This is a genomic window from Trichocoleus sp. DQ-A1 (assembly GCF_039961955.1).
In the GTDB taxonomy this organism is placed as follows: Bacteria; Cyanobacteriota; Cyanobacteriia; order Cyanobacteriales; family FACHB-T130; genus FACHB-T130.
Genome location: NZ_JAMPKE010000042.1, coordinates 1 through 41,441 on the forward strand (window position 1 = coordinate 1; position 41,441 = coordinate 41,441).

32 protein-coding genes and 2 pseudogenes are annotated in these 41,441 nt (G+C 46.3%); 19 read left to right on the forward strand and 15 right to left on the reverse strand.

Going from position 1 to position 41,441, the window contains the following annotated elements:
• Nucleotides 1-325 precede the first annotated feature (325 nt).
• Nucleotides 326-565 carry a hypothetical protein gene (locus NDI33_RS24585; protein ID WP_190671952.1) on the forward strand — a complete coding sequence of 80 codons (240 nt, stop codon included), beginning with the start codon at nt 326-328 and terminating at the stop codon, nt 563-565.
• A gap of 591 nt (nt 566-1,156) precedes the next feature.
• Here NDI33_RS24585 and NDI33_RS24590 read toward each other — a convergent pair.
• Nucleotides 1,157-2,497 (reverse strand): AAA-like domain-containing protein, encoded by a 1,341-nt coding sequence (locus tag NDI33_RS24590; protein WP_190671955.1) that lies wholly within the window; start codon nt 2,495-2,497, stop codon nt 1,157-1,159.
• Nucleotides 2,498-2,788: 291 nt separating this feature from the next.
• Here NDI33_RS24590 and NDI33_RS24595 point away from each other — a divergent pair, with 291 nt between their 5' ends.
• Entirely contained in the window at nt 2,789-5,476 is a 2,688-nt protein-coding gene (locus tag NDI33_RS24595) for a CHASE2 domain-containing protein (RefSeq protein ID WP_190671957.1), read from the forward strand.
• On the opposite strand, the gene NDI33_RS24600 is transcribed toward NDI33_RS24595, so the two are convergent.
• Nucleotides 5,468-8,434 carry an S-layer family protein gene (locus NDI33_RS24600; RefSeq protein ID WP_190671960.1) on the reverse strand — a complete coding sequence of 989 codons (2,967 nt, stop codon included), beginning with the start codon at nt 8,432-8,434 and terminating at the stop codon, nt 5,468-5,470. The genes NDI33_RS24595 and NDI33_RS24600 overlap by 9 nt on opposite strands.
• Nucleotides 8,435-8,848: 414 nt before the next feature.
• Between NDI33_RS24600 and NDI33_RS24605 the strand changes: the two genes are divergently transcribed.
• The 8 genes from NDI33_RS24605 (at nt 8,849) to NDI33_RS24640 (ending at nt 17,471) form a co-directional block, all read left to right on the forward strand.
• Nucleotides 8,849-9,097: a hypothetical protein gene (locus NDI33_RS24605; protein WP_190671963.1), complete on the forward strand. Its 249-nt coding sequence runs from the start codon at nt 8,849-8,851 to the stop codon at nt 9,095-9,097.
• Nucleotides 9,098-9,623: 526 nt separating this feature from the next.
• Nucleotides 9,624-10,604, forward strand: coding sequence for a peptidoglycan-binding protein (locus NDI33_RS24610; RefSeq protein ID WP_190671966.1), 981 nt, complete (start codon nt 9,624-9,626; stop codon nt 10,602-10,604).
• A gap of 92 nt (nt 10,605-10,696) precedes the next feature.
• Complete coding sequence (locus NDI33_RS24615; RefSeq protein WP_190671969.1) at nt 10,697-10,906, forward strand: hypothetical protein; 210 nt, start codon at nt 10,697-10,699, stop codon at nt 10,904-10,906.
• Nucleotides 10,907-10,981: 75 nt separating this feature from the next.
• A complete protein-coding gene (locus tag NDI33_RS24620) occupies nt 10,982-11,350 on the forward strand; it encodes a lysozyme (RefSeq protein ID WP_347275832.1) in 369 nt (122 codons plus the stop codon).
• A 34-nt stretch (nt 11,351-11,384) separates the two neighbouring features.
• On the forward strand, nt 11,385-13,463 hold the full coding sequence (locus tag NDI33_RS24625) for a caspase family protein (RefSeq protein WP_190671973.1): 2,079 nt from the start codon (nt 11,385-11,387) through the stop codon (nt 13,461-13,463).
• Nucleotides 13,464-13,593: 130 nt separating this feature from the next.
• On the forward strand, nt 13,594-15,036 hold the full coding sequence (locus tag NDI33_RS24630; RefSeq protein ID WP_190671975.1) for a GUN4 domain-containing protein: 1,443 nt from the start codon (nt 13,594-13,596) through the stop codon (nt 15,034-15,036).
• 68 nt (nt 15,037-15,104) lie between these two features.
• The gene (locus NDI33_RS24635; RefSeq protein WP_190671977.1) at nt 15,105-16,541 is read left to right on the forward strand and encodes a lecithin--cholesterol acyltransferase; all 1,437 of its coding nucleotides are present in this window, start codon (nt 15,105-15,107) and stop codon (nt 16,539-16,541) included.
• A gap of 117 nt (nt 16,542-16,658) precedes the next feature.
• Nucleotides 16,659-17,471, forward strand: coding sequence for a DUF928 domain-containing protein (locus NDI33_RS24640; RefSeq protein WP_190671981.1), 813 nt, complete (start codon nt 16,659-16,661; stop codon nt 17,469-17,471).
• A gap of 4 nt (nt 17,472-17,475) precedes the next feature.
• Here NDI33_RS24640 and NDI33_RS24645 read toward each other — a convergent pair whose 3' ends face one another.
• The 3 genes from NDI33_RS24645 to NDI33_RS24655 all read right to left on the reverse strand — a co-directional run bounded on the left by NDI33_RS24645 (nt 17,476) and on the right by NDI33_RS24655 (nt 21,216).
• The gene (locus tag NDI33_RS24645; protein ID WP_242032974.1) at nt 17,476-19,785 is read right to left on the reverse strand and encodes a CHAT domain-containing protein; all 2,310 of its coding nucleotides are present in this window, start codon (nt 19,783-19,785) and stop codon (nt 17,476-17,478) included.
• 272 nt (nt 19,786-20,057) lie between these two features.
• A complete protein-coding gene (locus NDI33_RS24650; RefSeq protein ID WP_190671987.1) occupies nt 20,058-20,507 on the reverse strand; it encodes a hypothetical protein in 450 nt (149 codons plus the stop codon).
• Nucleotides 20,494-21,216 carry a ParA family protein gene (locus NDI33_RS24655; protein ID WP_190671990.1) on the reverse strand — a complete coding sequence of 241 codons (723 nt, stop codon included), beginning with the start codon at nt 21,214-21,216 and terminating at the stop codon, nt 20,494-20,496. Before NDI33_RS24655 ends, NDI33_RS24650 begins: the two co-directional genes overlap by 14 nt.
• Nucleotides 21,217-21,538: 322 nt before the next feature.
• On the opposite strand from NDI33_RS24655, the gene NDI33_RS24660 reads away from it, so the two are divergent.
• Together NDI33_RS24660 and NDI33_RS24665 are read left to right on the forward strand one after the other, a co-directional pair.
• Nucleotides 21,539-21,958, forward strand: a complete 420-nt coding sequence (locus NDI33_RS24660) for a XisH family protein (RefSeq protein ID WP_190671993.1) — start codon at nt 21,539-21,541, stop codon at nt 21,956-21,958.
• On the forward strand, nt 21,943-22,278 hold the full coding sequence (locus tag NDI33_RS24665; protein ID WP_190671996.1) for an element excision factor XisI family protein: 336 nt from the start codon (nt 21,943-21,945) through the stop codon (nt 22,276-22,278). The genes NDI33_RS24660 and NDI33_RS24665 overlap by 16 nt, the downstream gene beginning before the upstream one ends.
• 63 nt (nt 22,279-22,341) lie before the next feature.
• Here NDI33_RS24665 and NDI33_RS24670 read toward each other — a convergent pair whose 3' ends face one another.
• Nucleotides 22,342-23,316 (reverse strand): tyrosine-type recombinase/integrase, encoded by a 975-nt coding sequence (locus NDI33_RS24670; RefSeq protein ID WP_190671998.1) that lies wholly within the window; start codon nt 23,314-23,316, stop codon nt 22,342-22,344.
• 50 nt (nt 23,317-23,366) lie between these two features.
• Between NDI33_RS24670 and NDI33_RS24675 the strand changes: the two genes are divergently transcribed.
• Nucleotides 23,367-23,489 (forward strand): hypothetical protein, encoded by a 123-nt coding sequence (locus NDI33_RS24675; protein WP_277878742.1) that lies wholly within the window; start codon nt 23,367-23,369, stop codon nt 23,487-23,489.
• 137 nt (nt 23,490-23,626) lie between these two features.
• Here NDI33_RS24675 and NDI33_RS24680 read toward each other — a convergent pair whose 3' ends face one another.
• From NDI33_RS24680 to NDI33_RS24700, 5 genes are all read right to left on the reverse strand, one after another.
• Entirely contained in the window at nt 23,627-23,866 is a 240-nt protein-coding gene (locus tag NDI33_RS24680; protein WP_199302263.1) for a recombinase family protein, read from the reverse strand.
• 269 nt (nt 23,867-24,135) lie between these two features.
• A complete protein-coding gene (gene dcd, locus NDI33_RS24685) occupies nt 24,136-24,699 on the reverse strand; it encodes a dCTP deaminase (protein ID WP_190672000.1) in 564 nt (187 codons plus the stop codon).
• An 18-nt stretch (nt 24,700-24,717) separates the two neighbouring features.
• Entirely contained in the window at nt 24,718-25,254 is a 537-nt protein-coding gene (locus tag NDI33_RS24690; RefSeq protein WP_190672001.1) for a nicotinate-nucleotide adenylyltransferase, read from the reverse strand.
• Nucleotides 25,255-25,284: 30 nt separating this feature from the next.
• Complete coding sequence (locus NDI33_RS24695; RefSeq protein ID WP_190672003.1) at nt 25,285-26,643, reverse strand: hypothetical protein; 1,359 nt, start codon at nt 26,641-26,643, stop codon at nt 25,285-25,287.
• A gap of 38 nt (nt 26,644-26,681) precedes the next feature.
• Nucleotides 26,682-26,951, reverse strand: coding sequence for a hypothetical protein (locus NDI33_RS24700; protein ID WP_190672005.1), 270 nt, complete (start codon nt 26,949-26,951; stop codon nt 26,682-26,684).
• Between the two features lie 444 nt (nt 26,952-27,395).
• On the opposite strand from NDI33_RS24700, the pseudogene NDI33_RS24705 reads away from it, so the two are divergent.
• The 6 genes and pseudogenes from NDI33_RS24705 to NDI33_RS24730 form a co-directional block, all read left to right on the forward strand.
• A pseudogene (locus NDI33_RS24705) lies at nt 27,396-27,521 on the forward strand (Precorrin-3B methylase); the annotation flags it as partial.
• Nucleotides 27,522-27,728: 207 nt separating this feature from the next.
• Nucleotides 27,729-30,986, forward strand: coding sequence for a COR domain-containing protein (locus NDI33_RS24710; protein WP_190672007.1), 3,258 nt, complete (start codon nt 27,729-27,731; stop codon nt 30,984-30,986).
• A gap of 204 nt (nt 30,987-31,190) precedes the next feature.
• Entirely contained in the window at nt 31,191-31,463 is a 273-nt protein-coding gene (locus NDI33_RS24715) for a helix-turn-helix domain-containing protein (protein WP_190672009.1), read from the forward strand.
• Between the two features lie 247 nt (nt 31,464-31,710).
• On the forward strand, nt 31,711-32,808 hold the full coding sequence (locus NDI33_RS24720; protein WP_190672012.1) for a hypothetical protein: 1,098 nt from the start codon (nt 31,711-31,713) through the stop codon (nt 32,806-32,808).
• A 774-nt stretch (nt 32,809-33,582) separates the two neighbouring features.
• Complete coding sequence (locus NDI33_RS24725) at nt 33,583-34,053, forward strand: nucleoside 2-deoxyribosyltransferase domain-containing protein (RefSeq protein ID WP_190672014.1); 471 nt, start codon at nt 33,583-33,585, stop codon at nt 34,051-34,053.
• A 964-nt stretch (nt 34,054-35,017) separates the two neighbouring features.
• On the forward strand, nt 35,018-36,727 hold the full coding sequence (locus tag NDI33_RS24730; RefSeq protein ID WP_190672017.1) for a site-specific integrase: 1,710 nt from the start codon (nt 35,018-35,020) through the stop codon (nt 36,725-36,727).
• Between the two features lie 217 nt (nt 36,728-36,944).
• On the opposite strand, the gene NDI33_RS24735 is transcribed toward NDI33_RS24730, so the two are convergent.
• From NDI33_RS24735 to NDI33_RS24750, 4 genes and pseudogenes are all read right to left on the reverse strand, one after another.
• Nucleotides 36,945-40,010: a DUF5906 domain-containing protein gene (locus NDI33_RS24735; RefSeq protein ID WP_190672020.1), complete on the reverse strand. Its 3,066-nt coding sequence runs from the start codon at nt 40,008-40,010 to the stop codon at nt 36,945-36,947.
• 450 nt (nt 40,011-40,460) lie between these two features.
• Nucleotides 40,461-40,751 (reverse strand): hypothetical protein, encoded by a 291-nt coding sequence (locus tag NDI33_RS24740; protein WP_190672023.1) that lies wholly within the window; start codon nt 40,749-40,751, stop codon nt 40,461-40,463.
• A 309-nt stretch (nt 40,752-41,060) separates the two neighbouring features.
• A complete protein-coding gene (locus NDI33_RS24745; protein WP_199302264.1) occupies nt 41,061-41,276 on the reverse strand; it encodes a type I restriction enzyme endonuclease domain-containing protein in 216 nt (71 codons plus the stop codon).
• Nucleotides 41,277-41,341: 65 nt separating this feature from the next.
• A pseudogene (locus NDI33_RS24750) lies at nt 41,342-41,441 on the reverse strand (IS982 family transposase); the annotation flags it as partial.

The following is a 41,441-nucleotide window of genomic DNA, read 5'->3' on the forward strand; positions in this document are numbered from 1 at the left end:
AATCATCGACGTGGCAAAACAAAGCTTCTAAACTAAGCATGGGCGGGTAGATACTTGAGAACTCAGCACTTTCAGCGTATCTGCTCCGCCCTTTTTTATCCCGAACTCACGTTAAAAAAGATTTCAACGTTGCAAGAACCAGCATTGTACTCATCAATCATCTGCTGGAACTTGTCGAGGTAATTCATCCGGCTTTTGTTAAGGCGTACCATCTGGGAAAGCTTTATGGCGAACGCCCCTTTCAGCTTCTTGGCTTCCTTATGCTTGTACTCTGCGTCAAATGCTGTTTGTCGATCCAGTTAGTGATCGCGGACTCTAAGCTGACATGAATATCCTGACCCAAACTTTTACAAATTACCTTGAACTTCAGCAGCCATCTCAAGCGAGATCGCATCCGCCAAGTGGTTCGACAACTCTTGGCTTCTTTAAGGAAGTAACCATCTTAGGAAATCTCAATCTGGAGCGCCAGATTGAGAAAGTATTGAGAACTTTAGATTCTCACAAAGCTGCTGACAGATGCCTTTTTCTGGCACTTTGGGAAAATTTGATGAATTTATTCGGTTAAAATCCACGAAAAATCAAGCTTTCACTCAACTTTGACACAAGAGGGTTAGACCGTCATCTGTAAGCGATCGCTATCCTAACAGTCTGCCAGCGTATAGTTACCTGTGCCAATTAGTACAACTCAATCTTTCCCTTCAAGTTCTGCAAAAGCTCAGCAAGGCCTAATTCAACTGATACAACTTTCAAAAGAAGAGGAAAATAGCGAATAGGAATTGGCATAATTCTCTATTCCCAGTTTCCGATTCCCCACCCCTAAGGAATTTGGTGGAACCTTTAACTTTAAAACTATTTGAAGATTATTTACTGTACTCCATCCCCCACTCCTTACTTCCATCTGCTGTGCATTAAAAATGCATAACACTTATCCTAATTCTCGCAAGAAGCCTATTTTCCTATATTTTGTAATAATTGAGATATTTTCTGGCAATTTTTTGGCTATTTTATTAGGCTAAACCCCTAGCTAGCTGGATTTATTAGGTTTTTCAGGAATGACTAGCTATCACTCAGTTCTAAACTGAGCGGTATGATCGTTTTTGATAGGATTTGAAGTGAGAGAGGTTTAGTAAGCTTCAGTAGTAGTAAATGTTTTCCTTCAGAAATACTGGCGATATAGTTCGCAGCTTACAGTTACTTTGTTTCCAAAATGATTGATTAGTCCCATGCTGTTTAGTTGATGAGCAAGGCTTGATTCTAAATATATTAGTTCGCGAGTCCTCAGAAGAGCCTGCAATGCCTGGAGTAGATCCGGGTGTTGTTTAAGAATTGTCCAATGACGCTGTAAATGATGATGATAGATTCCTGTAGGAGTTGGAGCCGATGCTAGAAGTTGGCTAAGAGTGAGTTCTTCTCGGCTGAGATGATAGAGAGCCGTATGGATGAGAGCTGGATGTCCACCAACCATTGCCATCAGTTGTTTGGCTGATTCTCCATCGCTCCAGTTCAGACCGTAACACTGGGCGAGTTGTTGCACTTGAGCTAACGTGAATCCAACGAGTTGAGTTGCCAACCCCACATTAAAAGGAGACTGATTCAGTTGCAGGGGGACATACACTTCTGTGGAGTGAGCAATAATCAGCCGCAGATTTTGCCAAATCGGAACTCGTTTCGCCTCTTCATACCAGGAGCGTAACAGAGGTAGAACATCTTTGGCAACATGAGGATACTCAAAAATCTGGTTGAGTTCATCCAATGCAAGAACCAAAGGAGTCTTAATTTGCTCTAATAAATGCTGCCGAAAGTACAGGGTACAACTGACTTTGCTACCAATATCTTCATCCCAGTAATCATCTATTTTCGGTTCAAGTTGAAGTTGACGAGTGACGCTGGCACACAAACTGCGGAGAAATCGATTCAGGTTGGCACAAATGGCTCGATCCATTTGCTCTAAATTCAGGTAAACAGTACGATATCCCTGTTGTTGGGCATGATCCAACACGCGCAGAAGCAGCGAAGTTTTTCCCATTTCCCTGGGTGCTTTGACACGAACCAATGCGCCTGGGAGGCAGATTTCGTCACCTGCTTGTGATTCGATCGGCGGACGCGCAATATAAAACGGAGAGTTGCTCGCGATCGGTCCACTGGGAAATGCTGGAGTAAACGCCTGGTTCGGATTGGGGGTAAGGGACGAGATGAGCGGTTGTGGTTGTCCCTCTGGCTGGGAATGAGATTGGGATGTAGTATACGCTTCCAACAGAATGCGACAATTTTTCTTCGTCAGACGTTGCCCAATCAGATCTGAGAGTCGGTGCAAAAGTTCAGGTGCAACTACATTAGTCAAATAGCCAGGACTATACCCAACCTCTTCTGCAATTTGGCTGTAGGTTTGATATTGCCAGATTCCGCGTAACAATAATGTTTCTGCCGGATTGAGCGGACGGATCTGACTGGCAGTTAACTCGCGGTTGAGACTCTCAAAGAGGCTGTCAACATTCATGAGATTAATCCCCAGACAGGAATATGCTGAAGGCATTTTAGAGCATAGTATGAAATTTTTTATGAGAAATCTTATGAGATTTAAGGATTGTCTAATGCAGAAACACAACCTATTCAATTAAGCAGTGATATTGTGTCAGTTTTGAAGGTGCTTCCTTACCAGCAATCATTCAAAATTAGATACGGTTTCGCAATTAAGCCTCTGTGGTGCAAACCCACGATCGCGTTTGGTAGGCAAGTTACTTCTGTCACACGCTCATCTAACCGCATTTAAGTGTTCCAAGTTCCCCGTATGAATCAGTACCAGGTTGGTGGCAGTCTGAGTCAAGACCATCCTTACTATGTGAGGCGGCAGGCAGATGTTGACCTTTATCAAGTTTTAAGTAGCGATCAATTTTGTTACGTATTTAATGCCCGCCAAATGGGGAAGTCTAGCTTGATGGTGCAGGTATTGCATCAGTTGCAACAGGACGGCGTTTGTTGTGGAGCGATCGATCTATCCCGCATTGGTAACGAAAACCTGACACCAGAGCAGTGGTACAAGGGATTTGTCGTTGAACTGTGGCAGGTATTTGACTTATTCCGCACTGTAAATCTGAAACGGTGGTGGGCTGAGCGGGATGGTCTATCTCCAGTGCAACGGTTAGGCCAGTTCATTGAAGAAATTTTGCTGGTAGAAGTTAAAAGTGAGGAACACCCGCGACCTAAGCTGGTACTGTTTCTAGATGAGGTGGATAGTATTCGAGGCTTGGATTTCTCGCTCAATGATTTTTTTGGACTGATTCGTGCCTGCTATAACCGTCGCAGTTTGAAGCCTGAGTACCGACGGCTGACGTTTGCGCTCTTGGGAGTTGCCACGCCATCCGATCTCATGAGCGATCATCAGAGAACTCCATTCAATATTGGTCGAGCAATCGACCTGTGTGGGTTGTATCGAGCGGATGTTCAACCGTTGGCGCAGGGTCTAGTTGGCTGTGTCCACGAGCCGTCACGTGCTCTGCAAGAAATCTTGATATGGACGGGTGGACAGCCCTTCTTGATCCAAAAGGTGTGCCAGTTACTGGTTGAGCATCCCATTCCGGCTCAATCTCAATCCATCACGGATCGAGAACACATTGAACAATTGATTCAAAAATTCATCATTCAAGCCTGGGAATTCCAGGATGAACCCGAACATTTGCGAACTATTCGCGATCGCCTGCTAAATGATTCCCACTTGACGGGGAGACTATTAGGCATCTATCAGCAGATCCTGAAGAATGAGGGAGTGGAGTTCGATGGGAGGCGCGAACAGATCGAACTGTTGCTCTCCGGACTAGCGATCAACCAGCAAGGGCAATTGGTAGTCAAGAATCCCATTTATCAAGCTGTATTTAACCTGAACTGGGTGCGTCACCATCTGGCGCAACTTCGTCCCTACTCCAAATCTCTCGATGCCTGGATCGCCTCTGGCAAAGGCGATGAATCCTATTTGTTGCGGGGGCAGACGTTACAGGATGTCTTGACGTGGGCATTAGGCAAGAGCTTGAATTATGAGGATTATCAATTTTTGGGGGCGAGTCAGGATCTGGCGAAACGGGAAGCGCAAGCCGCCCTGGAAGCTGTGGAACAGGCAAGCCAGATGTTAGCGGTTGCCCGACAACGCGCCAGCCAAGAGGTTCAAAAACGCCGTATTGGTTGGCGTTGGATACCGGGCATAACGTTGAGTCTCGCTGTCCCCCTTTTGCTGCTCCGGGGTTTAGGACTGCTGCAAGAACTAGAATTGAGTCTGTTCGATCAGTTTGTGCGCTGGCGACCTTTAGAACCGATCGATCGCCGCATTGTGATGGTCGAGATCGACGAGCAGGACATTACTCAAGTCGGGCATCCGATGCCGGACAGAGTATTGGCACAGGCAATTCAAAACATTCAGACGCAAAAACCGCGAATCATTGGGCTGGATATCTATCGCGATTTACCCGTCGCGCCAGGACACGCAGACTTAGTGCAGGTGTTTCAATCCACACCGAACCTAATTGGGATCGAGAAAGTGGTAGGGAACCGGGTTGCTCCACCCCCAATTTTGAATCAAAAACAACAAGTTGGATTTGCCGATCAGGTTGAAGATGCCGATGGTAAAGTGCGTCGGGCATTATTGTCTGTTAGGGCTGAAAATACATCACAGTATAGTTTGGCAGTACAACTAGCATTGCCGTACTTAGCAACTGAGGGTCTCGCTTTGAAGCAATTGGATGCAGCGGGGCGACGATTTGAGTTAGGGAAAGCCATTTTCGAGAAATTTGAGCCGCATGATGGTGGCTATGTCAATGCCCAGGCGGGACAGAGCTACCAAATCCTGCTCAATTTTCGAGGAACTGAGGCAAATTTTCTGACTGTTCCATTGCGGCAAGTCCTGAACCGTCAGATTCCTGCCGAACTGTTCCGCGATCGCATTGTTCTGATTGGCTACACTGCCGAAAGCATCAACGATCGCTTCCGGACTCCTTACAACGGCGGTTGGTTCAATCCGGCGCAACCGATCAACGGGGTGACACTCCACGCGAATATCGTCAGTCAAATCATCAGTGCCGCCCTGGATGGACGACCGCTGATTCGCGTCTGGGCTGAGCCGAGCGAATGGCTCTGGGTACTGCTGTGGTCTGGTGTTGGTGCAGTAATGGGCTGGTCATTGCGATCGCCGTTGAAGCTGGCAATCGGTATTTTGTTAGCAAGTGGTGGACTGATGGGCGGTGGTTATTTAGCCTTGTTGTCTGGCTGGTGGATACCTGTAGTGCCGACCCTCCTAGGGCTGTGGGGAACTGCGATCGCTATCATCATTGTCACCGATAAACAACGCGATCGCCTCCAGTTTCAACGCACGCTCGCTTTGCTGTTAGACGCACGGCAAGACTATCCCACGGCTGGACGCATTGCGATCGAGTACTTAAAGCAATCGGAAACAAAAGAACATCAGGTCGCGATCGATCGACAATTAGGGTGAAATGTTGGGCAATGCACACGACGGATGCATCAACGCTCCTGATGGATGGGTTTGGGGTTGTTGCGCGACTAAAACAACCGTGCCAGTGCGATCGACGATCCAATCTTGCGCTTTAACGATCGGCACTCCCCGCCCTCTTTCTACCTCCCTGACTTCTCCATCTTCCCTCGCTCCTCGCTCATCCTGCCAAATCTCCTGTCCCATCAATGGCTGTCGGGGGTCTTCCGGTAAACCACCCCGCCCTGTAATGGCAAATGAACTCCCCTCATCCGCCAGACAGGTAGCAGCTATTAGTTGGCTGGGATCGGTGAAATCTATTGGTAATGCTGTTAGTCCCTGTGTCGGATCGAGAGCGGGAGTTTGAACAGTGACGACTCCCGTGTCGATCGTAGGATTCGCCTGCGAGAAAGCAGTGAGATCATTGGTCGGGAGACGTTGTGGATCGAGTTCATCCGGATTGGTGGTATTGAGTAAGCGTTGCAAATCCTCACGAGTACGGACATCAAACCCAAAGATACGTTGGGCTGTCAGCGTAATTTGTCCACCCGATCCTGCAAAAGCATTGGCAATAATGTCGTTATTCTCATTCGGAGGTGAAACAATGAAATCAGCATCAACGTTAATGTTGCCACCTGTGGCAGTGCCTTCGGCAGTCGTAGTAATGCTGCTATTGCGACGTAATAGCAGGAGAGGCGATCGCAAATTAACGTTTCCCCCACCACTAACAGTGTCAGCCCTGATTTTTCCCTGATTATCAAGCTGAATCGCGCCAGCTTTAACAGTTAATGAGCCTGCACTCCCTGAGCCTTGACTTCTAACGGTCAGTTCTGCGCCATTACTTAGTAGCAACGACCCGCTAGTAATGTTGATACTGCCCCCGTTGCCAGTGCCAGATGGGGCTACACCACTGAACGCTCCACTCTCTCCGTCAAAACTTACCGTATCATGGGCATAGATGATCGCATTGCCTGCATCCCCTCGTCCATTGGTGCCAGCAATTAATTGTGCGCCATTGGTGAAAAACACAGAATTTGCAGTAATGCGAATATCTCCACCCCGACCGTTCGCCATTTGTCCAGCCGGTGAGTTATCTCCCACTGAACTGAAAGCAGAACTGGCAAGACGCAACCTGCGATCGCTGCCATCAAAGCGAACCGTATCGCGAGCGTTAATGATTACATTTCCAGCATCCCCTTCCCCTTTGGTAAGAGCAGATAACTGGGCAATGTTGGTGACGAACACCGAGCCTGCTGAGATGCGGATCTCTCCTCCTCGTCCTTGACCTGTAGGTGCCACGATGCTTACGGCAAGTGAATAATCGAAGCTGACGGTATCACGGGTAGTGATGTTCACATCACCTGCATTGCCCACTCCGTAAGTCCTGGCGTAGAGACCCGTGCCATTGATTGCGGAGAACGAGCCGGTGACGAAGTTGAGAGTGCCACCATCCCCAGTAGCTCCGATTGCCACATCATTCGTAATATTGCTGGCATCCAGGTTGAGTGCTTCCGTCGCATTAATTTCAATATCCCCTGCTCTTGAGTCAACAGCCCCAAATCCTGGAGCAATTCCTGCCAGCAAGCTGCTAGCTGTCATATTCACATTCCTAGCCTGAATGCTAATGCTGCCACCGCCACCTGCACTGACATTCACCAGAGCATTCTCAGTTAAAAATACATCGGCTCTTGCCAGCCCATCAGGGACGCTCAACCGTAATCCCTGCCCCTGCTGTGCCAATCCTACAACTCCCGAACCTCCCACTCCAGCCAATTCTACCCATCCGCCAGGTGCTTCCAACCTGCCGCCCTCCAGCCTTACCTGATTGCCCACCAGTGCCAGAGTTCTGCCTAGTTGAACTTGTAGCCCCTCACTACGAGAATTGAGCGTAATGGTGTACGCCCCACTACTGGGGCGAACAGTTGGGATGCGAGGCATCTCATCCCAACCATTGAGGGGTAATCCTGCACCGGAACCATTTGGATTCTCTACAGCATCAAAAATGTAACCTTGTGAACTGAGAGGATCTTTATCGTAGCTGGAGATACCCAGGTAATAGGTGCCGGAGTGAGCAGAGATAAAGGGTTGATACAACGGTACAGTGGACTGAAATCCAACGCTGTCGTTGTTAGCGGATACGCCCAAGCCATTGCTATCGAACAAAAACAACTGGGTATTGATATCGGTGTTACCCACTGTACTTGCTGTGAAAGGTTTCCCTTTAGTTAGAAACAGTTGGTACAAGTCCACATCGCTGTCACTGCTTAGATTACCGGAGATGGCATCAAACGCCGCTCCCGAATCCGTGCTGTTTACCGTTTGAGCAATCCCCGGAAGCTGTCCCGTATCGCCAACTTCAGTAAACGGGTTATCCGGGTGCGGAATCTGACCAGCTTGCACAACGATATCCCCTTCCCCACCGTTAAACTGGAGTCCGAGCGGCACACTAACAGTCAATAAAGGAGTAGCAGAGGGATTCACAGCACTAAACTCTGTTCCATCTGCAAACAGGATACTACTTGCTGTACTCGCCATAAATGAGCCATGCAAATCTAAAGTGGCATTCGGTCCAAACACAATGCCGTTGGGGTTAATCAAAAACAGATTGGCATTACCCAATACACCTAGAGTGCCCAGAATATTCGAGGGATTTGTGCCCGTTACCCGTGACAGGATGTTTTCTACCCCCGCAGGATTGCTAAAGTAAATGCGCTGCAAATTGCCGACATCGAATTCTTGAAAGCTGTGGAATAGATTCGCACCGCGACGTGCGCCTCCTGCAATAATGTCAGCGGGTTGCCCTTGCAGATTGCTCCCTGGCGTGATGATTGAGCTTTCCGAGCCTAGGCTATTATCTGGCAAAAGCTGGGCAGCACTTGGCAACTCTGGAAAGAAATTTGCTCCTGCTAACGCTGCAATGGTTGCCAGATACCGGCTGCCTCGCCTCCATCGTTGATCCATAATGCACCTTCTGATGACATCTTGTAAGAGAGCTTGGCGATCGCTACGTCAATGTGCAAAACCCTCTGACAGGAATGTCAATAGCGAAAGGGTGTTGTAACAATCCCTCTTAATGCAACCAGAAAATCCTTGGCTTTACAACCGGAGGTTCTAATATCACAAGCAACCTATCTTGAAGAAACTGCGTTTCATTCAAAGATTTCATCCTGCTCAATGAAGCGATCAACGCCAGAAAGTAACCTAGTCAAACTTCATTCATTACAAGTTTATGAGGTTTTGTATGAGGTTTATATGAGTTTTATGGATTTGAAGAACTGAAACGATTTGACAAGATGAGAAGCATCAAAGCAACAACCGTTTCGCAACAGGAACTGCAAAGGCTTTGATTTCATTCATCGCAAGGACTTTTCCAAAATGTTGAATCGTATTGGTGCAGTTGCAGCTTCAGCGACTTTAATTACTGTCGGAACTCTTGCATTATCTGGTGCTGCGCTAATTCGCAGTGAGTCTAACCAGGGTGCTAGCAAGGTTGATTATGGGCAAGAGCATTCATCTATGTCTTCTTTAAGCGATCGTTCTAACCTTAATGTCCCCGCGATTGCTGATTTGAACAAACCCAACGTCCTGTTCTGGTTTTGCGGCACTAATGGGTGTGGTCGTTAGGACTACTTCATTTCTAAATTGTAAGAAATCCACCAATTGAGCGAATTGCTTAGTAATTCGCGATCACCGATCTTATCGCGCTCATCTTGAAGTTAGGACAATTGCTGTGAAGAAAGCGATCGCACTGCAACAAACTCGGAAGATAAAAAGCAAAGCAATCGTTGTTTCTCAGTAGAAAGCACGAAGCATAACCTTGGTTAAACACAATAGCAACGTTGTCTAGTTAATAACACTAACACGCTTGATAAGATGCAATCGGTCAAAACGGTTCTGATGCTAACAGCGAATCTCAAGAGAACGCCTGCTTTGCGATTGAGATAAGAGGTACGTTCGCCGTAACAGTACTCAAGTCTGCTGCGAAGACTTTCTGAAAACGTCAAATTTTGTACACCGGAATATACAGAAAGTCAGGCTTGACTAACTTTTGTAAGTCATATCAGTATTCAGAATTTTGTCCACTGTAACCAGTGAAGTTGCAATTTCTGCACTTCGGGATTGAAACGTAGTGAAAATTAGGAGAATTACAATGAACCTTAAAAGCTTCGCAGAGACGAATGACAAGTATGCGTTTGATGCCATCGCTGAAGACCTTATGCTGACGCTGGAAATTCAAGAAGCATTGGTTGCGATTGGTCTTTTAGAAGCTTCATTTGAAGAGTCCTGGGCAGACCGGGGATTTAATGAGCCAACCGAGGAGGTACTGCTGACCTTTCAAACGAAATTTCTACCCGATACGAGCCTGGAAAGACAATATGGCTACTTTGGTGCAGAAACAGCAAAAGCTTTGCTCGAAGCACAACCTACTAGCAAAGGTACTGTCATCTTATCCAGCTCAAAAAGTGATGGGAAATCCCAAACGGGTGATATTGCAAGCCGCATCTACAATTACATGGTGAAGAAGGGCTATACAGTGTTTACTGAACGCAAGCAATACAACATTGTTTATATCGAGGGGATGAATCCCGACTTTACGCTAAACAATGATGCCCCAAATGAATTCAACGATTTGCGATTGGTGCTAGAAGTTCAAGAAGGCAAGCCAGCAATTGTTGGTAAATGGGAAGGCACGACTGAGCCAGGGAAACTTTATACCATCGACAAACCACTAAATCGGAATGGGGCTGCCCGGATTCAGTTTGGACAGCAGCGCTGTTGGCAGGTAGATATTCATAACAGAGGCAAAGTATCTGCTCATGAATCACTCATACAAACGGGCGGGAAAGTGACGGTACACCGCGATCGCAACAAGGATTCCATACGCACCAATGACAACTTAGATACGGGCTTTTTTGGCATCAATCAGCATTGGGGGTTTGACTTTCCCAAAAATGACATTAAAACCGCTAGTGCGGGTTGTTTGGTGGGGCGAACAACGGCAGGACACAAACAATTCATGCAGTTTGTTAAACAAGACAAACGCTATGAGGCAGATAGAAAATATGTGTTTTACACCACAGTCATAGCCGGTGATGATTTGATGAAATCCGAGCATGATGTCGTTAGCTAAGCAATGAATTAATCAAGGGATTAGGGAGGATTTCTCATTCGTAATCCCTTAATGTAATTGCTGTCCACTATTATATAGAACTGGAATCGCATATGGAGATAACACTAGCAATTGAAAATGATGGTCGCTTGTTTGAGATAGAGGGCGAGCGCACGATTGAGGTAACAAACACAGCAAGTCAAATAGATCGACTAATCGAGGCACTTCAGTTTTCGCAGGCTGACATCTTTGTTGTCTTAACACCTGGTGAAGAACCGCCTGTTCCGAGAGGTTATCGCACCTCAACTCGCAATATTAACTAGACGGGAATCGAGCTGATTAAATCATTTGAAGGATTTGAACTAAAGGCTTATCAGTGTCCTGCGAGTAAGTGGACGATTGGTTATGGTCATACAGGTACTGTCAAGTCAGGGATGAAGATTACGGAAGCGCAGGCAGAACAACGGCTGAAGCGGGAGCTTAAGAAGTTTGAAATTGCTGTTGAGAACGCACTCAAGACATCCGTAAATGACAATCAATTTTCTGCTCTTGTGTCTTTCACGTTTAACCTGGGTTCTGATAATCTCAGGCGATCCACTTTGCTGCAACTGTTGAACAATGGAAAGACTCAGCAGGCAGCAGACGAATTTCTAAAGTGGAATCAAGCAGGAAGGCAGGTTTTAAAAGGATTGACTTTCAGACGGCAGGCAGAACGGGCTTTATTTTTGGGTGAAGATTGGCGACCTTTCCGCGACGACAACGGTTGAAAAAACTTTGGGTGCATCATAGAGGCTTAGTGATATGCCAAATCAAAATGATTCTGACTCCAACATTCATGCTTTGTTAATTGGGATTGACAATTATTCATCCACGTCGCTGTTTAAAAGTTTGGAGGGAGCAGTACGGGATATCAATTTGGTTGAAGCGTTTCTCAAAAATACCCTAAAACTCCCAACAGAACGCATTCGCAGGTTGATTGCGCCCAATCGAGAAGACACCGTATTGCTGGTAGCCCGATCTGCACACGAACCAGAGCCAACTTACAAAAACATTGTCAAAGCATTTACAGAACTGACTGAAGCAGCACAGCCAGGAGAACAGATTTACATTCACTACTCTGGTCATGGTGGGCGGGCAACCACGATCTACTCAGACCTCAAAGGTGAGGGGCAGAGTGATGAGGGCATCGTCCCGATGGATATTGGACAACCTGATGGTCGATACCTGCGGGATGTTGAGCTAGCGACCCTACTCAAGCGCATGACGGATAAAGGATTGGTAGTTACGGTGATCCTGGATAGCTGCCACTCTGGGGGAACGACTCGTGGGGATTATGCGATTCGCAGCTCCGGTGAGACAGATACAGCAATTCGTCCTCGTGAGAGTTTAGTCGGTTCTCGTGAAGAGTTGATCAACAATTGGCGATCGCTCACCGAAGGCACCCATCGCACCACCTGGATTCCTGAATCAAGAGATTATGTGGTGCTGGCAGCCTGTCGCCCCACGGAGTCTGCCTACGAATATTCCGTGAATGGGAAAGAACGGCATGGTGCCTTGACTTACTGGATGCTAGACACCCTCAACACCCTGTCCGGAACCCTGACCTATAAAGTCTTACACGATCGTGTGGGTGCCAAAATTCAAAGCAAGTTTCCCAGTCAGTTACCGATGTTATTGGGAGAGGGCGATCGCGCCATCTTTGGCACCAACCGGATATCGACTTACTACACGGTGACGGTGCTTCAGGTTGATAACAGTCAACAGCAAGTAAAGCTGAATGCGGGGCTGGCAAATGGCTTGGACCGTGGAACTCGGTTTGCAATTTTCCCGTTCAATACGGCTGATTTTGCCGATAAACAAAAACAGGTGGCGATCGTTGAGGTGACAGACATTGAAGCTTCCAGCGCCACTGCACGGGTGTTAGCCGAAGTGGAGGGTGGCATTGGTGTTAAAGGGCAAATTGAGCCGGGTGCGCCCGCTCTCCTGCTGGCTGCTCCTACGGATTTGGTGCGGCGAGTCCGCTTCCACGCTCAAAAACAGTTAGGTAAGGCGGAAAATGAATTGCCCACTCAAACGCTGGTTGCTCAGCAAAAAGAAGCATTAGATGCCGTGCGGCAAGCATTAGTGGGCAATGGTTGGGTGATTGAAGCCAAATCTGGAGAAGAAGGACATTATCAAATCGCATTGGGTAGGAATGGTGAATATGAGATCTGCATTGGGATGCCTATTAAAAACTTAAATCCTCCTCTCATGTTTGGGGATTCTACAGCACCCAAGGAGGTAGTTCAACGATTGATTCACCTGGCAAAGTACCAATCTGTTCAGGAACTGGACAATCCTGCTTCTGAATTGATAGATGCGCTTGAGTTTGTTTTGTTAGATCAGAATAGACAGCCGTTTCCCAACTCCAGCAACATTAGTCTAAAAGACGGCACAAAAGCTTATCTTCGAGCCAAAAATACCGCTTCTCAAACGCTAAACGTTGCAGTGCTAGATCTAGAACCTACTTGGGAAATCTCTCAAATCCCTTTTCGAGGGATTGATGCGGCCTTTTATGAACTAGCACCTCAGGAAACAGTAGACATTCCGCTACGTTTCACAGCACCAAAGGGTGCAGCATATCAGCAGGCAAAAGAAATACTGAAGCTTTTTGCTACTCGTGGTTCTGCCGACTTCCGTTGGCTTAGGTTGCCACCTCTAGATCACCCTATCAAAAAACGGCATGAAGCAACTCGTGGCATTCAAAATGCATTTGGCAAATTACTGGAAGCTGTAGGTGCAGATCCAAGTGTTGCACCTGTCATAACTCGTGCTGCGGTGTATGTACCTGATTCCAACGCAGACTGGGTAACGAAACAGATTCAAGTCACAATTGGGTAAGTACTTGGAAAACTCTGAAACAGAGTCTTGGCTGGAAATATGCTCTCAAGATTTACAGGCTCATATATAGCTCTCCGCAAGTACATGAGAACAAGGAAAATTAGTCTCAGTTTTTTTACTCGCTTACATCATGAAAATCCTGTTTCTTTCCGCTAACCCTCTAGGAACTGATAACTTAGATTTGACTACAGAGGTTAGAAGAATAGATGAGGGTTTGCAGCGATCAAAGCTACGTGACCAGTTTCAGTTTATCCAGAAATGGGAAGTCAATTCAGACTCTCTAAGACGAGCGTTACTAGAAGAAAATCCTGATATCGTACATTTTTCTGGACATGGGGCAGGACAAGCAGGATTATTGCTAGTTGATCAGGATAAACAACCTAAGCCGGTAGAAGGTAAAGCGCTCTCTGGACTATTCAAGCATTTTTCTAGTGTAAGGTGTGTACTGCTTAATGCATGCTACGCAGAGGTTCAAGCAAAGGCAATTGTTCAACATATTGATTATGTTGTCGGCATGAAGCAAGCCGTACGGGATGATGCAGCAATTGCATTTGCTGTAGGGTTCTATGATGCCTTAGGTTATGGTAAATCGATTGATGTTGCATTTGAATTAGGTTGTAACGCTGTTCAATTTGAACTTGCAAGTTTTTCTTCAACAACACGATCACGCAAATTTATTCCGGTCGATTTCGATAAAGTTGAACCGCTACCAGATCATCTTATTCCAGTATTGCTTAAGAAGGAGAGAGGCTCAACCAAGAGTTTAACCAGTCTTAGCCCATCGTCCTCTAAAGCTAATTCATTGTCTGAAAAGCTGCGAAGGGATGATATCTCTGAAGCAGAAGCTCACAGGATATACCGAACACGGGTTCAGGAATTTCTGGCTGATCTTCAGTTAACTCAGATTGAAAAGTTTCAGCTGGCAATACTTGCAAAAGTTTTGGGGCTGCCTGAGGCAGATGCTAATCGAATCTTGCAGGAAGAGCAGGATAACCAGCAGCATGGTACTCAACCATTAACAAATCGTCAATCAGAATCAGGAATTGACAATGTCAAAAATTACTTGCTTGCATTCTTGAGTCTTTTGGTTGTATCAATAGGAGGTTTTTTAATCCACACGCAAACAAATGTTAAATACACTCAATTACAAACCCTTCTACAAAATAAAGACTGGAAAAGTGCTGATGACGAAACTGCTCGAATAATATGGGAAAAAGCTGGTAGACGACAAGAAAGAAGTCTTAGAGTAGAAGACTTTGAAAAGATCCCCTGCTCTGATCTACGTAACATCGACGATCTCTGGGCAAAACATAGTAGAAAGCATTTTGGATTTAGTGTGCAGAAAGGTATCTGGCTTTCCAGCGATGTAAACAGTGATTTAGGTAAGTTCATCGAGCGTGTTGGCTGGGGAGAGCTTAAGGAAGACGGTTTGTTTACTTACTGGTACATGGATGGGCAACTTTTTGATCTTAGTATTCCAAAAGGAAAACTCCCGTGGGCAATGACCTTTCATAAAGGTAATAATGAGACCCGCAAAAGCTATATGGCAAAACTAATCAACTGTTTACCATAAGCCGTTATGGTAGGGCGCTACCTGAGTCATCAGCAACCTAATTCCTTAAATACAATATTGAGAATAATATGGCAAGCAAAGCCCCCATGAAAGATGTGGTTGTGATTCTTCCTGGAATTTTGGGAAGCGTATTGCAGAAAGATGACAAAGACCTCTGGGCTACCTCCGGACAGGCTGTTTGGCAGATCCTCAGCAAGTCTGGTAACACAATTCGCAATTTGAAGCTGGTTCAGGATGACCCCAAGGTAGAAAATCTGGAGGATGGCATCTACGCTACAGCACTGGTTCAAGACACTCATCTGATTCCAGGGTTTTGGAAGATCGACGGCTATACTAAAACTGCCCGACTGCTCACAGATCACTTTGATGTCATTGCAGGTAATATCTACAACGACCCGGATGACAGAGCTGCCAACTTCTACCAGTTTTCCTACGATTGGCGACGAGATAACCGGGCGAATGCTCGAATCTTGAAGAGGTTGATTGATAAACGACTCAAATGTTGGCGTGAAAAGAGTGGAGCTTCCGATGCCAAAGTCATTCTGATGGCACACAGCATGGGCGGGTTAGTGTCTCGCTACTATCTGGAAGTGCTAAAAGGTTGGAAAGATAGCCGAGCATTATTTACCTTTGGTACTCCTTATCGTGGTTCCCTCAAAGCCGTTAACTTTCTGGCAAATGGGTACAAGCAACTGTTTCTAGATTTGACAGAAGTGATGCGATCTTTTACCTCCATCTACCAACTCTTACCTATCTACAAAGTCATCAACATTAATGGCGAATTTCACCGCGTTGCTGAGATTGACAATTTCCCCAATGTGGATCGACAAAAGGCACAAGACGCTTTAGGATTCCATCGCGAGATCGAAGCAGCCGTCGAACGTCATCTCAAAGATGAAAACTATCTCCGCTCCTTCACAACCGTGCCGATTTCTGGAGTGCATCAGCCCACTCTACAATCGGCGACACTGACCAACGGAAAACTGGTGGCGAGTGAGGATTTACCCGCCGTCTTGCAAAATCGTTCTGACTTGGGGGATGGAGACGGCACGGTGCCAAAAGTATCTGCAATTCCCATTGAGCGATCGCGCAATTTGGATAATTTTTTCATCGCTGAACAGCATGGTGGCTTACAGAATCAAGCACAGGTGTTGGATAGCCTGCTGAATGTGTTGCGAATCGGTCAGATTGATCTGGAATCCATCAGAGGAGAAGTGCAAACGGCGATTAGTCTGAGCTTAGAGGATCTTTACTTAAGCGATGAACTGATTACGATGCGTGCCCGGATGATTGGACTGCCTAATTCAGCCGCATCACTCAAGGCGGAGATTCAATCGGTTTCTAATCAGCATCCTTCGGTGGCGGTCGATTTTGTTGAACAGGAGAATGAATGGAAGTTGGCGATCGACCAGTTGCCTGCCGGATTGTACCGCGTCACAGTCAAAACCGAAAACGTAACTGACGCATCTCCTAGCCCAGTTCATGACCTGTTTGAAGTTGTGTAGGATTCAACAGTTGAAGTCATGACTAATACCAATTCAGTTTCCTGGTTCCCAAGCTGGAGCTTTGGAACGAGCAAAACCCTTATGATTTTGTGAAGCATTGTCAGGGAGTCACTGGTTATGAATCTTCAACCATTGTTTGTGTTCATGTCTGTCAGTCTTTTACTGCTGACTAAACCAGCATCTACATTAGCGCAATCTGCTCCCGAAGAGACTCCACCAATTCCAGCGCATGATTCTGACGAAGCACAGAACCCCATTACACAGGTTTTGTTCAAACCCTCAGGTACTGGGCCACCACCAAACACACGAGGAGCTGGTTCTCGTAACGATCGCCACTGTCCTCAAGATGCACCAACCAATCCAGGTAGTTCAGCTACTGAACCATTGGCGCTCACTGCCCTCGTTCCTAACAATCAAGAGGGTTTAACCTGGGTAGAGCATCCTACCGTTTGGGTCTATCTGCCAGAAACGTCGGCGCGTCAGATGGTGTTGAGCGTTAGAGAAGAGAATTCCCAACCGCACTCCCAGCGTTTTCTCCCGATTACAGGGGAGTCGGGGATTGTAGGAATTCCGCTAGATGAAAACGTGCCTCCATTGGAAACTGATAAATCATATCAGTGGGCGGTGGTGCTGGTATGTGGCGATCGCCCCAGTCCCAATGATCCGTTTGTGACTGCCTGGGTGCGGCGGGTCGTTCCCTCTGGCAAGATGAACAATCCGCAGAAAGCTTTAGAACGTGCCGCCTGGTATGGAGAGCAAGGTCTTTGGTACGATGCTCTAACTGCCTTAGCGGAAGCGCGACGATCTGCGAAGCGCTGCTGCGCTTCGCTATCGCAACTCGTTGATCCAGCTTTCACAAAAATTTGGGCAGACTTTTTGACGCAACCCAGTGTAGGATTAGGAGCGTTCGCCAATGAACCCTTGCAATAAGACTCTAACGCCAGTTGCCAACTAAGACAAACGGTGCCCAGTAGTAGGGATGCTGATAGTCAGGCGATCGCAGCAAGGATAGTTGCGCTTGTCGTAGTGCTTCTGCGCGAGTGATACCAGGTTGTTTCAGGGCAGCGTAGAAGTGGGTGATGAGTTCTGCGGTTGAGTTGTCTTGCACCGACCAGAGAGTGGCGATCGTACTGCGTGCGCCCGAACGCACTGCCACTCCTGCCAGCCCCAGTGCTGCACGTTTATCTCCCGTTGCCGTTTGACAAGCACTCAAGATCAGGATTTCGATGGGACGACGATTTTGGCGATCGCGTGCCTCCAGCAGTTGGTCAAGGGCATTCACCTGAATTCGCCCGTCCCAGGTGAGCAGAAAAGTGTTTTCTGCCCGTGAAGAGAATTGCCCGTGGGTGGCAAGATGCACAATCGGGAATGGGGCAGACTTCAGTTGCTCTGCCAGTTGCGTTTGCGTAAAATCCTGATTCAGCAGGGCGATAGTTGGTACAAGGGTAGAAACCTGCTGTATTTCTCGATCAACACCAGGCAGGGCTGAGAACCCCTGACGCGCTTGTGACAATCCACCTGCCAGCGTTCCGAGTTGTTCTGGAGTCAGCGATTGGGGCGGTAAGAGTTGCAATCCCGGTGTTACCGCCAGACTATATTTTTCAATTAAATACTGCTGACCATCGTGCAGTGCCGCTAGCGGAACTCCCCGCAAAACTCCATCCAGAACAAACACCAACGTTTTGACCTGGCTTTTAGCTAAATCTGCTTCTACCGGACGGATTAGCCAGTTGTATAGCTGTTGATGCGGACGCAATGGCGTGTCACTGGTAATGAATGGATAGAGTGTGGTAAAAAGATCGTCAAACACTCGATCAACTTCACTGCCGCTACTCCTTTCACCTACCCTGCCATCGGAATTTTGAGCTAGCTCTGTGAAGTGATAGCGTAGAGGCTGGTTAGGCAGTGAGAGAATAACCGCAAGGCGATCGGGCAAAATAATCGAGTAAATTACCGCTGCATTGGTATCAACCCGATCGATTTGTTGAGGTTTCGCATCCAGACAAGCTTCTCGAAAGAAATTATTCAGTTCGGCTAACTGGAGTGCTTCAATCACAGATCGCGCCCGTTGCAAGTCTGCCTGTGTTGGATTGTTCTCTAACAGCAGTTGCACGAGTTGGCGATAGATAGGTTCTACTTGTTCTCGAAAGGAAAACTGAGCTTCCGGGTTGATCGCCACTAAATCGCCTCGTAACACGGAGAGGGTTTCAACAGCCTGGTTATAGGAAACAATTGCCTCTGAAGTCCGTCCTTGCTGCTTCAGAATCCGCCCCAATTGCCACTGCCAGGAAACCGCTATGTCATCCGCCTGAATCGATTGGGCTATTTGTAGTGCCTGTTGTGTCAAACGTTGAGCCTCTGCCCATTGGCGCGATGTTTCGTAGAGATGTCCGAGTTGCCCTAATGCGTAAGCTTCTGCTCTGGGATCGTTCAGGCTTCTTGCTTGTTGAATCGCGTTGGCAAGCAGTTGCGCGACGACAGAGGGAGTAGGGAGCAGGACGTTGTTGTTCCCGCTCCTCACTCCCGATTCCCTGTCCCCTAATTTCATCAAGCTTTCTGCTAGATTCACCTGAGCATAAACCGTAGCCCGACTTGGCAATAGCTCTGCCAACAGGGATTGAATTTCAGGGAATAAGGGTAATGCCTGTGGAGTTTGATTGCTTCCGACTAAAAGGCTGAATAGATTCAACTGTGCCTGAAGCCGGATCAAATTATCTGGTGCAACGGCAGCAGCTTGTTGATAGAACGCGATCGCGTTGGTGTTTGCAGATGCGATCGCGTTTGGATCATCCTGTCGCACTCTTACTACATTGCCCAAAGCCAGTAGCGTACTGCTTGTATCTCCATTCAAGCGTTGAGAAATCTGCAAACTTGACTGTAAAACCCTGTAGCTCTCTTGCAAATCGCCTACACGCAATAGGGCGATTCCCAAACTTCGCAAGCTACTGGCTTTCAGTAGAGAATCTGGTAGAGGGTGCAATCGAGTAGTGATTTGTTCCAAAAAGCTTTTTGCACGGCGATATTGTCCAAGCGTTTGCAGAGCTTGCACCTGATTCAGTTGACTACCCAGCTTGCCCGTTTCATCCCCTGCTGCTGTATAGGCAGCTTCTGCCTGTTTCCAAGTTTCTAGAGCCGTTTCAGCCTGTCCAGTTTCCAGTTGACGTGTACCCTGGCTATTTAAGGTTTGGGCGCGGATGAGCGCTGCATTCGTCGCATCAGCAGAAGAACTTGCCTTGACAGGCATGCCTCCGATTAACAACACCAAAACACCAAGCCAGAAATTTGTAATAACCGTTGATCTGAGCATTTTAATTGATTTCAAAACACTGCACTTTGAGCTACTACTTTCCCTTTTTTCTGGAACTGACTGTTCTGCTGAAGGCTGCTGCCATGAGTCCCAATAACCAGATTTCAGTCGAATGCCCGGTTGGATACATATCCTCTTAACCAGGTTTGTCAAAAAGTTCTAGAGAAGTGTGGGATAGGTTGCTGCGGAAGCTAGGTCACTCATTCTGCCTACAACCCCAACAACTCCCGCAGCTCCTCCTCTGATGCGAGTTCTCTCCACCCCCCAGCGACCTCGACACGTTGCAACATAGCCTCTATTGCTAGCGACACTAATACTTCCTTCCGAATCTTACGCCCCATAGATCGGCGGGTCTGTTTCACAGCATCATCCAAGGCATCGTTCAATGGCTCTGGTATCCTCGCCGATAAGGGATAGAGGGGAGTTGCCTTGGTATCTTCTGATTCTCGATCAGCTTTTCCAGAATTTTGATTCCTGATTCCCGATTCCTGATTAATTTTTCCAGATTCATGAATCTTGATTCCTGAATCACTTTTTTTGATTCCTGAATCTTCTTGAGGGGCTTCGTCGGATGGTTCGGGAATAATGGACTCTTTTTGGGAGTCGTTGAACAGTTGCAGTGGATTGCGCTGCCCCATGCGTTTTTTACTTTCTGCCACGTTTTTTCAACCCCCATTCCTTGATGGCTTCACCAGCTAACGCTTTAAATGCACTTGCTCCTTTACTGTTAGGTGCATATTCAAATATCGACTGCCCGTGTCCAGCAGATTCCGCGATCGCAACGTTTTCCGGAATGCAGATTCGCAGTAGATTAAATCGGTTGTCACTGACAAGCACCGAGTCTGCTTCCGCTGTCATGTTCAACGCTGGTTTGTATCGGCTACGCAAAACATCAACGGGTACGTCTGGATTGACCTCTTTTAAAGTGTCTAGCACTTGAGCCAAACCTACCAACACCAAGGGGTCTGCCAGCACCGGCACGAGAACTCTATCCGCTACCACGAGTGCGGCAACTGTAGCAGGGACGAGGGAGGGAGGACAATCCAGCAGCACTAAGTCACAATCTAGTTTGCTGATGGCTTTGCGTAAAATCTCTGGAGAGTCCCACTTGACATAAGCCGTATCCGTTCCACCAGGAACTAAAGGTACAGCCGTATCGGTGCGTACTATATCTTCCCCTTCCAACCAACGGTCAAACCCCGGTTGTTTTCCAGGCGCTAATCCCAAAGCATAGGTGGCGGAGCCTTGGGCATCCATATCTACCAGCACTACTTTGATTTTTTGCTGTTGTAACCCCGAACCCAAGTTGACACAGGTACAGGTTTTCCCAACGCCCCCTTTCTGGGACGCGATCGCGATTGTAAACATTTTAAAATTCACCCTTCACAGGTTTAGCATAGCCAACATTCAGGAATCTTATAATAACTAATCATGATTAATTATTCTAGACTAAAGATTCATATTTAATGATTACAGAATCCTTATTCATGAAAATTGCTCAACTAGCTGAATCCAGTGGAGGTACTACGCCATACCGTTAAATGGACTCACTTTGGGCTGGTGTCTAGTAGGCGAGAGCGTTGGCAATCCTTTAAGAGAACGTCAGTTATTCATATTGACGTGCTATTTGCCAGAAGATGAAGTGAAAGAAAGCCAAGTATCCAACTACACCTAAAATCTCGAAGGTCGAATGTCTAGACGCGATAATTTACATTTCTCCCTGCGTCGCACCCTCGAAAAAGACGGGTGGACAATTACGGATGATCCTTTAGTCTTAGTGTTAGAGCAGACACTGTTGAAAGCCGACTTAGGAGCCGAAAAGTTTTTCACTGCCCAAAAAGAAGGGCAGAAAATCGCCGTTGAGATCAAAGACTTCGATTCGCCCTCAGTCATCAGCGAACTCGAAAAAACGATGGGACAGCTTCAGCTTTACCAATGGGCATTGGAAGAACAAGAACCGGAGCGTCAGTTGTTTTTAGCCGTGAGCCAAGCGATCTACATTAAGCACTTTCAAAAACCGATTTTTCAGTTAGCCGTCCAACGAAATAAAATCAACTTATTAGTTTACGAACCGAGTCAAGAGGTGATTCTCCAATGGATAACTCACTAAGCTATGCAGACATCCTCAAAAAAACTCTGCAAGAGGCAACTCGCGCCCAACCCCGTTTACAGGCGATCCAGCTTTACCCCGTCTGCGATGTTGATTCTGGTCACTTTCTAGTTCTGGCTACAGGCTGGGATAAGCAGCGCTGGATCGACACGATTCTGTTTCATGCTCGTTTAGTCGATAATCAAGTCGTGATTGAAGAGGATAATTTCGAGGAAGGTTTAAGCCTGGCGCTGATTGCAGCGGGTATAAAAGCAGAGCATATCGTGACTAGCTCCTCTCCTAACAACAGCGGTAGACAGGGAGTGTATCAGACTGTGTAAAGTCCCTCGATTTCGAGCTTGGAAAGCTTCTTTGAAGTAGGGTATGTGGGTGAACGTAAATTATCAAGATTTGTGGGGAGAAGGGTGGTTGAAAGACAGCTTTTGCACAGCAGCGCGTTTTGTCTCCTCTCCCCGTCGATCGTACTTAGCCGTGGTAACTGGCGATGCATGACCAGCGAGTTTTTGCACGGTGGCAATATCCACTCCAGCATCAAGGAGGTCCGAACAGAACGTGCGGCGAAAATCGTGGGGGGAGAAGGACTCTATCCCTGCCATCTGACCCCGACGCTGCACAATTTTGAGTACGGCATCCGGCGTAATCTGCCTCCACTGCAACCTCCCACTGCTGCGGATGGGCAGTAGGAGTGGACCCGGTTGACGACCCCTCACGGCAATCCACCGCTCTACAATCGCGATCGCCTCTTCGGGTAAGTAAACAATTCGGTCTTTTTGACCCTTCCCTTGACGAACTTGCAAAGCACCGCTATTTGGGTCAAAATCCTCAAGATTCAAGTGACACAGTTCTGCTCGTCGGATTCCGGTTCCCCGCAAGATGGCAATCAGCGCCGCATCCCTGACATCAATGGGTGCATCAGAATTCATGCAAGTTTGCATTAGGGCTGATATTTCACCGGGTTTTAACGCTCTCCCCTTGAGTTTTCTGGACTCACTGATTCGAGGTAAATCTACAGCTTTTGTGTAATCGTCGGCACCGAGCAAATCCAGACGGTAAGCTTCCTTGAGAACCCGCTTAAGAGCGGACAACATTTTATTCGCTGTTGCGGGCGCGTACCGTTGCATTAAAACTGACCGCACGCTGGAGGTATGGTGATACCTGATTTTTGCCCAGTCCAGGCTCAAATGGTCGCATTCGCCAGAGGTCAACACAGAGGTGATCGCATCCAAGGTCTGTTTCATTGTCGGTCTAGACCCTTGTGCCAAATTGGAAAGGTAGACCGCTGCTGGGTGACGGTTGAGAGGTACGGGTTCCGATAACTTTAGGTTTTCCGGACTTTTATCCCGGTGTCGAGTAACCAAGGCATTGCCAGTATTTAGAACTGCTCTTCTAAATAGTACTGTTAAACTGGATGGCTGTAGCAGAAGCCCAAACGAGGGACATCACTCCCCTGACGCAAAACATTGCCACAGTAAACCACCAAACGGAACGGCTGGACTTTCTCAATCTGGCGCACCAGATTGAAATTCTCTGAGGTTGGTTAGTTCCTTAGAGAGTTCCAGAGTTGTCGAACCACTTGGCGGATGCGATCGCGCCTTACGTCCTCCCTTCCGACCTCTAGCTCTGGCAGCGCCTAATCCGGCATTGCTTCTTTCTCGAATAATTTGTCTTTCAAATGAGAGCGATCGCGCCGAAGATGCTGAAGACCAACTTACCACCACTGGTAGCGGTGTCGATGCTTTCGGTCAGGCTGACAAATCCGATGCCAGAGGCATTGAAGTCTTCGATCAATGTCAGCAAATACTTAAGGCTTCTACCCAGCCGGTCAAGTCGCCATACAAGCAAGCTATCCCTGTTCCAGAGATGTTCAAGATACTTGTTAAGTCCCGGTCTTGATTCTGTGGCTCCCAAAACAGTATGACCAAAAATCTTTTCGTACCCAGCTTTTTTTCAAAGCCTCATGCATGAAAGTTTGCTCATTGAAACTCATCGGACAGTATCCAATTTTCATTAAAAATGTCTTGTGACTTATCTATTAATTGTCCGATGAGACATAGATCAAAAGACGGGTAATGGGACGCGCTGGGGCTGGAGTTGAGCTGGACTGTGTCCAGTTGAGAATTTTATCTCATAAACGGTCGTTTACAAGACAAAAAAATGAATATGGATAAACATATTAATTATTCAAAATCAATGAAAAACTTAGAGCCAGAAGGAGACTTCTGATTTGAGTAAGTTCCAATTTGGCTGTCATATGACTTTGTAGATTGAGAGTAAAGTCTTGCAAAAATCAAATGACAAATCCTCATGTTTGGATAAATTTTGATAGGGACTTCAAGGAAGTTATACACTTCTAGCGTTAAGGTTGAAGCTCCGCTTTCACCAAATCCAGCACTAATAAAGTCGGATAAGACCACTTGTAACCCAAGGCGTGCTAAACCAGATAAGTTGGAGATAAATGCGCTTATTTTTCTCGACAAAGATATTTCTTCTAGTGTATTAATCAATATCAATTTTTTGGGAGGTATGATTATTCCATCATTTTCCAATGAAGAAGCTAGGGTATATGTAGGATATGTAGAGACATCGCTGATATCAATCGTCTTATTAGAACTCAGAGTTAAATACTCTCTGCCAAGCCTCAAGCAAATACTAGATGGACGAATCAGCTTTCTTTCAAAAGGAGAGATATAAATTTCTCCTTTTTCAATTCCTTCAATGATTTCTACGTCTGAAAGTATCATAGTGTCTCCATCTCTAACCTAAAGCAGCCCATTTTTTATCATCTCTATTACTTGAATAGTTCCATCAGGAACAAGCTTTTTCCAATCCCCACCAACTTCCATAAGTTGGCGTACTTGAGTTGCTTCAATATTCTTGACTGCTCCTTCGTCCAAAATTTCTACTTGAAAGCCGTAAGCATAAAAAAGACCAACCTTTTTGCGTTCCCAGCTAGAGAAAAGCCTTACATACTGAACTGTAGAATTTGGTTTTGGAAGATAAAAATACCATTTTGAAGTATCAAAAATATGAAAGGGAACAAAAGAGATTTTATTAATCTCAATTCTTTCTGCTATCAGGCTCCTCCTGATCATCTCAGCGCGTTGAAAATAGGTATAGGGATTTGACGCTGGTAGATGCCGATGTCCGCTAGTTACTTCCTCGTTAAACTCAGAAGGTTCAGGGTTTGTGATGCCAACTACACAGTGTTCACATCGCTCTAAAGCACTCAAGAGATATTGAAGATGCTCTTTGTGAAAAGGTTGGAATCTTCCATGTATCATTCCTAAGTGTGCCATTGTAACACCTCTAAAGCTTTTGTGTCTTATTCAATGTCCAGTCAAAGCATTTGTATCAGTGGATAATAGATTTACAATTTGCCTAAACTCATTTTTTCTACTAGGTTCTAGGAACGCTCGCTCTGTAACTTGTTCAATAACTGTTCCAACAGCAGTTCCTACAAGTCCCCCCACACCGAATAGCCCAATTGTCTCACCTGCAATTTCACCTGCTAAAAAGCCAGTGGCTTTATTAACTGAACTAAGTAAGTCAGCAAAAGAAATACCAGCCTCTGCAAGCTGCTCTTTAAGAGCTTTTGGTGTAGAAACGGTCTTAATTCTTATTTTGCCTAATTTACTTACTCCCTTTGGTTCACAAGATAATTCAGCATATAGAAGATTTAGTAAATCCCTCAGAATATATACCCGTTTTTCTTCCGCAGTTTCTGGAATTCTCTTGGTTAGAGATTTGAAAGTAGGACTGCTGCGAATTTTTTGAATTCTGGTATATGGAATCTGCTCTAAAAGAACAGGAAACATATCGATTTCAATAATGTCTTCCACCTTTATCTCTTTTAGCCTAGATGCTATTTCAGGGAATAGATTACCTGAAAAACTTTTTCTATATTCTGATCCTGTAATCATATGAAAATTACTTGTATGAGCAAAATTTTTATGATACGGCTCAGTCAATAACTTCAATTCCAAGGTCTTCTTGACTTCAGAAGCCAAGGGAGAAGCTGTAAGAAGCCTATAGAGATTAGAACGATTTACCTCCCCTTTAGATTCGATAGATTCCAGCATCCTCTGACACAAATTCAATATCAACTCTTTGTCTTCTAAATTTTCAGCACTGATGCCATGAATAAACTGGCTAATGGCTCCTTTAGCAAAGTTGAGATAAGTGCCTTGAAGCCCTTTCCAGGGAATTATTGCGGAATTCTTAATTGATAAGAAATGATTCAAATTGGCAATGTGTTGTATAAAATCTTGACCACCGATATCAAATAGAGGGCCAAGCGAACTTGTTTTTCCCTTAGAGTATAGGTAGTCTATGCGTTGTTGTTGATCAACATTTAACCAAGATAGTCTTGCAGGCTTCTCGCGATTTATGATAAGTTCACATAGCACCTCGTCAAAACTACTAGCACTTTCACGCAAAGAGATTGCTATAGGCGAGAATCCATCATTTTCTGGAGTTAATAAAAAGCTTAATAAGTCAGGACGTTGAAGTAGTTTCTGGAACGTTTTATTGTTAATAGCTTGGTTATCTGATATTGCTAGACGACTTGAGGTTAATAAGCCTAACTTGAGAAGCCACTCAACATCTTTATAGCTAGATGGAATCCACGGATCGAGGGAAGCGAGATAGTGGGGTTTTGGGATATGAGACTTTTCTTGTTCAGGCATTGTCAGTTGATTTTTCGCCTAGTCTTCTCCTTTATAACCTACTTAATCAACTCTGATTGCTTGATTGCTAACTTCGCACTGCTCCACCATAGGTTCTCGATGATTCCACGCTGAACACTAGCAGATAACGCACTGCTCCTAGCAAGCTTTTCTCCTCTATCTGGATGAATTTGAGCGACTAAGCGAAGTGGTGGAAGCGAGGCATAGTAGGAGAGACTTTCCTCAACATCTGTGATCGCGCTGCTGTAGATATTATTCACCTCACTCGCGGCAGCGAGTACTTCCGGGAATTGTGGAAAAGCTTGCAAGATAGCGATCGCTACTTCCTCTGGTGTCTAGTTTCTGGGGAAACTTCCACAGACCAGAGGCCCAAGATTGTCCGAAAATGGTAAATAAAGAAATATTGCATCAACAAGGCGATCACATCCTTAGGCCTTTAATTCAAAAATTTATTGAACAGGTGGTAGAAGAGGAAGAATAGGCGAACGTTTCAACAATTCTTTTAGGGTAGTTTTATAGATGAAAAGTACCATTAGCGATCGCTTGTATTAGAATGCGATCACGCTTTGCATATACTTCAAAATGCTTTTGTTTGAGTAGATTTAAATCTAACTTATTGATATACTGCATCTACATTAAGCTTGACGATATTTATTTACAGCTCATCCAGGCCAGCAGCCTTGATTACTTTTGCTAGCGCTCTGTTTTTATGCCAATACTAATTCTCAATTGAGCAGAGAACGTGATGTGTTCTAGCGCTTTACAACACTCTAACGAAAGAACAAAAAGACCAGATTCCGCAGCAGTCGTGGATGTGGCTTCGCTACCGCAGTGAAAAAGACTTTGGCACACACCGAATGCTGCAAAAGTCGAAATAGTGTTTTCCTTGAGTTGTCAGGAAAGTGCGATCACCCGTAAAGCCATCTAAATTTCTATCAGTGTTTCTCATTCATCCGTGGCTTTTCCCCTCATCGTCTTGATGTGCGATCGCTCCGGAGATAACCGTTATAAGTGGGGAAAGTTCAGCAGAGATTGAAGTTATAACTGAGTCTGTAGAAGATTGAGTGAACAAACAGGAGTAGGCGATGGCACGAGATGAGGCATACCGGGAAGCCGAACAGCACATCGAAACAGCACGGCAAGAGGGAGCAACGGAACTCAATCTCCGCAACCTGGAACTGACTAAGATGCCAGAGTCAATTGGTCAACTTACCAATCTACAAAAACTCGATCTGGGTAGCCTTCCTTGGGAGCAGCCAAAAAACCAATTGACGGAACTGCCAGAGGCGATCGCAGCTCTCACCCAGTTGCAGGAGCTTGACCTCTCGTATAACCAATTGACGGAACTGCCAGAGGCAATCGCAGCTCTCACCCAGTTGCAAAAGCTTGACCTCTGTGACAATGAATTAACGGAACTGCCAGAGGCGATCGCAGCTCTCACCCAGTTGCAGGAGCTTAACCTTTCGTATAACCAATTAACGGAACTGCCAGAGGCGATCGCAGCTCTCACCCAGTTGCAGGAGCTTGACCTCTCTGACAACGAATTGACGGAACTGCCAGAGGAGATCGCAGCTCTCACCCAGTTGCAGAAGCTTGACCTCTGCTCCAACGAATTGACAGAACTGCCAACATCGATTGGAAAACTTCGATTGTTAAAGTATTTGCGTGTTGATGCAAATAAGTTTACTGATTTACCTCAGTCGATTGGGGAACTCTTAAACTTAAGGAAGCTCTTTTTAGGCTACGACGTAGGTAGTCCTCTAATTGAATTTCCTAGTAGCATCCGTTCATTAAAGCTATTAGAAGAACTTTATATCTCAGGATGTGAATTGCAATCTTTACCAATTTGGCTGGATGAACTAGCTGAATTGAAGAAGCTGATTTTGAGAGAAAACCATTTGGTTGACCTACCAATCTCTCTGGGACGACTTCTTCACTTAGAACAGATTGAACTCGCCGGTAATCCTCTTAACCCCGACCTCGCTGCTGCCTATGAACAAGGGATGGAAGCGGTCATGCAATACCTGTGGGCAAAGGCAGAAGGAGAAGAGACGTTAAACGAAGCCAAGCTAATTTTGGTGGGTGAGGGAGAGGTGGGTAAGAGCTGTTTGTTAGGAGCGTTACGGGGAGATGAATGGGTGGACGGTCGCCTCTCAACCCACGGGATTGAGATTAAGCCTGTAATTGTCACAGCTCCAAATAACAGCACAAAAATTACGCTAAATGGTTGGGATTTTGGCGGACAAAGGGTTTATCGACCTACACACCAATTATTTTTTAGTGCGCCTGCGGTGTATCTGGTGGTGTGGAAGCCACGAGAGGGTCCGCAGCAGGGCTTTGTCAAAGAATGGATAACCTTGATTAAGCATCGGGAACCGGATGCCAAAATGTTGGTGGTAGCAACCCACGGCGGCCCCGGACAGCGCAGGCCAGATATTGACCGCCAAGAACTGATTGATCTGTTTGGCAGCGATACCATTGTTGGTTTTTTTCATATCGATAGCAAACCCAATGTGGAGATCCAGTGCTGTACCGGAATTGCAGAATTGAAAGAGGCGATTGCTAATATTGCCGCCACTTTACCCGGCATGGGTCGGACCGTTCCCACCAAATGGCAAGACATCCGGGAAATCTTGGAAGCATCAGGCAAGACCCATTTACCTTACAACGAGGTCATTGCGATCTGTGAGAAACAAGGTTTGAAAGGATTTGCGACCGAACTGTTTGTCCGGGTTTCTCACACGCTGGGATATTTGATTCATTACCATTACGACCCCACTCTGCGCGATATTGTTATCCTCAAACCCGACTGGTTAGCTAAAGCCATCAGTTTCGTTCTGGATGATGAAACTACCCGCTGCCGCAATGGTTTAGTAGAGTTTGACCATCTCAGCCAGTTGTGGAGCCATCCCCCTTTTGCAGGTGAAGAAGGCTATCCCAAAGCCCTCCATCCCGTATTTGTGCGGCTAATGGAACGCTTCGATTTGTCCTACAGGGTCGTGCTTGACCCAACTCAACCCAGCACCACCAGCCTGATTGCTCAACTCGTTCCCGATAATCGCCCAGCGCAATTACCCGGTTGGGGCGAACAACCGGAAACCGGAGACAGACAGCAGGTGCAAATCTGCCGCATCGTAGATGAGCGCGGACAGCTTGCCAATGCTGAAGGATTGTTTTATCAACTCATCGTTCGCCTACACAAATACTCTTTGGGACGTGCTAGCTACGAAAACAGTGTCCACTGGCAACGAGGCTTAATGCTCGACAATGACTACAACGGTCGGGCATTGTTGGAACAGACTAGCACCGAGGTCAAAATTACCGTAAGAGCGGCTTATCCTGAATTCTTTCTCTACGAACTGACGAAAGAAGTGAAATGGCTAGTCGAACACTTTTGGGAAGGTCTGCGGTGTGAGGTGATGGTGCCGTGTATTGAACCCTGTGGAAGGAAGCAGCCAGGAACCGGACTGTTTGAAGTCCAAAAACTCATTGAAAGCAAACGCCAGGGTATGCCCAAGTTTCCCTGCATGATTTCTGGCTGTAATCAATGGCTAGACATTGATGAGTTGATGCGAAATGCTCCAACCTCACGACAGGCTCCAGTTGAGAAGATAGTTGTTGAGGAATTTAGAGATGTTAAAGATAAATTGGACAATATTTTCAGGGATATACGCACCTTAGATAGCCGAGAACACCAGCGATTTCAGAAACTGGATGAGAATGATCGCCGCATCTTGAGCCAAGCCGATGAACGATTTGCGGTACTGATGCAAATGCTCACCGATGAAGCCAAAGATGGCCCGCGATTGTTTAGCTTTAAGCCAATCGACCCAAGGTTTTTCGATCGCCCCAAATGGCTCAGCGCTAAATTTCAAATCACTCTCTGGTGCGAACATTCTCGCCTGCCGCTACCCGCTTTAAATCCAACCGGAAGCAAACAGGGAGTCTATGAGTTGGATTTGCCCCGTGAGTGGTTTGTCAAAGCAGTGCCTCTGCTCAAAACCATGTCTTTCACCTTGGGATTGATATTGCCAGTGGCTGCTTCTGCCACAAAACTGATACTGGACAACACCACCTACAAAGGTTTTGAGGAACAAATCGAGTTGGGGCAAAAAAGTCTGGAATCTGCGATGAAAGGCAGCGAGCTTGCGGCTGCTTGGCAATCTAAAACCAATACTCCCGATTTAGAACATGGTGAAGCGATTCGAGCGCAAGGTGCAATGTTGAGAGAAATCCATGCCCTCTTGAAAGAGAAAGATCCTAGTTTTGGCGGACTGGAAAAAGTGCAAAACAAGCGGCGCGAGTTTTTGTGGGTACATCCCCAGTTTGTAAATGAGTATTAGACTGGGAGCTTGCCCCTCAACCTAAAATAGGGCAATTATTCAGTAGAAACAACGTGAGCGATCACCGATTGAAATTAGTCACTATCTGGTCACGGGTCACGAGCGTTACGAAAATAGAACGGCTGTGACCCTCACTGGATAAGGGCGTGCTTCTTCGTGACAAAAAACTCTGCCTAGATTAACTGTCTCTACCAGAGCCTTCGATTGGAGTTGAGAGAGGATGTTCCTTCAAGTCGTCATACATACATTTCTCAACTGGCGATCGATCGCACTGGTGTCCGACCCGTGTCTACATCGTCATACCTACATTTCTCGACCGGCGATCGCACTGGTGTCCGAGAGAAAGAATCAAAGGTGTTGGAGCTAATACGGCAAGGAATCTCCTACCGGAAAGTAGCCGAGGAACTGGGGCTTTCAAAAAACACCGTGATCAGAATTGTGCGAGAGTCACAACAAGCACTGCCGAATCGAAAATAAACTTTAATAACGCGATCGCAATGTATCTTTCAAATTTTATGCGATCGCCCGTTCTTGTAGATCGGCTTGAAGGGATAGAGATATCGGCTACAACAGTCACGATGAAGGCTGATACCAGTTTCCGATGAAGATGTCCTAAATTGAAGAAAGCAACAGGGTATGTGTAGCCGAGTGTGAGTTCGATTCATCCGTTGCGGGGTTCTGAGTTACGCTCTCTACGACAGCTGCAAGTTTCATCTGAGTGAATATGACCAAAAAACGTCTACACAAGAAGATAGCTCCTACCGATGAATTAAATATTCTTCCGGTTCAGGCGTCTCCTCAAAAAGTAGAGCCAGAGGATGTACAACGGGCTGCGGATAAGATTGAAAACCCTGTTGATGATGCCGCATCAACCCCTGTGCCAGTAGAGGCGAGGACTATTGACTTCTCATCCTCAGAGCCTTCCCTTGACACCTCATCAGTTCCTGTCACTTTCGACTCTCTCCCAATTTCGGAACCAGCTCCGGAACAAAACGATTCCCCTGACTCTTCTCATGAGGAGCCGCCAGCTCTCTTCCAGGCGGTGGGCATTCTCACTGGAAATGTCACAATTGATGAGGAAAAAACTTTTGTGAGTGTCGGGAAAAAAACCTATCCACTCTATTATTCCAGCTCCCACAAGCGGGCATTGGCGGCGCTCAAAAAAGAGATTGAGACAACTGGAATACGACAGCAGAAGTTAATTGTCTATCCCAAAATCACTCACTATCCTGGCGGGAAACAGCCCTACTCGGTCGGGTTCCAGCTGGTGGGTTTTGTGGGGCACCAAGCTTCTGGGACGGGTATTTCCAGTGACCTGCAAGATTTGGAGTTCAGAATCTGCGGTTTATGGCAGTTCATTCCCGTTTGCCGAATCCCATGCATTTCCGTGTTTAAGAACTTCAATCAGCAACGCCTTGAGTTCATTAAATCGGCACAAGCTGAACTAAAAGTGAATTTCATGAAGGCTTCTCACATTCCTGTCCTCTGGCGAGATGCCCCTGTGCCTCCATTCCGCTTCAACCCTAAGCTGGAGAAAGAAGCTCAGGGTAAAGCTTTCTTTGTTCAGATTAAGGCTCGGTTCAACAGCGAACGAAATACTTTTGAATTTGTTTCCCTTTTAGCTATTCCTAGTTCTGAGCCTCCTAACTACCTCAAAGCGGGTAAGAAGGATAAGCTTGAGGTTGCCAAGACAAGGCTAGCGGCTTCAAAAGCTCTAGGGCACGATGAGGCGCGTTCCCATAACGATGCTGTCCTCCCTCCCCGTAGAACTACCTCCGCTCCAAAGCCCAAGCCAAAACCTAAAGTGGTCGCCCAGGAGTAATTAGTGTTTTGCGAACTATCTCATCTGACCTGCCTTCAGTGCCGGTTGCCGGGGGGTCTACTCAGCTCAATGGAGTTTTTGATTACAGCAACTCTCCAGTCGCGGAGATATCTGTAGGGAGCCGCTGCCATTCATTCTCTGTCCGATTGCATGCGCTCGCTCAGCAACCATGCCAGCACAATGGTTAAAGTGTAGTAGTACCCAATATGCTTGCCGGTACAAGATGCCGAACGCAATCGCGCGATCGCTTACAAATAGCAGTCTAACCCTGCTCTGTCAAACTGGGGTGAAAGCTTGATTTTTTGTGGGTTGTAACCGGATAAGTTCATCAAATTTTCCCAAAGTGCCAGAAAAGGGTATCTGTAGAGTTCTTCAAGAATTTAAAGTTCTCAATTTTTTCTCAATCTGGCGCACCAGATTGAGATTTCCTGAAATTAGTTCTTTGAAAAATTCCAGAGTTCTCAAACCACTTGGCGCACGCGATCGCGTCTTACCTCTTCTTCTATTGCGACCTCTAGCTTTGGCAGTAGCTACTTTGAGCTGGTAGATGACAGGTTGGTTCGGATGAATCAGACATCTTCGCTAACTTACCGCGTCGCCTGCTCTATCTCCCCCGAAAAAATCGCTCTCCGTGTTGTAGCCACAGCAACCTAACTAGCGGTTGCACTAAAGCCGACGCACATATATGCTGGGCTTCGTGCAATGCGACGCGCTGGGTCAGCGAACTTCGTCGTTAGCCCGCTACGCCCAAGACCTCAGCTTGTGAGATGAGCAATGAAAGCTGTGTATTCTGACCAAAAGCCGATTTTCGCTCCGCCAAGCATCTTCCTTGCTGGCCCCACTCCACGGACGGCTCAGGTCGCTTCTTGGCGAATACAGGCGCTTCATATCTTGCAAGAAGTCGGCTTTCCTGGCACGGTTCTGATCCCAGAGCGTCACGACTGGACTAGTTCATTCGACTACATTGACCAGGTCGATTGGGAGTTCGCCTGCCTGGAAGCGGCGACGGTTATCGTGTTCTGGATACCCCGCGATTTGGTCTCACTACCGGGCTTCACGACCAACGTCGAGTTCGGTCGCTACATCGGCTCTGGTAGATGCGTCTATGGCAGACCTAACTCCGCTCCCAAAAATCGGTATCTCGATTGGCTCTATCAGAAATTCACGGGTGAAGCACCGTGTACGTCGATCGAGGATACCTTAAACGCAGCCGTCATGCGTGTATTACACTCAAATAACCGATGAAATTGTGTGCCGCTTTCAACGACGTGGGCTAACTAACAGCTGTACTGGATGCGGCGCAGCTATGCTCTTCGGTGTTCCTCAATTCCGCTGCGCGGTGTCGATGAACCTTGCTGTTAGCCTGCCCTCGCAATGGTTATGGCAGTACTTGTAGCTTCATGGTTTGGAGTTAGTTGCACAGCTCCCTTGTTAAAGTCATCCCGCCTCCAACACATGGGAATTACTCTACGTGTGGTTGGATCGATGATAGTGTGTGAGCGATCGCGAGTAACGGTGACGTTTAGATCGTGGATCGAACTCCAGCGAGTGGATTAGCCCAGTTGTTCGCTAAGGCAATAGATACTTAAAAGGTTTAGCACTCAAGCTAAAAGCTGTCATTGTTTCTTCCATCAAGGAGCCGGTGGCAGTATCTAAAAGTTTTTGAGTCAATGGTGGAAGAATCATTCACCCAGAATTGATAAAAGTTTTGGTAAAAATCCAAGCGATGCCAGAGTAAACTGACCGGGCTACATATTTATGAAACTGGCACAATGCTCTCTACAAAGCTAGTTTAGTGGGAATTATGTAGTCTTAAAGTCAACTTCATAGCTAATGCTTCACTCTAATACATAAACTATCCTCCCCACCCACCGAAGCCTTGACAGTTTTCTGGGTCAAAGGTTAGACTCTATAATAGCACTAATTAAATATCTAATCCCAAAAAGGGCGACTCTGTATAGAGCCGCCCTTTTTTCTTTTTTGGCTAAACAAAATTCTATCAAACTGTTAGTAATTTAGCCAAAAATACCGTGATAAATATTATCAACAAATATTTATCCCGCTGGACAAGCATTCAATAGCTTCAACCGAATACTTGAGGCGCTTTTTAGGCTTTTTTGCTGCTAAAAAGATAGAGGTATTTTGGGTAAATTCGGTGCCATGAAATGCATGGTATGGTGTCATAAATAAATCCCCTTCAAGGAGCAAAATGATTTTTTCAACTAACCGACCAGAAACTTGGGCAGATGTTTATCATCTTTATACCAATGACCTTAAATCGACCTATCCGGATCGCCCATATGTGGCAGCGCCGGTTCAAACTGCTGTCATTCGTTACACCATACCCAAATTGGGATTTATCCTACCGCACCGCAAAAAGCTTACCCAAGCTGATGTCAATGCTGGCCTGGAATTTATGAAACAAATTCCCATTTCTGAATTGAATCAAGCTCTTAAGTACCAATCAGAAGTTTTTGCCAGTTTGGGCAATGTCCCTAGCGCTCGTACTTATCGATTGCATCTCGAAAAAATGGTGGACTGGTGTTATCAACAGGCTTGGTGGAAACTTGCTATTAAAAAGAATGGTGGTGACTGTTGTTCCTCCATTCGACTTCAAAAAGGTCGAGTCAGCGACAATGTTCGAGTCACTGATAAAAAGCTAACCCCTAGTTCTCCAAATTTTTCTTATGGCTTAAAGCTCTCGGATATTTTTCCAGAATTACAAGCTTCTTTCGACAAGCTTTTAAGGTTTCAAATCGATCCGGTTGGCAATCGCAAACGCCAATATGGTCCCTTACGCAAGCGTAGCGCTCTGGGTCATGTGAATTCAGCGAAAAGATTGTTGGGTTGGCTTCATCACTACAAGAACGTACCCCTGGAAGCGCTAAGCCTTAAACTGCTCGTTGCTTCTAGCGGCTTGATGTCTGACGGTCATCGAGATGAAAATGCTATCGATGAAATGATGGACTTAATTGACGAACACCTGCGATGGTTACGCGAGACGAGGGAGGCATCACCAAATACTGAGTTAAAAGTTGTGGAAAGTATTGTTGCGGTCGCTAAGTTTCTCTATCACAAGGAGTCTAAATGCCAGTCTCGCCATCTGGTCTCTAATAAACGGGTTGGATACAGAGATATTCCAATTATTGAGGAACTCCGCCGCTTGGAGTGCGACATTATGGCGCGGGTTAAGACGACACCCCGTAAATCTGATGAGTCGAAAAAGTGGATTGACTGGCCCACTTTCAAGGCTTGTGTGGAGCAGTTGTTAGCTGAATGTGCGCCTCGCGATAACTATGGGAAGAAACGTTCCCAGATGGTTCTGGCTCGAAATCATCAAATGGCTTTAATTTTTCTGCTGCTGAGTGTTTTCCCCGATCGCGGACGCACGATCCGGGAGTTGGAGGTGGGAAGAACTTTAATGGATCGAGATGGGAAATGGTTCATTGAACATACGGCTGCTGACTTTAAGACGGGTGACACTTACTGCAAGAATGGTCACAAACGAATTGTCGAGCTGCCATCTGAAGTTTATCCATTGCTTGAGGCGTGGTTGTCTCAATGGCGGAAGGTCTTCAAACCAACACATAACTATGTTTTCTCCCAGCCCAATGGGAAACCCATCTCTGAAGGTGCTTTGTACAACTATGTCCGTAAACGAGTTTATCGGTTGACGGGTCAGGCTTTTACTCCCCACATGGTCAGGGATTCGGTTGTCACTTATCTGAAACTTTCTGGGACATCGGATCAGGTACTGGCAGCTTTAGCTGAGTTAATGGCTCATTCTCAAAAGATGCAGCGCCAGGTTTACGATCGTCGTACTCCTCAGCAAAAAGTAGCTCCAGCCCTCATCGCATTGCAGTCTTTACCAACAGGTAGTTTGCCGCCACCGCCGCCGCTATCTGTCAAAAAGCCCTAATCGAGAACCCAGAGCCAATTCTTAATTGAGAGTTTGGCTCTGTAACAGGTTTTTCTTTCGATCCAGCAGCGAACGCGATCGCTTCTGGTTACGGAAAGAGCCATTATCACCAAAAGGAAGAATGAGGAGCGATCGCAATCCAATTTCTGAGAGTGCGAGAACTATTTGTCAGTACCAATTGGTACAAGCAATTAAATTTCAGAGAAGATAACGCTCCTTAGTCCATCTCAGTACCCCCATCCCATTCAATCAGCCTTAGTTCTGAAAGCTCATACCAGTCAGTTTGACTGCCCGGTTTACCCGCACGTTCCTCCCACCTTACTAGCGCCTCTTTTCCGTTGTTACGAAAGTCTTCAATATAACCGTGCCATTCATAAGCGACGAAGAAAGGTTTAGCCAGCGCTACCGTGGAAAAACGCTCGAAATTTTGTTTTTCAACAGCGGGTGAGGCAGTTGAGGTAGTGGATGAGGCAGTAGGTGAGGCAGTGGGTGAGGCTGTATCGCTTACTGGGTCAGGTGGGTGAGGCAGTCGAGGCAATTTTTGAGGTTGATCACCACCTGGATCGAAAATTTCATTGCGTTGCAAAGAAATTCCATTTTGCATTTCATCAATTTTTTCTAGAGGTAAAGAAACTGCCTCGACTGCCTCACCATCGTTATCTGGCAAGGGTTCTAGCCTCACCATCTGCCTCACCATTGCCTCACCATCTGCCTTAACTGCCTCACCTTCGGACGAGATTTTAGAAAAGCTAATCCCTTTGAGACCGATATTGCCTTTCCCCACCGTGACTCTCTTTGCTTTCGGGAAGAGTTCGTGAAAACGTGCCAGGACTTGATTCATTCCTTTTACATTTCTATCGCCCTTCTTCGCCTGGTCAGTCCAAATAGGCTTTTTAGAGTCGCTGTAAGTTAGCGTCCCGTTTTCTTCATACCAATGTTTGAGCCGTTCCCAAATTTCACCGGCTTTCAAGGTTCCCTCTGGGTCGTAGTCCAATCCCGTGTCCTGGCAGAACTGGAACAGGTGAGAGTTTTCTGCTTGGATGTCTTCGAGCGCCTTCCGCGTGCAGCTGTAGTCGATGCCGTCACGCATCAGATCAATCAATGCAGATAGGACTTTATTCAAGAAGGCAGGGAGAACCTCTTTCTGCAAAAATTCTCGATCGTACTTAAATCGTGGATCTGCTTCCAGCTCTCCTTTGCTAGGGTCGGCATTGATTTTGAAAGTTTTATTGAATGTCAGCACCCCATAGCGCCCAGTGATTGCCTCCAAACTTCCTTGTAGGTTGGGGGTATCGTTGCAGTTGAATAACGCGACCGCCCTTGGGGCAAATTCCCGCTCATCTCTTCCCTTCCTTTCAGCAGAAAGGGTGTCGCCAGTGATGAAAGCCTTCAAGCTCTGAACCTTGTCGAGTTTAGCGAAATTGGCATTTTCGGAACTCCAATTGATCAGAGCTTTTTCGGTTTGGGCTATCGGAAATTTGCGTCCTGAATCGTATGCTGCGAAGTCCGAGACGGTAGCACTGGAGATACCTTGATATCCATACATTGCCGCCGTAACTTCTTTGGCAGCATCTTTTCCGTTCGATCCATGCCCTTTGAGTAACAAGCCCCTAACCAACCGCCCCTTATACTTGCGGACTGTTTGTAAGTCGAGAGACGCAGCAATTGTTCTCAAGAAAATCTCCCGCTGCGGTTCATCTAAAACGGCGAGTAAGCGATCGCAGTGTTGAGGATCGGCGTTTGGATCGTAAGTCGCTAATGGTGGGTAAGTGTAATATTTCGCCGGCTCGTGAGGAATCAATTCCCATTTGGGAGTTGCCCCTTCCCAGCGAATCTCCAAAACCCCATTGGTGCAGTTCAATCCAGGGGGGTTAACCAGAGACGGATCGACTCCTAAGCGAATCTTGACCCACTCCAGAACAGCTTTAACTTTGGCTGCATTGGCGTAGGGGTACTTATCTCCATTTTTGGTTTTAATTACATAAGCATTGCAGAAGTCAGAAATTCGGCGTAATTCAGACACGTCATGGCGCGGCTCATAATGAGTTTCGTTCCACTCGTGCAATGTTCCATTTAGACAAATCCAAGGTTTGTCTTGATAGAAAAAATTCAGAACTTGCTGGGTAACTTCCTCATTCGGGGTCAGATTTAATGAGCTATCGCTCATTGAATCCAATAAAGGATCGTCTGATGTAGGGCTTAAGGAAGAATCTGATGAAGCCCATTCATCTACCTGCGGTTCTACCGGCTGAGGATGCCGCTTCTCTACGGCTAGGTGGATTTCTTGTTCTAGCCGCCGAATAAATTCCTCTGGTTCCATTGCTCCTAAAATGTCAACAGCATCTCCCTTTGAGGGTAGCTCTGGATGGATGCTAAGTGGATCGATAATTAGAAACGGTAGTCCAGCTTTGGCGCAAACGTCTGAAAGTTCCAGAGCTTTTTTAGCACCTGTTTCATCGTTATCTTTCAGAAAAACCAAGCAGCCTATATGAGGTTTAACCGCTTGCACCATGCTTTCCAAGCCAGCATTGTTCCAAGCGCTGCCCTGAAGGGTGATTGAAGCTAGCCCGATGGCTCTTAATGCTTCTACGCAGGATTCTCCTTCTTGGAATAACAGGGCGGAAACATTAGGCGTAACTTTAGCCGCGTCCAAAGCTTCATCCAGGCGGTACGGCATCCAAGGGCGATTGCCTTTTTTACAAATCGCTTCTCCTTCCTCGTTTCGGTGCCATACGCGAAAAATCTTGGAATAACCTTTGGGTTTGTTAACATCCTTCCACTGAGTGCGAACCGCCCACTGATCTTCTGAATACTTATAAATAATTTCGGATACCTCACCGTGCTTATTATCCAACCGTGTAGATGGTTGAGGTGAATCCGTTGCCGGTGCGGAGAGTCTAATAAGGTTCAGCTCACCCTGTGGGATAGGAGCTGGGATAATCTTCTTTTTCTTCTTTTCTGGAGCGGGGATAATACGTGGAAAGCGATCGCCTTTCTTGTGATCCAAAGACGCGATCGCTTCTCGAATAGCTTTCGAGTCACACCTAGTGACCCAACAGCTATAAGCCCCCGTGTCTGGGTTGATGCTTAACTTTTTCTCGCATACCGGACAGAGATAGTTATTCTTTCCCTTCCCTGGCTTGAGGCGATCCAGGAAATTTCCGATATTGAAACTCTTTAATTTAGGGGCTTGAGGAGATGAGGTGGCTGAAGCTTGCTGCTGGTCAATCGCGATCGCTTGATTGCTTTCGTCAACAGACTGAACGGCTACTGATTTTTCCACAGGATATACCTTCCTTTTTTTGTTGCGAAGGAGGCAGTTACCCACAATTTTTAATCCATATGAAGATTTCCGGCAGCACCGGAGGTCACTCTTTTCCCAAGGCTACTCCTCGTCAGGTTCAATGGATGGATCGGAACCGATGCTATTTACATTCATCGACAATTACCGGGAGTCAGGGTAGGATGAATGTATTCAAATTTATTAATCTTGGTTGTGAGTTATTCTCGGTAGTACTTTTAGTCATCTTATGGACTAGGTTCTTTCTGGATAACTTGCTTCCTTTTTTTTGCTTATTTTTTGGGTTTATTTTTTCTTGAAAATCTACCCACTGGAAATCTATTGAAGCATAGATTTAGTACAACGGTAGTACATGATGCACTGCAAAATTTTCCAATGAGCGAAGCCGCCTAATTTTTCTTGGGTCAGAAATCTTAGTGCGACTGCTCTCCATCATCCCTCATCAGCGCTGGGAGCGGAAGGGGATGGTTGTCTTTTCTCTAAAAATTCTTTAATAGCAATTTCTACTGCTTCTGTAATAGCGATCTCTTCTTCAGTGCAGTAAATTTTCAAGCGCTTTGCTAACCCCTTTGGAATATGGCTAGTTACTTGCGCGTATTTTGGATCTTTCCTTCTAGTTGTCAAGAAATCACATAATCCTAAATTCTCTGCACACGTTGTACAACTCTGTGCTAACAAACAACTTCGCTGCATAAATAACAAAGCAGCATGTTGTTGCAACATCTTAATTTACGTTATTTTAACAGCCATAGATGCGAGATGGCGCAGAAGACACTTAAAGCGGCTGCAAGTAATATTGCCCCTACTTTCAACAGCAATCAGTGTCATGGGGTCAATTGTTTGCAGTAAATACAAAGATAAGTGATTGTGCTAGAGGCACAGGTAGTAGCCTTAATTTAACAAGTGCGATCGCTCTTCTGAAGCGCTAGTAGTGTAAATACTGTGGCCTGCCCCTGAGTAAGACTCGGAGACGTGCTGATAGACTTCTTCGCACTGGCGCTGGTACACCTCAGTTAGATAGCTTTCGGGTAGTTAATCTAAAATCTCCTCGATCGCGACTTTCACTGCTGCCTTCGATTGCTGCCGTCTACGCCAATCCAGCACCAGTTTTCCTGGCTTGAGGGTTGACAACAGTTCAAGAGCCACCTTCTTAACTTCCAGCTTCCCTTTCTCGGTTAAGTTAATGTCCGGTTTCGTTAGCAGCTCAGCGATCGCAAGTTCTTCTTCCAGATTCGAGAGCGAGCGCACGTTTATCCTCAACCTTGAGTGACTGGGCAAACTCCACCAACTCGGTAAAAAAACGTGAGTTCGGGTTAAGCAGGCAAGGCAGCATCGTTGATCAGGGAGGGCTTCTTGGGCTGGTGGCAGTAGGCAATTAAGCCGGCTATCAAATTGACGGCAAAGTTGACAGGA

What these genes read in the sequence shown, in the direction of transcription:
- NDI33_RS24585 (WP_190671952.1), top strand. Translation starts at nt 326, where the DNA reads ATGAATATCCTGACCCAAACTTTTACAAATTACCTTGAACTTCAGCAG.
- NDI33_RS24590 (WP_190671955.1), bottom strand. Translation starts at nt 2,497, where the DNA reads ATGAATGTTGACAGCCTCTTTGAGAGTCTCAACCGCGAGTTAACTGCC.
- NDI33_RS24595 (WP_190671957.1), top strand. Translation starts at nt 2,789, where the DNA reads ATGAATCAGTACCAGGTTGGTGGCAGTCTGAGTCAAGACCATCCTTAC.
- NDI33_RS24600 (WP_190671960.1), bottom strand. Translation starts at nt 8,434, where the DNA reads ATGGATCAACGATGGAGGCGAGGCAGCCGGTATCTGGCAACCATTGCA.
- NDI33_RS24605 (WP_190671963.1), top strand. Translation starts at nt 8,849, where the DNA reads ATGTTGAATCGTATTGGTGCAGTTGCAGCTTCAGCGACTTTAATTACT.
- NDI33_RS24610 (WP_190671966.1), top strand. Translation starts at nt 9,624, where the DNA reads ATGAACCTTAAAAGCTTCGCAGAGACGAATGACAAGTATGCGTTTGAT.
- NDI33_RS24615 (WP_190671969.1), top strand. Translation starts at nt 10,697, where the DNA reads ATGGAGATAACACTAGCAATTGAAAATGATGGTCGCTTGTTTGAGATA.
- NDI33_RS24625 (WP_190671973.1), top strand. Translation starts at nt 11,385, where the DNA reads ATGCCAAATCAAAATGATTCTGACTCCAACATTCATGCTTTGTTAATT.
- NDI33_RS24630 (WP_190671975.1), top strand. Translation starts at nt 13,594, where the DNA reads ATGAAAATCCTGTTTCTTTCCGCTAACCCTCTAGGAACTGATAACTTA.
- NDI33_RS24635 (WP_190671977.1), top strand. Translation starts at nt 15,105, where the DNA reads ATGGCAAGCAAAGCCCCCATGAAAGATGTGGTTGTGATTCTTCCTGGA.
- NDI33_RS24640 (WP_190671981.1), top strand. Translation starts at nt 16,659, where the DNA reads ATGAATCTTCAACCATTGTTTGTGTTCATGTCTGTCAGTCTTTTACTG.
- NDI33_RS24645 (WP_242032974.1), bottom strand. Translation starts at nt 19,785, where the DNA reads ATGCCTGTCAAGGCAAGTTCTTCTGCTGATGCGACGAATGCAGCGCTC.
- NDI33_RS24655 (WP_190671990.1), bottom strand. Translation starts at nt 21,216, where the DNA reads ATGTTTACAATCGCGATCGCGTCCCAGAAAGGGGGCGTTGGGAAAACC.
- NDI33_RS24660 (WP_190671993.1), top strand. Translation starts at nt 21,539, where the DNA reads ATGTCTAGACGCGATAATTTACATTTCTCCCTGCGTCGCACCCTCGAA.
- NDI33_RS24665 (WP_190671996.1), top strand. Translation starts at nt 21,943, where the DNA reads ATGGATAACTCACTAAGCTATGCAGACATCCTCAAAAAAACTCTGCAA.
- NDI33_RS24675 (WP_277878742.1), top strand. Translation starts at nt 23,367, where the DNA reads ATGGCTGTAGCAGAAGCCCAAACGAGGGACATCACTCCCCTGACGCAA.
- dcd (WP_190672000.1), bottom strand. Translation starts at nt 24,699, where the DNA reads ATGATACTTTCAGACGTAGAAATCATTGAAGGAATTGAAAAAGGAGAA.
- NDI33_RS24690 (WP_190672001.1), bottom strand. Translation starts at nt 25,254, where the DNA reads ATGGCACACTTAGGAATGATACATGGAAGATTCCAACCTTTTCACAAA.
- NDI33_RS24695 (WP_190672003.1), bottom strand. Translation starts at nt 26,643, where the DNA reads ATGCCTGAACAAGAAAAGTCTCATATCCCAAAACCCCACTATCTCGCT.
- NDI33_RS24710 (WP_190672007.1), top strand. Translation starts at nt 27,729, where the DNA reads ATGGCACGAGATGAGGCATACCGGGAAGCCGAACAGCACATCGAAACA.
- NDI33_RS24720 (WP_190672012.1), top strand. Translation starts at nt 31,711, where the DNA reads ATGACCAAAAAACGTCTACACAAGAAGATAGCTCCTACCGATGAATTA.
- NDI33_RS24725 (WP_190672014.1), top strand. Translation starts at nt 33,583, where the DNA reads ATGAAAGCTGTGTATTCTGACCAAAAGCCGATTTTCGCTCCGCCAAGC.
- NDI33_RS24730 (WP_190672017.1), top strand. Translation starts at nt 35,018, where the DNA reads ATGATTTTTTCAACTAACCGACCAGAAACTTGGGCAGATGTTTATCAT.
- NDI33_RS24740 (WP_190672023.1), bottom strand. Translation starts at nt 40,751, where the DNA reads ATGTTGCAACAACATGCTGCTTTGTTATTTATGCAGCGAAGTTGTTTG.